Annotated in this window: 47 protein-coding genes (1 of these 47 only partly in view); 22 read left to right on the top strand and 25 right to left on the bottom strand. The window is 71.3% G+C overall.

The window, feature by feature from the left end; translation table 11 throughout:
- Both ACWEV0_RS09910 and ACWEV0_RS09905 read left to right on the top strand, forming a co-directional pair.
- Nucleotides 1–1,224, top strand: partial view of a non-reducing end alpha-L-arabinofuranosidase family hydrolase gene (locus ACWEV0_RS09910; protein WP_453148047.1) — the 3' portion only. 1,167 nt of this gene lie to the left of the window's left edge; 1,224 of the gene's 2,391 nt are visible here — the last part of the coding sequence; the start codon falls outside the window, past its left edge; it ends in the stop codon at nt 1,222–1,224.
- 39 nt (nt 1,225–1,263) lie between these two features.
- A complete protein-coding gene (locus ACWEV0_RS09905) occupies nt 1,264–3,888 on the top strand; it encodes an RICIN domain-containing protein (RefSeq protein ID WP_453148045.1) in 2,625 nt (874 codons plus the stop codon).
- Between the two features lie 237 nt (nt 3,889–4,125).
- Here ACWEV0_RS09905 and ACWEV0_RS09900 read toward each other — a convergent pair whose 3' ends face one another.
- The 8 genes from ACWEV0_RS09900 to ACWEV0_RS09865 all read right to left on the bottom strand — a co-directional run bounded on the left by ACWEV0_RS09900 (nt 4,126) and on the right by ACWEV0_RS09865 (nt 12,618).
- Nucleotides 4,126–4,929: an ABC transporter ATP-binding protein gene (locus ACWEV0_RS09900; protein WP_453148043.1), complete on the bottom strand. Its 804-nt coding sequence runs from the start codon at nt 4,927–4,929 to the stop codon at nt 4,126–4,128.
- A gap of 42 nt (nt 4,930–4,971) precedes the next feature.
- A complete protein-coding gene (locus ACWEV0_RS09895; RefSeq protein WP_453148041.1) occupies nt 4,972–6,078 on the bottom strand; it encodes an aliphatic sulfonate ABC transporter substrate-binding protein in 1,107 nt (368 codons plus the stop codon).
- Nucleotides 6,079–6,823: 745 nt separating this feature from the next.
- The gene (locus ACWEV0_RS09890; protein ID WP_453148039.1) at nt 6,824–7,282 is read right to left on the bottom strand and encodes an RrF2 family transcriptional regulator; all 459 of its coding nucleotides are present in this window, start codon (nt 7,280–7,282) and stop codon (nt 6,824–6,826) included.
- 191 nt (nt 7,283–7,473) lie between these two features.
- Nucleotides 7,474–8,430 carry a TauD/TfdA dioxygenase family protein gene (locus tag ACWEV0_RS09885; protein ID WP_453148037.1) on the bottom strand — a complete coding sequence of 319 codons (957 nt, stop codon included), beginning with the start codon at nt 8,428–8,430 and terminating at the stop codon, nt 7,474–7,476.
- 68 nt (nt 8,431–8,498) lie between these two features.
- A complete protein-coding gene (locus ACWEV0_RS09880; protein WP_453148035.1) occupies nt 8,499–9,818 on the bottom strand; it encodes an LLM class flavin-dependent oxidoreductase in 1,320 nt (439 codons plus the stop codon).
- Between the two features lie 61 nt (nt 9,819–9,879).
- The gene (locus ACWEV0_RS09875) at nt 9,880–10,764 is read right to left on the bottom strand and encodes an ABC transporter permease (RefSeq protein ID WP_453148033.1); all 885 of its coding nucleotides are present in this window, start codon (nt 10,762–10,764) and stop codon (nt 9,880–9,882) included.
- A complete protein-coding gene (locus tag ACWEV0_RS09870) occupies nt 10,761–11,591 on the bottom strand; it encodes an ABC transporter ATP-binding protein (protein ID WP_453148031.1) in 831 nt (276 codons plus the stop codon). Before ACWEV0_RS09870 ends, ACWEV0_RS09875 begins: the two co-directional genes overlap by 4 nt.
- A gap of 4 nt (nt 11,592–11,595) precedes the next feature.
- Complete coding sequence (locus tag ACWEV0_RS09865) at nt 11,596–12,618, bottom strand: ABC transporter substrate-binding protein (protein ID WP_453148030.1); 1,023 nt, start codon at nt 12,616–12,618, stop codon at nt 11,596–11,598.
- 839 nt (nt 12,619–13,457) lie between these two features.
- On the opposite strand from ACWEV0_RS09865, the gene ACWEV0_RS09860 reads away from it, so the two are divergent.
- Both ACWEV0_RS09860 and ACWEV0_RS09855 read left to right on the top strand, forming a co-directional pair.
- Nucleotides 13,458–14,576: an LLM class flavin-dependent oxidoreductase gene (locus tag ACWEV0_RS09860; protein ID WP_453148029.1), complete on the top strand. Its 1,119-nt coding sequence runs from the start codon at nt 13,458–13,460 to the stop codon at nt 14,574–14,576.
- A gap of 312 nt (nt 14,577–14,888) precedes the next feature.
- Entirely contained in the window at nt 14,889–15,344 is a 456-nt protein-coding gene (locus ACWEV0_RS09855; protein ID WP_453148028.1) for a hypothetical protein, read from the top strand.
- Between the two features lie 118 nt (nt 15,345–15,462).
- On the opposite strand, the gene ACWEV0_RS09850 is transcribed toward ACWEV0_RS09855, so the two are convergent.
- Nucleotides 15,463–16,743 carry a glycoside hydrolase family 6 protein gene (locus ACWEV0_RS09850; protein ID WP_453148026.1) on the bottom strand — a complete coding sequence of 427 codons (1,281 nt, stop codon included), beginning with the start codon at nt 16,741–16,743 and terminating at the stop codon, nt 15,463–15,465.
- Between the two features lie 94 nt (nt 16,744–16,837).
- On the bottom strand, nt 16,838–17,803 hold the full coding sequence (locus tag ACWEV0_RS09845) for a glycoside hydrolase family 6 protein (RefSeq protein WP_453148024.1): 966 nt from the start codon (nt 17,801–17,803) through the stop codon (nt 16,838–16,840).
- A gap of 292 nt (nt 17,804–18,095) precedes the next feature.
- On the opposite strand from ACWEV0_RS09845, the gene ACWEV0_RS09840 reads away from it, so the two are divergent.
- Complete coding sequence (locus ACWEV0_RS09840) at nt 18,096–19,109, top strand: LacI family DNA-binding transcriptional regulator (RefSeq protein ID WP_453148022.1); 1,014 nt, start codon at nt 18,096–18,098, stop codon at nt 19,107–19,109.
- A gap of 141 nt (nt 19,110–19,250) precedes the next feature.
- Here the strand turns inward: ACWEV0_RS09840 and ACWEV0_RS09835 are convergent, their stop codons facing one another.
- The 4 genes from ACWEV0_RS09835 to ACWEV0_RS09820 form a co-directional block, all read right to left on the bottom strand.
- Nucleotides 19,251–20,678, bottom strand: coding sequence for an endo-1,4-beta-xylanase (locus ACWEV0_RS09835; protein WP_453148020.1), 1,428 nt, complete (start codon nt 20,676–20,678; stop codon nt 19,251–19,253).
- 165 nt (nt 20,679–20,843) lie between these two features.
- Entirely contained in the window at nt 20,844–22,283 is a 1,440-nt protein-coding gene (locus tag ACWEV0_RS09830) for a family 43 glycosylhydrolase (protein ID WP_453148018.1), read from the bottom strand.
- Nucleotides 22,280–24,499 carry a glycoside hydrolase family 3 N-terminal domain-containing protein gene (locus tag ACWEV0_RS09825; RefSeq protein ID WP_453148016.1) on the bottom strand — a complete coding sequence of 740 codons (2,220 nt, stop codon included), beginning with the start codon at nt 24,497–24,499 and terminating at the stop codon, nt 22,280–22,282. The genes ACWEV0_RS09830 and ACWEV0_RS09825 overlap by 4 nt, the downstream gene beginning before the upstream one ends.
- Nucleotides 24,500–24,508: 9 nt before the next feature.
- A complete protein-coding gene (locus tag ACWEV0_RS09820; RefSeq protein ID WP_453148015.1) occupies nt 24,509–25,522 on the bottom strand; it encodes a LacI family DNA-binding transcriptional regulator in 1,014 nt (337 codons plus the stop codon).
- Between the two features lie 233 nt (nt 25,523–25,755).
- Here ACWEV0_RS09820 and ACWEV0_RS09815 point away from each other — a divergent pair, with 233 nt between their 5' ends.
- From ACWEV0_RS09815 to ACWEV0_RS09760, 12 genes are all read left to right on the top strand, one after another.
- Nucleotides 25,756–27,048: an extracellular solute-binding protein gene (locus tag ACWEV0_RS09815; RefSeq protein ID WP_453148013.1), complete on the top strand. Its 1,293-nt coding sequence runs from the start codon at nt 25,756–25,758 to the stop codon at nt 27,046–27,048.
- Entirely contained in the window at nt 27,041–28,030 is a 990-nt protein-coding gene (locus ACWEV0_RS09810) for a carbohydrate ABC transporter permease (protein ID WP_453148011.1), read from the top strand. Before ACWEV0_RS09815 ends, ACWEV0_RS09810 begins: the two co-directional genes overlap by 8 nt.
- Nucleotides 28,027–28,857, top strand: a complete 831-nt coding sequence (locus ACWEV0_RS09805) for a carbohydrate ABC transporter permease (protein ID WP_453148009.1) — start codon at nt 28,027–28,029, stop codon at nt 28,855–28,857. The genes ACWEV0_RS09810 and ACWEV0_RS09805 overlap by 4 nt, the downstream gene beginning before the upstream one ends.
- 38 nt (nt 28,858–28,895) lie before the next feature.
- Nucleotides 28,896–30,290 carry a glycoside hydrolase family 30 protein gene (locus ACWEV0_RS09800; protein WP_453148007.1) on the top strand — a complete coding sequence of 465 codons (1,395 nt, stop codon included), beginning with the start codon at nt 28,896–28,898 and terminating at the stop codon, nt 30,288–30,290.
- 26 nt (nt 30,291–30,316) lie between these two features.
- The gene (locus ACWEV0_RS09795; RefSeq protein WP_453148005.1) at nt 30,317–31,357 is read left to right on the top strand and encodes an endo-1,4-beta-xylanase; all 1,041 of its coding nucleotides are present in this window, start codon (nt 30,317–30,319) and stop codon (nt 31,355–31,357) included.
- On the top strand, nt 31,354–32,400 hold the full coding sequence (locus ACWEV0_RS09790) for a Gfo/Idh/MocA family protein (protein WP_453148003.1): 1,047 nt from the start codon (nt 31,354–31,356) through the stop codon (nt 32,398–32,400). Before ACWEV0_RS09795 ends, ACWEV0_RS09790 begins: the two co-directional genes overlap by 4 nt.
- Nucleotides 32,397–33,257: a DUF6807 domain-containing protein gene (locus ACWEV0_RS09785; protein ID WP_453148001.1), complete on the top strand. Its 861-nt coding sequence runs from the start codon at nt 32,397–32,399 to the stop codon at nt 33,255–33,257. Before ACWEV0_RS09790 ends, ACWEV0_RS09785 begins: the two co-directional genes overlap by 4 nt.
- Nucleotides 33,254–33,997: a cupin domain-containing protein gene (locus ACWEV0_RS09780; RefSeq protein WP_453148130.1), complete on the top strand. Its 744-nt coding sequence runs from the start codon at nt 33,254–33,256 to the stop codon at nt 33,995–33,997. The genes ACWEV0_RS09785 and ACWEV0_RS09780 overlap by 4 nt, the downstream gene beginning before the upstream one ends.
- The gene (locus ACWEV0_RS09775; RefSeq protein WP_453147999.1) at nt 33,997–35,472 is read left to right on the top strand and encodes a non-reducing end alpha-L-arabinofuranosidase family hydrolase; all 1,476 of its coding nucleotides are present in this window, start codon (nt 33,997–33,999) and stop codon (nt 35,470–35,472) included. Before ACWEV0_RS09780 ends, ACWEV0_RS09775 begins: the two co-directional genes overlap by 1 nt.
- A gap of 128 nt (nt 35,473–35,600) precedes the next feature.
- Nucleotides 35,601–36,767: an aldose epimerase family protein gene (locus ACWEV0_RS09770; RefSeq protein WP_453147997.1), complete on the top strand. Its 1,167-nt coding sequence runs from the start codon at nt 35,601–35,603 to the stop codon at nt 36,765–36,767.
- A gap of 90 nt (nt 36,768–36,857) precedes the next feature.
- A complete protein-coding gene (locus ACWEV0_RS09765; RefSeq protein ID WP_453147995.1) occupies nt 36,858–37,220 on the top strand; it encodes a DUF1304 domain-containing protein in 363 nt (120 codons plus the stop codon).
- A gap of 149 nt (nt 37,221–37,369) precedes the next feature.
- Entirely contained in the window at nt 37,370–37,996 is a 627-nt protein-coding gene (locus ACWEV0_RS09760; RefSeq protein WP_453147993.1) for a hypothetical protein, read from the top strand.
- 262 nt (nt 37,997–38,258) lie between these two features.
- Here the strand turns inward: ACWEV0_RS09760 and ACWEV0_RS09755 are convergent, their stop codons facing one another.
- The 3 genes from ACWEV0_RS09755 to ACWEV0_RS09745 form a co-directional block, all read right to left on the bottom strand.
- On the bottom strand, nt 38,259–40,514 hold the full coding sequence (locus tag ACWEV0_RS09755; RefSeq protein WP_453147991.1) for a catalase: 2,256 nt from the start codon (nt 40,512–40,514) through the stop codon (nt 38,259–38,261).
- Between the two features lie 44 nt (nt 40,515–40,558).
- The gene (locus ACWEV0_RS09750; RefSeq protein WP_453147989.1) at nt 40,559–40,729 is read right to left on the bottom strand and encodes a hypothetical protein; all 171 of its coding nucleotides are present in this window, start codon (nt 40,727–40,729) and stop codon (nt 40,559–40,561) included.
- Nucleotides 40,730–40,900: 171 nt separating this feature from the next.
- Nucleotides 40,901–41,374, bottom strand: a complete 474-nt coding sequence (locus ACWEV0_RS09745; protein WP_453147988.1) for a hemerythrin domain-containing protein — start codon at nt 41,372–41,374, stop codon at nt 40,901–40,903.
- Nucleotides 41,375–41,812: 438 nt separating this feature from the next.
- On the opposite strand from ACWEV0_RS09745, the gene ACWEV0_RS09740 reads away from it, so the two are divergent.
- Complete coding sequence (locus ACWEV0_RS09740; RefSeq protein WP_453147986.1) at nt 41,813–42,913, top strand: glutamate--cysteine ligase 2; 1,101 nt, start codon at nt 41,813–41,815, stop codon at nt 42,911–42,913.
- Nucleotides 42,914–43,079: 166 nt separating this feature from the next.
- On the opposite strand, the gene ACWEV0_RS09735 is transcribed toward ACWEV0_RS09740, so the two are convergent.
- The 3 genes from ACWEV0_RS09735 to ACWEV0_RS09725 form a co-directional block, all read right to left on the bottom strand.
- Nucleotides 43,080–43,649 (bottom strand): hemerythrin domain-containing protein, encoded by a 570-nt coding sequence (locus ACWEV0_RS09735; protein ID WP_453147984.1) that lies wholly within the window; start codon nt 43,647–43,649, stop codon nt 43,080–43,082.
- A gap of 128 nt (nt 43,650–43,777) precedes the next feature.
- Nucleotides 43,778–44,128, bottom strand: a complete 351-nt coding sequence (locus ACWEV0_RS09730) for an STAS domain-containing protein (protein WP_453147982.1) — start codon at nt 44,126–44,128, stop codon at nt 43,778–43,780.
- A gap of 90 nt (nt 44,129–44,218) precedes the next feature.
- Nucleotides 44,219–45,184 (bottom strand): LLM class F420-dependent oxidoreductase, encoded by a 966-nt coding sequence (locus ACWEV0_RS09725; protein WP_453147980.1) that lies wholly within the window; start codon nt 45,182–45,184, stop codon nt 44,219–44,221.
- A 150-nt stretch (nt 45,185–45,334) separates the two neighbouring features.
- Between ACWEV0_RS09725 and ACWEV0_RS09720 the strand changes: the two genes are divergently transcribed.
- Nucleotides 45,335–45,547, top strand: a complete 213-nt coding sequence (locus ACWEV0_RS09720; protein WP_453147978.1) for a CsbD family protein — start codon at nt 45,335–45,337, stop codon at nt 45,545–45,547.
- Between the two features lie 93 nt (nt 45,548–45,640).
- Here the strand turns inward: ACWEV0_RS09720 and ACWEV0_RS09715 are convergent, their stop codons facing one another.
- Genes ACWEV0_RS09715 through ACWEV0_RS09700 form a run of 4 tightly spaced genes read right to left on the bottom strand, consistent with a single transcriptional unit; the run spans nt 45,641 to nt 51,872 of the window.
- Entirely contained in the window at nt 45,641–47,122 is a 1,482-nt protein-coding gene (locus tag ACWEV0_RS09715; RefSeq protein WP_453147976.1) for a hypothetical protein, read from the bottom strand.
- A gap of 26 nt (nt 47,123–47,148) precedes the next feature.
- Nucleotides 47,149–48,747: a serine/threonine-protein kinase gene (locus tag ACWEV0_RS09710; RefSeq protein ID WP_453147974.1), complete on the bottom strand. Its 1,599-nt coding sequence runs from the start codon at nt 48,745–48,747 to the stop codon at nt 47,149–47,151.
- Nucleotides 48,744–50,513, bottom strand: coding sequence for an FHA domain-containing protein (locus tag ACWEV0_RS09705; protein WP_453147972.1), 1,770 nt, complete (start codon nt 50,511–50,513; stop codon nt 48,744–48,746). The genes ACWEV0_RS09710 and ACWEV0_RS09705 overlap by 4 nt, the downstream gene beginning before the upstream one ends.
- Nucleotides 50,514–50,552: 39 nt before the next feature.
- Entirely contained in the window at nt 50,553–51,872 is a 1,320-nt protein-coding gene (locus tag ACWEV0_RS09700) for a hypothetical protein (RefSeq protein ID WP_453147970.1), read from the bottom strand.
- Between the two features lie 350 nt (nt 51,873–52,222).
- On the opposite strand from ACWEV0_RS09700, the gene ACWEV0_RS09695 reads away from it, so the two are divergent.
- Together ACWEV0_RS09695 and ACWEV0_RS09690 are read left to right on the top strand one after the other, a co-directional pair.
- Complete coding sequence (locus tag ACWEV0_RS09695) at nt 52,223–53,203, top strand: LysR family transcriptional regulator (RefSeq protein ID WP_453147968.1); 981 nt, start codon at nt 52,223–52,225, stop codon at nt 53,201–53,203.
- 243 nt (nt 53,204–53,446) lie between these two features.
- On the top strand, nt 53,447–55,048 hold the full coding sequence (locus tag ACWEV0_RS09690; RefSeq protein WP_453147966.1) for a M4 family metallopeptidase: 1,602 nt from the start codon (nt 53,447–53,449) through the stop codon (nt 55,046–55,048).
- A 96-nt stretch (nt 55,049–55,144) separates the two neighbouring features.
- On the opposite strand, the gene ACWEV0_RS09685 is transcribed toward ACWEV0_RS09690, so the two are convergent.
- On the bottom strand, nt 55,145–55,753 hold the full coding sequence (locus ACWEV0_RS09685; protein WP_453147964.1) for a TetR/AcrR family transcriptional regulator: 609 nt from the start codon (nt 55,751–55,753) through the stop codon (nt 55,145–55,147).
- A 551-nt stretch (nt 55,754–56,304) separates the two neighbouring features.
- Between ACWEV0_RS09685 and ACWEV0_RS09680 the strand changes: the two genes are divergently transcribed.
- Nucleotides 56,305–57,141, top strand: coding sequence for a helix-turn-helix transcriptional regulator (locus ACWEV0_RS09680; protein ID WP_453147962.1), 837 nt, complete (start codon nt 56,305–56,307; stop codon nt 57,139–57,141).
- The last annotated feature ends 123 nt before the right edge of the window (nt 57,142–57,264 follow it).

The following is a 57,264-nucleotide window of genomic DNA, read 5'->3' as shown; positions in this document are numbered from 1 at the left end:
TGCAGCGGACAGGCCAACCAGCGCTGGACCCACACCGCCGCGAAGCAGCTGAAGGTGTACGACGACAAGTGCCTCGACGCCAAGGGCAAGGGCACCACCAACAGCACCTCGGTGGTCATCTGGGACTGCAACGGCGGCGCCAACCAGCAGTGGACCCTCAACGCCAACGGGACGATCACCGGCGTCCAGTCCGGGCTGTGCCTCGACGCCGTCGGTGCCGCCACCGCGAACGGCACCAGGATCCAGCTGTACACCTGCGCTTCCGTCGGCAACCAGAAGTGGACCGGCCCCTCCCCGGCGGGCGGCGGCACGTGCGCCCTTCCGTCGACGTACAGGTGGACTTCGACGGGTCCCCTCGCGCAGCCGTCGAACGGTTGGGCCGCGGTGAAGGACTTCACTCACGTGACGCTGGGCGGCAAGCACCTCGTCTACGCGTCGAGCGCGTCGGGAACCTCGTACGGCTCGATGGCGTTCCGCCCCTTCACGAACTGGTCCGACATGGCGTCGGCCGGCCAGACGAAGATGAGCCAGAACGCGGTGGCGCCCACCCTGTTCTACTTCGCACCCAAGAAGATCTGGGTCCTCGCGTACCAGTGGGGTGCCTCGCCCTTCAGCTACCGCACGTCCAGCGACCCCACCGACCCCAACGGCTGGTCCGCGCCGCAGCCGCTGTTCACCGGCAGCATCCCCCGCACCGAATCCGGCACCGGACCGATCGACCAGACCCTGATCGCCGACGAGAAGAACATGTACCTCTTCTTCGCCGGTGACAACGGCAGGATCTACCGGGCGAGCATGCCGATCGGGAACTTCCCGGGCAACTTCGGCTCGTCGTACACGACGGTCATGAGCGACACGGCGAAGAACCTCTTCGAGGCGCCGCAGGTCTACAAGGTCCAGGGCCAGAACCAGTACCTCATGATCGTCGAGGCTCGGGGTGCGAACGAGCGGCGCTACTTCCGCTCGTTCACCGCCTCCAGCCTGAGCGGTGCGTGGACCCCGCAGGCCGGCGGGGAGAGCAACCCCTTCGCGGGCAAGGCCAACAGCGGCGCCACCTGGACCGACGACATCAGCCACGGTGACCTGATCCGCACCAACCCCGACCAGACCATGACCATCGACCCCTGCAACCTGCAGTTCCTCTACCAGGGCAAGTCCCCCACCGCGGACGGACCCTACGACCAACTGCCGTACCGGCCGGGCGTCCTCACCCTGCAGCGCTGACCTGCCCGACCCACGGTTGCACAAGGAGAAACACCCCCCATGAACAACCTCACCAACGCCGGCCGCCGCGGACGTCACCGCCGTCGCAGGACCGCCACCGTTCTGCTGCTCGGTGTGCCCGCCACCGTCGTGCCGTACCTCCTGCTCGTGCAGGACGACTCGCAGGCCGCGACGGTCGACGACAGCGCCTACTACAAACTGGTCTCGGTGCGCAGCGGCAAGGTGCTGGACGTCAACGCCTTCTCCACCGCCGACGGCACCCGCATCCAGCAGTGGACCGACCAGAACACCGCCAACCAGCAGTGGCGGCTGCGGTCCACCGGCGACGGCTACTACGAGCTGGTGAACCGCAACAGCGGCAAAGTGCTCGGCATAGCGGGCGATTCGACCGCGCAGGCGGCTGCCGCCGAGCAGCAGACCGACAGCTCCTCCGCCTCCCAGGAGTGGCGGATCGACGAGGTGAGCGGTTCCGGCGCCGTCACCTTCACCTCCCGCAGGAGCGGCCAGGTCCTGGACGTCTCCGGAGGCTCCACGGCCGACGGCGCGGCAGTCATCCAGTACGGCGGCCACGGCAGCACCAACCAGCAGTGGAAGCTGGTGAGGACGGCCGAGACCCCGGCCACCGGCACCGGACCGTACGCGTGGAAGAACGCCCAGGTGGTGGGCGGCGGTTACGTCACCGGCCTGGTGTTCAACCAGAAGGAGAAGGGCCTGCTCTACGCGCGTACCGACATGGGCGGCGCCTACCGCTGGGACAGTGCGGCCGAGCAGTGGATCCCGCTGACCGACTGGCTCGGCGAGAAGGACTGGAACCTGCTGGGCATCGACGCGCTGGCCACCGACCCCGTGGACCCGAACCGCCTCTACCTCGCGGCGGGCACCTACACCAACGACTGGGCCGGCAACGGCGCGATCCTGCGCTCCGCCGACCGGGGCCGCACCTTCCAGCGCACCGACCTCCCCTTCAAGCTGGGCGGCAACGAGGACGGCCGCGGCGCCGGTGAGCGGCTGGTGGTCGACCCCTCGGACAACCGCACCCTGCTCCTTGGCACCCGTAAGAACGGCCTGTGGCGCAGCACGGACAGCGGTGCGACATGGCGGCAGGTCTCCTCGTTCCCCGTCAAGGACGGGGCGAGCAGCGGCGCGGGCATCTCCTTCGTGACGTACGGCCCGGCCGGCAGCAGGACGGTCTACGTCGGCGTCGCCGACAGGTCCACCTCCCTGTATCGCTCCACCGACGGAGGCGGCACCTGGCAGGCCGTCCCCGGCCAGCCCACGGGCCAGTTGCCGCAGCACGGCGTGCTCTCCGGTGACGGCTCGCTGTACCTGACGTACACCAACGCCCTCGGACCCAACGGCGTGACGGCGGGATCGGTCTGGAAGTACGCACCGGCCGGCGGGACGTGGAAGAACGTCTCCCCGTCCCAGGGCGGCTACGGGTTCTCCGGCCTGGCCGTCGACCCGCGCCAGCCGTCCACGGTGATGGTCACCACCCTCGACCGCTGGTGGCCCGAGGACGAGATCTACCGCACCACCGACGGCGGCACGACCTGGAAGGCACTGGCGGACAAGTCGGTGCGGAACGCCTCCGCCGCTCCCTACGTCGGCACCCACACCGGGCACTGGATGACCGCCCTGGCCATCGACCCCTTCGACTCCGGACACGTGCTGTACGGCACCGGCAACGGCATCTGGCGCAGCAAGGACGCCAACGCCACCGACAGCGGCGGCACCAGCCACTGGACGTCCGGTGCGCGGGGCCTCGAGGAGACCGCGCTGATGGACGCGATCGCCCCGCCCGGCGGTGCCGCTGTCGTCACCGCCATGGGCGACCAGGGCGGTTTCCGGCATGACGACCTGACCCGGGTGCCCGCCGGCCGGCTGGACAACCCGATGATGACCAACAGCACCGACATCGACTTCGCCCAGTCGAACCCCGGAATGATGGTCCGCGTCGGCCGGGGCGGCGCGCAGGACGGCGCCTACTCCACCGACGGCGGCGCCAACTGGAACGGATTCAAGGCGGAGCCGGTGGCCGGCGCGCAGGACGGGCATGTCGCGCTCGCGGCCGACGGCTCGACCATCGTGTGGACCCAGGCCGGCCAGGCCCCGTACCGTTCGACCGACAAGGGGGCGAACTGGTCGAGGGTCAGCGGCCTGGGCACCGACGCCGTCGTCGTCGCCGACCGCTCCTCGGGCAGGACCTTCTACTCCCTGTCCGGCGGCACGCTCTACGCCAGCACCGACGGCGGCGCGGTCTTCACCGCCCGCGCCACGAACCTGCCCGCCGGCCGGCTCACCGCCGTCCCCGGCGTCGCCGGAGACCTGTGGATCGCCGGCGGCGGCCAGGGGCTGCTGCACTCCACCGACGGCGGCCGCACCTTCACCACGCTCTCCACGGTGCGGTCCGCCTCCGCCCTCGGCTTCGGCAAGGCCGCACCCGGTGCCTCCTACCAGGCCCTCTACCTGATCGGCACCGTCAAGGACGTCACCGGCGTCTTCCGCTCCACGGACAAGGGCGCCACCTGGCTCCGCGTCAACGACGACGCCCACCAGTGGGGCAGCATCGGAGGCGTCGGCGTCATCACCGGCGACCCGGACACCTACGGCCGCGTCTACATCGGCACCAACGGCCGCGGCCTCCAGTACGGCGACCCGTCCTGACCCCGAGACCGGAGGCTGGGTAGTGCTGCGGGCGCCCGTCAGGACGACGCTGCACTGCCCGCCCGCCCGTCCGGGAGAGCGAGGGCTCCCTGCTGCGGCCGGGAGCCCTCACGGGAGCAACGCGGGTCACCACCGGGTTGTCGAGGCCGAGGTCTTGTCGAACTGCGGGTACGGGTCCCAGATGGTGTACGTGCCGCGAGGTCGTCGGCCTCGGCGACTTCGGCGGCCGCGGTCGTCTCAGTGCCGGCCGTGGCGGCGGATCTCCTTGCGCAGTTGTTCGGTGATCTCGACGGACAGCTCGGCGACGGCGGCGTCCTCGATGCGGCGCGGCTGCGGGATGTCGATGGTCCACTCGCGGGCGATGCGGCCGGGCCGGGAGGAGAGCAGGACGACCCGTTCGGCGAGGCGCACGGCCTCGCGCACGTTGTGGGTGACGAAGAGGACGGAGAGGTCGGTCTCGCGCCAGATCCGGGTGAGCTCGTCGTGCAGCACGTCCCGGGTGATGGCGTCCAGTGCGGCGAACGGCTCGTCCATCAGGAGGAGTTGGGAGTCCTGGGCGAGTGCCCGGGCGAGTGCCACGCGCTGGCGCATGCCGCCGGACAGTTCGTGCACGCGCTTGCCGTACGAGCCGCCGAGCCGGACGAGTTCGAGGAGACGCTCGGCCTCCGGGCGGCGCTCGGCCTTCGTGAGCCCGCGCAGCTTCAGGGCGAGTTCGATGTTCTTGCCCGCGGTGAGCCACGGGAAGAGGGCGTGCTCCTGGAACATCAGGGCGGGCCGTCCGGCGGTCGTGAGGGAGCCGGCGGTGGGCGACTCCAGCCCCGCGACCAGGTTGAGCAGGGTGGACTTGCCGCAGCCCGAGGCCCCCAGGAGGGTGACGAACTCGCCGGGCGCGACATCGAGCGAGATGTCGTCGAGGACGAGCTGTCCGCCGGCGGGGCCGCCGAAGGACTTCGAGACGTGCTCGATGCGGGCGGCGGGCGTCACCGCCGTACGGATCTCGTCCTCGTTCACGGCCTTGGCGCGCCTGGTGGTCGTGACCATGGGCGTCACCTCCTGGGAGTTCGGGCTGCTACGGGCTCGGGCCTACTTCACGCCGAGACCGGCGTCGGGGACCTCGGGCTTGCCCGCGGCCTTGAGCACCTTGTTGAGCAGCGTGAGGTCGTAGATGCCCGCCAGCTCGGGCTTCTTCAGCAGGCCGGCGTCCACCGCGTGGTCCGCCTGCGCCTGGAGGGTGGCGGCGAGCGGGTCATTGGTGATGGTGATGGACGGCCAGGCAGCGTCGATCACCTTGGCCGAGAGCGGCTTGCCGGTCTCCTTCTTCAGCGCCGCGTTCACCGACTCCTTGGCCTTGTCCGGGTTGGCGGTGATCCACGCGTTGGTCTTCACCGTGCCGCTCAGCACGGCTTCGACGACGTCCGGGTGCTCCTTGAGGAACGCCTGCCGCACGATGATGTTGGTGATGACGAACTTCTTGTCCGGCCACAGGTCGGACTCGTCGAGCAGCACCTTCGCGCCCTCGGCGACCAGCTTCGACGCGGTCGGCTCCGGAGCCCAGGCGCCGTCGATGTCACCGGACTTGTAGGCGTCCGGCGTCACCTTGTTGTCGGTGCGGACGACCGAGACGTCGCCCTTGCCGGACTGCGAGTCGACCTTCCAGCCCTTCTCCGCGACCCAGTGCAGGAACGCGACGTCCTGCGTGTTGCCGAGCTGCGGGGTGGCGATCCGCTTGCCCTTGACCTCGTCCAGCGTCTTGATCTTCGCGGGGTTGACCACGAGCTTCACACCGCCCGAGGCGGAACCGGAGACGATCCTCAGGTTCTGGCCCTTGGACTTGGTGTAGCCGTTGATCGCGGGCGACGGGCCGATGAAGCCGATGTCGATCGAGCCGGCGTTGAGCGCCTCGATCTCCGACGGGCCCGCGTTGAAGGTCGAGGGCTTGATCGTGGTGCCGCCGAGCTCCTTCTGGAGCAGACCCTCCTGGACGCCCACGAGAGCGGTGGCGTGGGTGAGGTTGGGGAAGTACCCGATCCGCACCTCGCCGGCGGAGAGCTTCTTGCCATCGGCCGCGACCTTGGGCTGCTCGGCGTCCTCGGCCGCCTGGGAGCCGTAGCCGCAGGCGGTGAGCAGGAAGGGAAGGGTCGCTATGGCGGCGATGGCGCGCAGAGAGGTGAGCGGTCTTGCGGCAGACACGGAGGTGTCCTTTCGGGCAAAGGGTTTCGGCAAGGTGCGGAGATACGTGACGAGACGCCCCCGGCGACCACTCGCGGCCCGGCCTCAGGCCGGGGTGCGGCGGTGTGCTGCGGGTGAGGGGACAGGTCGGCTGAACGGCCTCAGAAGGGCCGACAGATGGCGCTGGACATGAGGCCGAGGTCGACGTGCCGGCGGGAAGTGAGAAGGGGGAGCGAGTCGCCTGCCTGCTTCAGCGTGCGCACGGCCACCACCTTCCGAATTCCCCAGTTTTCCCACCTGGCTGATAGGCATAGTGGCAGAGGCTGTTTTCCGCCCCAAGAGGGATTTCGCATAATGGACGATCTCGTCTTGGTGTACGAGACGCTGCAGGTCAGCGGTGCGCGATCGCCCGGGCCGTCGCCCGGCCGTGGCCACTGAGGCAGTGGTCGCCTATGGCGCGCAGCCGGTGGGCGGCCGGGTGGTGGGCCGTGAGGGTGCGGGCGTTGCGCCAGAAGCGGTCCAGCCCGACGGCGTCCCCCAGCTCCAGGACTCGGGTCGTGATGTGAAGGGCCGCCCTCGTGAGCGGACGCGGGGAGGGCCGTGGTCGGTGTCGACGGCATGGTGCTCACCGGCAGGCCGAGGCGCGGGAGCGCGGCCCGTGGGCCGGTTGGGTGGCGGTGCTGTGGCGGTGGGCGCTGGTGGTGGTCGTATGCGGCGGGGAGTGCTCGCCTGGCAAGAGGGTGACCGAACGGTGGACGGCCTCGTTTCAGGGATTGGTCCAGGCAGCCGGATCCTGTGCCAGGGAGTGCACCGCGTACGGGAGTTCGCCCGAGGCGATGTCCGCCAGCGAGACGCCTTCCAGGATCTGACGGACGTTCGCGCGCAGGGCGACCCACAGCGGCAGCAACGCCTCTGCGGGGCCGGTGTATTCGAGCTCCGGCGGGCGCACGCCGCGCACGGAGACGAGGGGGCCCTCGACCGCTCGCACCACATCGGCGACGGAGATGTCCGTGGCGGCCTTGGCCAGTCGGTAGCCGCCGCCGGCGCCGCGCTGGCTGACCACCAGCCCGCCGCGGCGCATGTCGTTGAGGATGCCTTCGAGGAACTTGTGCGGGATCTCCTGCGCCTCGGCCATGGCCTCCGCCTTCAGGGGCCCGCCTTCGGGTGTGCCGGCGAGGAGGAGGGCGGCCCGTACCGCGTAGTCCGCCTTGGCTGAGATCCGCATGAGGGGATTATCCCGCACGGCCCACCGCTGATCACTGCGGGTGGGGCGGGGGCGGGACCTGCCGGGATCAGCCGGGGCGGGGCGGGCACATCGGCGACGGCCGCACCGTCGACCGGGCGCCCCCGCCGCCAGGCAGCGGGCCCCGGTCCGGGTCGCGGGCCGGGGCCGTCGGCTGCCGTTGGCGGGGCCGGTCAGGCCGCCACGCGCGTGTAATGGGCGGCATCGTCGCCTTCGACGACGTAGCTGTGCGCACCGTCGACCCCGACGGGGGCGTCCCCGGCGACCGTGACGCGGTGCAGCAGCCTCGGCTGGTCGCCGTAGTCGTCCGGGGCGTAGTGCTGGGTGATCCGGTTGTCGAACAGCACCAGGTCCCCGGCGTTCCAGGAGATCCGCACCAGGTTCTCGGGCCGGGTGACGTACGACTGGAGGAGCCCCAGCAGGGCCCGCGACTCCGCCGGGCCGAACCCGACCAGGCTCTGCGCGAACCCGCCGATGAACAGCCCCCGTTCACCGCTCTCGGGATGGACGCGCACCACCGGGTGGGCGGTGCGGTAGCGACGCGAGACGAACTGCCTGCGGTGTTCGGCGGCCTTCTCGTTCTTCGGTTCGGCGTAGTCGTACGCGTTGGTGTGCACCGCCCACAGCCGGTCGGCGAGCTCACGCAGCGGCTCCGGCAGGTCCTGGTACGCGGCGGCCGCGTTGGCGATCAGGGTGTTGCCGCCGTACGGCGGGACGACGAGGGCGCGCAGCGTGGACGCCTTGGGCGGAGTACGGACGAAGGTGACGTCCGTGTGCCAGTGGTTGGCGCGGATGCCCTCGTCGCCGTCCACCGGCAGGATCTGCGGTCGTCCGTCGACGGCCGGCACGGTGGGGTGGGCCCTCGTCAGCTCGCCGAAGAGGGAGGCGAAGCGGAGCTGCCCGTCGTCGTCGAGGTGCTGGTCGCGGAAGACGAGGGCCTTGTGCTCCAGCAGCGCGCCGTTGAGCGCCGCGACGGTCTCCGAGGTGAGATCGCTCGCCAGGTCCAGGCCGTGGATCTCGGCGCCGATACGGCCGCCGATCCGGCGGATCCCGAAGCCGGCCGGTCCGGTCGGTCCGGTCGGCGCGGTGGGCGTGGTGGGCGCGCCTGATGTGGTGGATGCGTTGGTCATGCCAGGTCGTCCTCTCAGAAGGTTGATCAGGGCAGGGAGCGTGGTGACGAGGTCGGGCGGGTCTCCGGTCAGGCCGCCGGCCTCGGCAGCCCGTAGTGCTCGCGCAGGGTGCGGCCGGTGTACTCCGTACGGAACAGGCCACGAGCCTGGAGGATCGGGACCACCTGGTCGACGAAGTGGTCGAGCCCGCCCGGCAGGTACGGCGGCATGATGTTGAACCCGTCGGCCGCGCCCTCGGTGAACCACTCCTGGAGTTGGTCGGCGATCTGCTCGGCGGTGCCGGCGACGACCCGGTGGCCGCGTCCGCCGCCGAGCCGGGCGATCAGCTCGCGCAGGGTGAGCCCGTCCCGCCGGGCGAGTTCGGCGACGAGCGTGAAGCGGCTCTTGTTGCCGTTGATGTCGTGTTCGGCCGGCAGCTCGGGCAGCGGGCCGTCCAGCGGGTGGCCGGTCAGGTCGGTGCCGAGCATCCCGGAGAGCTGCGCCAGGCCGTACTCGGGCACCTGGAGGTCGGTGAGTTCCTGCTCCAGGGCGCGGGCGTCCGCCTCCGTCGAGCCGATGACCGGGCAGATGCCGGGCAGGATCTTCACCTCGTCCTCCGCGCGCCCCTGGCGGACCACCCTGCTCTTGAGGTCCTTGTAGAACGCCTGGGCGTCGGACAGGGTCTGCTGCGCGGTGAACACCGCCTCCGCGTACCGCGCCGCGAACTCCTTGCCGTCCTCCGACGAGCCCGCCTGCACCAGCAGCGGACGCCCCTGCGGGGAGCGGGGCACGTTCAGGGGGCCGCGCACCCGGAAGTGCGTCCCCCGGTGGTCGATGGGCCGGACCTTGTCGGTGTCCGCGTAGACGCCGCTCGCGCGGTCCAGCACGATGGCGTCGTCGGCCCAGCTGTCCCACAGCTTGACGGCGACGTCGACGAACTCCCGGGCCCGCTCGTAGCGCAGGCCGTGCTCCAGGTGTTCGTCCCGACCGAAGTTGCGGGCCTCGTCGACGCTTCCGGAGGTCACGATGTTCCAGCCCGCCCGGCCGCCGCTGAGGTGGTCGAGGGAGGCGAACGCGCGGGCCGTGGTGAACGGTTCGTTGTAGGTGGTGGAGACGGTGGCGATCAGTCCGATGTGGCGCGTGGCGGTGGCCAGCGCCGACAGGAGGGTCAGCGGCTCGAAGCCGCCCAGTGCGTTGTACCGGGCATTGCCCCACAGGGCGAGCCCGTCGGCGAGGAACACGGAGTCGAGCAGCCCGCGCTCGGCTGTCCGGGCCAGCTCCTGGAAGTACGTCGGATCGGTGACGCGCTCCGGCGTGGTGCGGGGATGCCGCCAGGCGGCGTCGTGGTGGCCGGCGTTCATCAGGAAGGCGTTCAGGTGCAGGTGACGGCGGGGCGGTGATTCGGCCATGGCGATGTCCTAGGTGGATGAGCGGGTGCGGGGAGGTAACGGGGGAGCGGCGAGGCGTGGTTCAGCCGTTCGCGGGGACCCGCCAGGAGCTGAGCCGCCGCTCCAGAACGACGAGGAGCTGGTTGAAGACCACGCCGACCGCCGAGATCGTGATGATCCCGGCGTACATCTGCGGGATGGCGAAGTTGTACTGCGAGGCATTGATCAGATAGCCGAGCCCCGCCTTGGCGCCGATCATCTCGGCGGCGACCAGGACCAGGATGGACACGGCCCCCGCGAGCCGGACACCCGTGAACACCGCCGGCACCGACGCCGGGAGGATCACCTTCTGGAAGAGCCGTACGGCGGGCAGGTCGAGCGACCGGGCCAGCCGGAGCAGGGTCGGGTCCACGGTCCGTACGGCGCTGATGGTGCTGAGCAGGACCGGCCAGGTGCAGGAGTACACGACGATCGAGATCTTGGACGTCTCGCCGATGCCGAGCAGCAGCACGAACACGGGCAGCAGGGCGAGGGCGGCGGTGTTCCGGAAGACTTCGAGCAGCGGCCCGAGCAGATCCGCCACCGGCCGGTACCAGCCGATCAGCAGACCGAGGGGCACGGCGAACGCCACCGCGATCCCGAAACCGCTGAGCGAGCGGGTGAGGCTGGCCCGCGCGTTGTCGGCGAGCTGCCCGTCGGCGGCGAGTTCCCACCACGCCTGGGCGACCTCGCTGAACGGGGGAAGGAACGTACGATCGACGACGCCGAGCCGAGGTACGGTCTCCCACAGCAGGAGCAGGGCCACGACGGCCGCCGACCTGGTGCCGGCCCTGACGAGCCCGTACGCCAGCCGACGCCCTGCCTTCCGGAACCGCCCGGGACGTGCCGGGGCGGGGGCGGCGGTCTTCGGGGATTCCTCGGGACGGGGGGCGAGGCCGGTGCCGGCCTCGGTGGTGACGGTGCTCATACGGCGGCTCCTTCCCTTTCCTCCTGCTGCGCCCTGGACACCTCGTCGCGGAGCAGGGACCAGATGTGGTGCCGGTGCCGCGCGAACTCGGGGCTGGAGCGCGGGTCGTCGCCGTCCGCCGGGACGGGCAGGTCGATCGGCACGACCTCCTTGATCCGGCCGGGCCGGGAGGTCATCACGGCCACCCGCTGCCCCAGGTGGACGGCCTCGTCGATGGCGTGCGTGATGAAGACGACCGTCTTGCCGGTGGTCTGCCAGATGCGCCGCAGTTCGTCCTGGAGCGACTCCCGCGTCTGGGCGTCCAGCGCCGCGAACGGTTCGTCCATCAGCAGCACGTCCGGGTCGTACGCCAGGCTGCGCGCGATGGCGACCCGCTGCCGCATTCCGCCCGACAGCTCGTGCGGATGCCGCCCCTCGAAGCCGCTGAGTCCCACCAGGCCCAGGAACTCCCGTGCCCGCGCGGCCCGTTGGCGTCGGGGGACGCCGACGGCCTCAAGCCCGAACTCGACGTTTCCCTGGGCGGTGCGCCACGGCAGCAGCGCGTACTGCTGGAACACGATGCCCCGGTCGACGCCCGGCCCGGTCACGGGGGAGCCGTCGAGCAGGATGCGGCCCGACGTGGGCCGGGACAGGCCACCGAGGAGGTCGAGGAGGGACGACTTGCCGCAGCCGCTGGGCCCCACCACGACGAGGAACTCACCGGCGCCGACGGTCAGGTCGACACCGTCGAGCGCGGTGACGGCTGAGCGTGCGCCGTCCTTGCCCTTGACGGGGAACTCCTTGCGCACCCTGTCGAAGACGATCTTCGCTGTGTGCGTGCTGGTCACGTGGTCACCTCCCGTTGCGGTTGAAGTCGTTGGTGTAGAGGGTTTCGAGGTGGACCCGGCCGCGGTCGACGTCCCCGCGCTGGGCCAGCCAGTCGATCCAGAGCTGGAGCTCCTTGTCCGTGATGCGCCCGCCGGGCTCCGCCACGCCGTACGACCTCCAGTAGCGCAGGGCGCCGGCATCCTCGTTCCTCCTCCGCTTGCCGACGATCTCCGTCATCCGGGCGACGACCTCGTGGCGCGGGGTGGCGCGCGACCAGTCGAGTGCCCGGCCGACGCCGGTGACGAAGGTCCGTACCGTGTCGGGGTTCTGCTTGATGAAGCGTTCGGTCATGACGTACGTCCCGGCGCTGAAGGAGCCCAGGAGCTGGTGGTCGGTGAACAGCGGCCGCAGCCCTCCGTCGGCGAGGGCCTTGTCCCGCAGCACCCCGCCGAGCACGGCGACGTCGATCTGCTTCTGCCGCAGGGACTGTTCGGTGTTCACGGGAGGTACGACGAGGGGCTCGACCTTGTCGGCGTCCGCGGCGGACAGGCCGCCCCGCTGGAGGTAGATGTCGAGCATGGCCTCGGAGTGCGCGCCGAGGGTGTTCATGCCGACTTTCTTGCCGATGAGGTCGCGGGCGGAGCGAATGGGGCTGCCGGCGAGGACGTAGTACCCGCTGTAGGCGTCCTTGTCGGAGCCGTAGTAGCTGATGACCGCCTTGATCGGCGCGCCGCTCGCGGCCAGCTTGACCACCGCGCCGTTGAACGCGCCGCCGAAGTCGGTCTGGCCGGTGGCCGCCGACTGGATGTCCTGCGGGCCGCTGATGGTGTTGCCGACCCATTCCAGCTTCACGTCCTCCAGATAGCCGAGGTCCTCGGCGAGTTCGGCGGGGGTGACCTGGCGGGTCCAGCCCTGGTAGCGGAGTGTCCTGGTGCCGCCCTTGGCGGAGCCGCCGCTGCCCGCGGCCGTGCCGCAGCCGACCGCGACGGCCGAGAGGCCGAGCAGGGCGAGGAACTGGCGTCGGTTCGTCGGGGACAACGTGCTCATCGGAACGTCCTGTTCAGAGGGGACGAGGGGCGGGGGCGAGCGCGCACGAACCCGTCCTCGGCGTGGAGGAACGCGACGGATTTCGCGGCAGAGATGACGACCGCCGAATTCCGGAGAATGTCAGAGACAGCGGAAAGGGCGGCGAAAGGCGGGGGACGACGGGGGCAGCGGCCTGTGACGTGCCCGCCGACGGTCGTCTAACAGTCGCAGCAGAACGCACAGAGAGCGTCGGCGTGCGGCCGGAGACCGAGGTGCAGCCACGTGCTGGAGTTCGGTGACTGGCTCACGCCACAGAGGCTGGCAGCGGGAATCGGCCACGTCAATGCGAGAAACGGTCCCGTCTCATATTCCGAATTCCCGACATACGCTCGAAGCGTTCCGTTCATTTTCCGCCTCGCGCGTGGTGGCGCTCGACATGGAACTGCACCGCGCTGAGCACGGTGGTGACGGCGATGCGCCGGTCCGGAAGCCGGGCCGTGGTTGACGAGCAGTACGAAGTAATGCTCAATTGGGCGCATGAATGCCGAGCAGCGCCTGGTCACGCGCCACCACATCGACTTCGGTCGGGTGTGGTCCGCGGCGTGTTGCGCCTGACGCGGCAGCGGGCCGTCTGACCGGCCCCTCCGTCCCTCGGTGACCTCGTCGCGGGCCGAGTTCCTGCGCCCGAGGCTCGTGAACCTGCCCCTGCCCCGGCGTCGTCGCACCTGCACACCCCGGATTCCCCGCCCTCAAGCGAGCCGTCGCACCGGCCGCGCCGAGGGCTGCCCTGCTCCGCCGTGCCCGGCCCGCGCCACCGCACCCCGGCACGGAACAAAGGACTCGAGGAAAGGCCATCTCCCATGCCCGTGGAGTTCCTTGGCATTGCCGCCACCAACGACGGTTCCGAGACCGTCCCGCGCTCCGGCGCCGCCTTCGACAAGGAGTACACACTCCGGCTCGCCCGGGCGCACGAGGACCACGGCTGGGACCGGGTGCTGTTCGCCTACAGCTCCGGCGCGCCCGACCCCGCCCCGGCCGCCGCCTACCTCGCGAGCCGGCTGGAGAACCTCCAGATCCTGCTCGCCCACCGGCCCAACGTCTCGTACCCCACCTTCGCCGCGAAGACCTTCGCCACCCTCGACCAGATCAGCGACGGCCGGCTGACCGTGCACTTCATCACCGGCGGCAGCGACCACGAGCAGGGCCGCGAGGGCGACACGCTCACCAAGGACGAGCGCTACGCCCGCACCCGCGAGTACATCCGGATCGTCAAGAAGATCTGGACCACCCACGAGCCCTTCGACCACGAGGGCGAGCACTACCGCTTCCACGACTTCGTCAGCGACGTCTTCCCGGTGCAGCAGCCCCGCCCCGGCGTGTCGTTCGGCGGATCGTCCGCTGCCGCGTACGCCGCCGGCGGCGCCGAGGCCGACGTCTACTGCCTGTGGGGCGAACCCCTGGCCAGGACCGCCGAGCAGATCGAGGCCGTGAAGGCCGCCGCGAAGGCGGCGGGCCGCACCGAGGCGCCCCGTATCCAGGTGGCGTTCCGCCCGATCATCGCCCCGACCGAGGAACTGGCCTGGGAGAAGGCTCACCGCATCCTCGGTGCCATCCGGGAGCAGGATGCGGCAAGGCTCAGGCGGCGCCACCGCACCGGCGCCCCGGAGAACGCCGGCTCGCAGCGGCTGCTCGCCATCGCCGAGGCGGGGGAGCGCTACGACCGCGCCCTGTGGACCCCGACCGCAGCGGCCACCGGCGGGGCGGGCAACTCCAACGCCCTGGTCGGCACCCCGGAGACGGTCGCCCAGGCGCTGCTCGACTACTACGACCTCGGCGTCGACATCCTCTCCGCCCGCGGCTACGACCTCCTGGACTACGCCATCGACTTCGGCCGGCACGTGATCCCGATCGTCCGCGAGGAGGTCGCCAAGCGCGACGCCGAGCGGGCGACGCGCGGCAGCCTCGCGGCGGTGAGGTGATGACACGCGCGTGACACGCGCGCGGTGGTATTCATTGCCCCGTCCACCTTGCATTCCCTGCACCATTGAATGTGGTGCATGGAACGCAAGGTGGACGGAACGTCCTGACTTGCGATCAGGATCCGGGAGTGCTGGTCTGGAAGAGGTGGGGGACAAACGGCACTCACCCGCCTGAATACGTGGCGTGAGCAGGGCGAGGGGTCGACGGTCTCGGCCGGACGCCGAAGCGATACCTCCGTCGCAGTCATCCGCAGATCCGATGCGGTGCGATCACCGGACGCCCCGTGCTGCCTCGCCACGGGGAGGTTCGCCATGTCACACGCCTCTGCTGTCGGCCGCCCCCTACGCCAGATCATGGCGCTGCTCGTGACCGCCGCCCTGACGCTCTCGCTCTCGGCCGTGATCACGGTCACCTCGGCGAAAGACGCAGCCGCCCTGTGCTCCGCCAACCGATTCAACGGAAAATGGCGCTCGTCCGACCCGAGGCTGAAGCGTATTGACGTATGGCAGGGAGAGGACTGCCACCTTTACGCCAGGGCCTGGTCCGTCTGCGAACACGACAAGTCACTCATCTGCAGTTGGGGAAACCGGAGGATGGGCGACAGCCCCGATCCGAACTTCCAGTTCTTCTACTACAACTGGAGCAACGCCAACGAGGTGCTGCAGCTGCGGATGAAGGACACGTCCCACATCTCGGTATGGGACCGCACCGACTTCAACGACGGCACGAACCAGACCATCTCGGTGACGATGTACAAGAGCGGCTGAGCACCCGCCCAGCCCCGGCCGGCGCCGGCGCCCCCTCTCACGTTCGGCGGGCCGGCGCCGTCGACCGCGGTGCACCGGCCGCCGGCCGAGCCGGCGACCGCCGCCGCCGAGCCGGGGCTCAGTGGTTGAAGGTCAGACGCGGTGCCGCGTTGCGGGCGAGCGAGTGGGCCTGGTCGGGCCACCAGGTGCCCGCGGGCGGGTCGACGATGCCGTACTCGGGATCGACCGTGCCGCCGGTGTTGCGCGTGCAGCTGCCGTCCGACTCGCCGGGGATCTTGATCCACAGGTAGGCGTCGACCAGCGGGACACCGGTGTCGGCGGTGGGGCGCGGGCCGAGGCCGCGGCCGGGTGCGTTGCACCAGATCTCCGGGTCCCCGCTGTACTTGCCGGGCTCCGGGGTCCAGGCGCCCAGACCGTTGCGGCTGGTGTCGATGACGAAGTGGTGCAGCTCGTCGCTCGACGGGTTCCCCACGGTCCGGTCGAACCAGGCGTCGGTCCAGCGCCAGGTGGCGGGATCGGCGGAGTCGACGGCGTTGCCGGGGAGTCCGTCGTTGGGGGCGGCGGACGAGTAGTACTGGGAGGCGCACCAGTCGGTGTGGCCGCGTGCCTCCTCGGGGCCCTCGGTGGCGAACCACATGCACTTCGCTATCCAGGTGCCGTACCTGGCGTTGTGCTCGGTGGGGTGGGTGTTGGACACGTTGAGGGAGAAGCCGTCGGCGTACCCGACGCCGGCGTCGAGCAGCCGCCGGGCCATGTCGCCGACGGGCCGCCACAGGACGTTGCCCGCGTCCAGGTAGACCGCGGTGCGAGCCCTGGACTTGATGGTCCTGACCGCGTACGCGAGATCGGCGATGCGGGCCGTCGTGCGTTCGCCGTTCGGGTCCACGTCAGGCCCGCACTCCCTGGGGAGGAGGGCCAGGCCGTCGGGCTCGACCACGACGACCGCCTTGCTGTCGCCGATGCCGGCGGCGAAGGCGTCGATCCACTGCCGGTAGGCGGCGGAGGAGGCGGCGCCGCCGCTGGAGTACTGGGAGCAGTCCCGGCCCGGTACGTTGTAGGCGACCAGGACGGGGGTCCGGTGCACCGCCCCGGCCTTGCGGACGAGACCGCTGACCTTGACCCGTACCTCGTCAGGGGTGCCCTCGGTGAACCACTCCGCCTGTGGCCAGCTCGCGAGCTCGGCCATGTTCACGGCGTTCGCGAAGTCGCCGTTCCCGAGGTCGGCGAGAGCCTGCTTGGCGGCCTTGCTGTGCGGGTCCACGTAGAACCGGGTGGTCGGGGTGATCCCGTCCCCGGTGGGGGCGGCCTGCGCCTGGCCCTGCGCCGCGGTGAGGGCGGCACAGGCAGCGAGCGCCGCGAGGGCGGCGGTCGCGCGCCGCCTCAGGCTGAGTGGCTTCATGATGCTCCTGGTCGAAAGGTGGGGGACAGGCAGGTCGGCGGTTCCTGTGGCCCGGTCGCGGGGCGGGGCGGTGCCGGGCCACGGGAGTCCGAGCTCAGTAGCCGTAGATCATCTTGTAGGCGACCTCGGGGAGGAACTGTCCGGCCGAGGACCCCGCGCCGACGCCGCAGTCGCCGTCGGACTCGCCCGGCGCCTTGATCCACAGCAGCATCTCGGCGCCGCCTCCCAGCTGCGTGGGGGTGCCGATGCGCCGGCCCGCCGCGTTGCACCACTCGCCGTTGGCGCCGTTGCCGTTCCGGCTCGTGTCGACGACGAACGGCTTGGTGTAGCCGTAGCGGGCGGCCAGTTCGCTGTTGACGGAGTTGCCGTAGGCGGTGTTCTGGGCGGTGGTGTAGTAGTTGGAGATGTTCAGGGAGAAGCCGTGGGCCTGCTGGAGGCCGGCTTCGTGGAGGCGCTGGGCCATCGTCGCCGGGCTCACCCAGCCGGGGTTGCCGGCGTCGAGGTAGACCCAGGTGTTGGGCGCCTGGCGGTTGAACTCGGTGACGGCTCCGCTGATCATGCCCTGGCGTTCGCGGATCTGCGCCTGGTTCATGCAGCCGTAGTCCGCGATGGAGTCCGGTTCGAGGACGACGACGGCCGGACGGCTCGCGATCCCGCCGGCGAACTGCGCGATCCAGGTGGCGTAGGCGGACGGGGAGGAGGCGCCGCCGCCGGACTGCCCGCCGCAGTAGTCGCGGTGGTAGATGTTGTACGCGACGAGGACCGGCAGCTTGTCCGAGTAGTCCGCCGCCCCCACGTACGCACCGGTGGCGGTGCCGATGGTGCCGCTCCAGGAGCCGAACCAGTGGGCCATGGGGGTGTTGGCGAGGGACGCGTTGATCGCGGGCGCCCGGCCGTCGCCGGGGTTGGCGGCGACCCACTGCTTCGCGCTGGAGTTCGGGTCCACATAGAACCCGCTGGTCATGGCGGTCGGGTCCGCCGCGTGCGCGGACGGCGCGACGGCGAGCGCCAAGGGCAGTGCGGAAAGGGCTGCCACGAGCGTGCGGATCCTGCGGCGCATGAATGTACCTCGGCTTCCTGACGGCTGACGCGCCGCACGCTCTCGTACGGAGCGGGCGGTGCACGGGGACCTCGGACCTGCGGAGTTGCGTGGAAGCGCTCCCACTGGAAGCGATCCCAGTCCTCACTCCGTATGCCTGGGGTTGTGGCCGGTATCGTGTGACGCGCTGTTCGGCCTGTCAAGTGGGCGTGTTTAACCGGCACTTCACATGACGACACCAAGGCTTTACAGTCCTGGAACTGGAAGCGCTTCCAGTCTTCCAGGCGTTCAGACCGTGACGGGAAGGCAGCTCATGGCTGAAGGTGTGCCACGCCGGCAGTCGACACTCGACGAAGTGGCCGAACTGGCCGGTGTCTCACGGTCGGTGGCCTCGCGGGTGCTCAACAACGCCCCGCACGTCAGCCGCGCCAAACGCGATGCCGTCGAACGGGCGGTCCAGCAACTCGGCTACGTGCCGAACCCGACCGCACGCGCCCTGGCGACCCGGCAGACCGGAGCGGCCGCGCTGGTCGTCTCGGGAGAGGAACCGTCCATCTTCGCGGATCCTTTCTTCGCCCAGGTGATCGTGGGGGCCTCGGCCGCCCTGGAAGACGCCGACCTGCACCTGATGCTGTGCCTGGCCGCCTCCGATCGGGGGCGCAGGCGAGTGGAGCAGCTTCTGCGGTCCAGGAGGGCCGACGGTGTGATGCTGATGGCGCTGCGTGAGAACGATCCGCTGGCCCGCACGGCCCTGGAGGCGGAGATGCCCGTCGTGTTCGGCGGGCGCCCGCTCGGTCTGGACCCCAGGTGGTACGTGGACGTCGACAACGCCGGCGGCGCGCGTGCGGCGACCGAGCACCTGATCTCGGCCGGCCGGAGCCGTGTGGCCACGATCTGCGGACGGCTGGACACCGAGGTCGGGCGCGCCCGGTACCGCGGCTACCGGGATGCCGTGCTGGCGGCGGGCCTCGAACCGTACCCGCCGGAAGCCGGTGACTTCACCGAGCGCAGCGGAGCCGACGCCATGGCCGCCCTGCTGGCGAACCACCCTGAGGTGGACGGGGTGTTCGCCGCCGGCGACAACATGGGCGTCGGCGCGCTGCGCACGCTGCGACAGGCCGGCCGGGCGGTCCCCGGTGACGTCGCCGTGGTCGGTTTCGACGACCTGGCCGTGGCCCGGCTGGCCGATCCGCCGCTGACCACGGTGCACCAACCCATAGAGGGCCTCGGACGGGAGATGGCGCGCATGCTCGTCGCGCTCATCAACGGACAGGACCCCACTCCGCTGATCCTGCCCACGCGCCTGGTCACCCGCGCCAGCGCCTGACGGTCTGCGCTCCCACCCGGCGCCGCAGCGGCCACCTCCCGGCCCCGCGCGACGAGCCGGGGCGTCCGCGCCCCTCGGCGGCTCGGCCGTGGAGGCACCTCGTACCTCCACGGCCTTGCCGCTCATGCGGTCCGCAGTGTGTCAGGTGCGGTTCCAGCGCTGGTTGTCGCCGCCCCAGCAGGAGTAGAGCTGGATCAGGGTGCCGTTGGCGGTGCCGTTGGCGGCGGCGTCGAGGCAGAGGCCGGACTGGACGCCGACGATGGACCCGTCGGAGTTCAGACGCCACTTCTGGTTGTCGCCGCCCCAGCAGCTGTAGATCTGCACCTTGGCGCCGTTGCCGGTGCCGGCGGCGTCCAGGCACTTGTCGCCGTAGACCCTGAGCTCGCCCGCGGCGGTGTAGGCCCACTGCTGGTTGGTGCGGTTGTTGCAGTCCCACAGGTTGAGCTGGGTGCCGTCGGTGGTGGCGGCGCCGGGCACGTCCAGGCAGCGGCCCGAAGCGACGCCCCTGATCGGGCCGGAACCGGGCGTGGGGGTGGGGGAGACGGCGTTGAGCGCGTTGAGGACTGAGGTGTAGGCGGGCTTCTTGCTGCCGTCACCGTTGAACAGCAGCGGCGTCTGGTCCGCTCGCCAGGAGTCGGTGTCGCGCACGCCCCAGACGGTGATGCCGAGGCAGCGCGGGACGGCCAGGCAGTCGTTCGTCACGCTGGCGTAGGTCGTGGCCGAGGCGCCCTGGATGTCGAGTTCGGTGACGGCCACGTCGACGCCGAGGGCGGCGAAGCTCTGCAGGGTGGTGCGGAAGTTGCTGTTGTACGGGCTGTCGTTGTTGAAGTGCGACTGGAAGCCGACGCAGTCGATCGGCACGCCGCGCTGCTTGAAGTCCCGCACCATGGCGTACACGGCCTGGGTCTTGGCCCAGGTCCAGTTCTCGATGTTGTAGTCGTTGTAGCAGAGCTTGGCGGCGGGGTCGGCGGCGCGCGCGGTGCGGAAGGCGACCTCGATCCAGTCGTTGCCGGTGCGCTGCAGGTTCGAGTCGCGCCGGGCGCCCGAGGTGCCGTCGGCGAAGGCCTCGTTCACGACGTCCCACTGGGCGAGCTTGCCCTTGTAGTGGGCCATCACGCCGTTGATGTGGTTGATCATCGCCTGGCGCAGCGTGCTGCCGCTGAGGTTCTGCATCCAGCCGGGCTGCTGGGAGTGCCAGGCCAGGGTGTGGCCGCGCACCTGCTTGCCGTTCTGCACCGCCCAGTTGTAGACGCGGTCTCCGGCGGTGAAGTTGAACTGGCCCTGCTGGGGCTCGGTGGCGTCGATCTTCATCTCGTTCTCGGGCGTCACCGAGTTGAACTCGCGGGCCGCGATCGACGTGTACGCCGAGTCGCCGAGCCGGCCCGAGGCGATGGCGGTCCCGAAGTAGCGGCCGCTCTGCGCCGCCGCGCCGCCGAGCGTGCTCTCGGCGGCGTGTGAGGTCGACGGTGCCACCAGCACGGCGGCCGAACCCAGGGCGCCGACGAGCAGGGTCGTACACAGTCCGCCGATCTTCCGGCGGACGGTGAGGGGAATGGCGTTCAACTGCATGGCTGAGCCTCCAGGTCGGAATTGCGGAAGGATTGGAGCGCGGCAAAGCAGGCGCTGGATCTGAACCGCGGCTCCAGTGGAGAGATCCCGCCATAAGCGAGTGTTCTGTTCGGCTCGCCTTTCCGGGACGCCGAATTCCGTCGTCCCGGAGAGGTCAGGCGGTTCTCATCGGCTCGGGTACGTGATGTCGAACCTCGTGAAGTGGGCTTGGTTGGCGGAGGGGCGGCCGTCGGAGGTGGCGTAGAGGCCGAGCTGGACGCTGGTGAACACCGGGGTGAGGAAGGTGGCTTCGACGGTGGTCAGGTCCTGCCAGGCGCCGCCGGGTGCCGCGTGGGTGAAGGTGTGACTGAAGCCGCGGATGCGGACCCCCAGGCGAACGGGGCCCGGGGGGACGGGTACGCGGGCCAGGACCTCGGGGCCGCGGCGAAGGCTGAGTCCTTCCGTGGTGCGCAGGAGGAGGAGATGGGTGTCCTCGTCGAGGACCACGGCGAGCCCTGCCTGTTCGCCCGGTGCGGCGGGGGTGAAGTGCAGTTCGGTGGACACGTCGCAGTCGGGCTGTTCCTGGGGGCGGGCCAGGAGGGACGGGGTGGTGCGTTCGCCGAGGCGTTCGGGGCGGAGCCGGAGGCGGAGCCCGTCGCCCACGGTCCAGAACCGCGAGCGGGGGGTGCGCAGGGTGCTCCAGTCGGCGGAGAGGGCGGCGAAGTCGTCGTGGACGGCGCGGCTGCGGCCGGTGTGGACGACGGGGGAGAAGGACGGCCGGCCGTCGTTCCAGGTGACCCGGCTCAGGAACGTCTCGCGGCCGATGCCGGAACCCGGGCGGACGCCCAGGAGGACGGCCCGCCAGTCGCCGTTCGGGGTCCGGACGAGGTCGGCGTGCCCGGTGCAGGTGACCGGACCCGTGGCGGGAGGCAGCACCGGGTTGTCGGGGGCGCCCTTGTAGGGGCCGGTCACGTGGTCGGCGCGGGCGGCCACCACGCTGTGGTCCTCGGCCGTGCCGCCCTCGGCGGTGAGCAGGAGATAGCCGTCGTCGATCTTGTAGAGATGCGGGGCTTCCGACCATCGGGCGCCCGGATGGCTTCCCGACCACAGGACGTACTCGGGTCCCGTGAGCCGTCGCTCATGGGGAAGGTATTCGCGCATCCAGATCTCGGTGTGGCCGGCGGCCTCGTCCAGCACACGGGAGGCGGTGAACCAGGCCCGACCGTCGCCGTCCGGCTCGTCGTCGAAGAACAGCGACGGGTCGAAACCCTCGCCCTCCAGCCAGTGCGGCTCCGACCACGGTCCCGCCGGGTCGGTCGCCGTGACGACGAAATGGCCGGGGCCGTCCATCAGCGTGCAGACGAGGTGGAAGACCCCGTCATGGTGCCGGATCGTCGGTGCGAACAGGCCGCGGGAAGGCTCGCATCCGTCGAGGTCGAGCTGGGACGGCCGGTCGAGCGCGGAGCCGAGACGCCGCCAGTTCACGAGATCGCGGCTGTGGAACACGGGAAGGCCCGGGAACCATTCGAAGCTGGACGTCACCAGGTAGTAGTCCGCTCCCACTCGGCAGACGGACGGGTCGGGCCGGAACCCGGGCAGCACGGGAGCACCGAACGGCGTGCTCATGAGACCGGGACGATGTCGACCGGCACGGACAGCACCCGGTCGGCCGCCGGGTGACGCACGGGGCCGTGCAGAGTGAAGGAGCCCTGGAGCGGAAGGTCGCCGCTGGACCGTCCGACGGCCACGCCGATCTCCCCGGGTTCCACTCTTCTGCGCAGGTCGAGCCCGGTGAACGACGTCCGGTCGGCATGGACGGAGAACGTGACCCGGGCGGCCGCGCCCGGCTCCAGTTCGACCCGGCCGAATCCGGCGAGCCACCGCTCAGGCCGGACGACGGACGCCACGGGGTCCGAGAGGTACAGCTGGACCACCTCGGTCCCGGCCGTCTCTCCGACGTTGCGTACGGTGACCGAGACGGTGACGACCCCGTCCGTCGGCGCCGAGGGATCGACCGAGAGGTCCGAGCAGGTGAACCGGGTCCAGCTCAGCCCGTGTCCGAAGGGGAACAGCGGGGTCGGGTCCACCGAGCTCCAGTCGGTGTGTCCGCCGAGCCTGGAGTGCAGGTACGTGCCCGGCTGGCCGCCGGGCTTGCGGGGGATGGAGACGGGCAGCCGCCCGGACGGTTCCGCGGCCCCGCTGATGATCCGGGCCAGCGCCGTCCCGCCCTCCTCGCCGGGGAAGAACGCCTGTATCACGGCCGACGCGCGTTCGGCCAGCGAGCCGAGCGCGTAGGGTCGTCCGGAGACCAGGACCAGGACGGTCGGCACTCCGGAGTCCAGCACGGCGGAGGCGAGCGCGGCCTGGTCGCCGGGCAGGTCGAGGGTCTCGGCGTCGCAGCCCTCTCCGGAGGTGCCCCGGCCGAACATGCCGGCCCGGTCGCCGAGCACCAGCACGTTCACATCCGGATCGTCCGCGGTGACCGTGAACCCGGCGTCGGTGAGCGCTTCGCCCAGCGTCGGGATCTCGAGCCCGAGGTCGCCGGGCAGCGCGACGTGGTTGGGGAAGGAGTAGCAGCCGAGGAAGGACTGGGGGTCGTCGGCGTACGGGCCGCTGATCGCGACCCGGCACGGGCGCAGCGGCAGGGTGCCGTCGTTGGCGAGCAGCACGGTGGACCGTTCGGCCAGGAGTCTGGCCAGTGCCCGGTTCTCCGGCGGGTCGAGGTCGACCGGCTCGGGCTTGACGGGCTCCCAGTCGGGGTCGAGCAGGCCGAGTTCGGCCTTCTGGAGCAGTACGCGTTCCGCGGCCCGGTCGACGAGCGCTTCGGGAACGCTTCCTGAGCGCACCAGTTCGGTCAGCGGCTCGCCGTAGCAGCGGGCCGTGGGCAGCTCGACGTCGATGCCGGCGGTCAGCGCCAGTGCGCCGGCCGCGCCGCGCGATCCGGCGACGCCGTGCCGGGTCTCCAGGAAGGAGACGGAGTAGTAGTCGGCGACGACGACGCCTCCGAAACCGAGTTCACCCCTGAGCCGTTCGGTCAGCAGCCGTTCGTCGGCGGCCACCGGGACGCCGTCCACGTCGGTGTAGCTGTTCATCACCGACCGGGCGCCTCCCTCGCGCAGTGCCCGTACGAAGGGCTCCACCAGCACGTCGGCGAACTCGCGGGGCCCCGAGGCGACGGGTGCCATGTTCCGGCCGCCGCGCGAGGCCGAGTACCCGGCGAAGTGCTTGAGCGTCGCGACGATGCCGGCGCCTTCCAGGCCCTGCACGTAGGCGGTGCCGATCGCTCCGACGAGATAGGGGTCCTCGCCGATGCACTCCTCGGTCCTGCCCCACCGGTAGTCGCGCACCACGTCGAGCACCGGAGCCAGCCCCTGGTGGACGCCGACCCGCCGCATCCCCGTGCCGATGGCGGCGGCCATCCGGCGCACCAGCCCGGGATCGAAGGAAGCGCCCCAGGCCAGCGGCCCGGGGAAGACCGTCGCTCCGAACGTCATGAACCCGGTCAGGCACTCCTCGTGAGCGACCGCCGGGATCCCGAACCGGCCGGCTTCGGTCACCTGCCGCTGGAGCGAGGCGAGCCGCTCCATTCCGCTCTCCGCGGTGATCGGCGCGGTGCCGTACACCCGGGTGAGCTGGCCGAGCCCGTGGACGACGATGTCGTCGAAGCCGGGCGGGGACTCGCCGGAATCGTCCTCCATCGGCGCGACAGGTGCTCCCGGATTCGAGGGCAACGCCCAGAAGCCGGCGAGTTGTCCCGCCTTCTCCTCCAGCGTCATCCGGGCCAGCAGATCGGCGACTCGCACGGACGCGGGGAGGAGGGGGTCACGCCAGGGCTCGGTCAAGGGGGTCTCCTAGGGACGAGGTGGGGCGGTGGAGAGGCGGACCTTGAGTTCGGTCGAGAGCTCCATCCGCGGGCTGACCAGGGGCTGGTCCTCCAGAAGCTGGAACAGTGTGCGGGCGGCGACCCGGCCCATCTCCTCCAGCGGCTGGCGTACCGTCGTCAGCGGTGGTGACAGCCATTCGCACATCGGCAGGTCGTCGAAGCCGACCACGCTGAGGTCCTGCGGGATGCGCAGTCCGTTCTGGCGGGCGGCTTCGTAGACGCCCATCGCCTGCTGGTCGCTGCCGGCGAAGATGGCGGTCGGCGGCTCGGGAAGGGCGAGCAGCTCCCGGGCGCACCGGAACCCGCCCTCGTGCTGGAAGTCGCCGAACCGGATCAGGTCGCGGTCGACCTCGATCCCGGCCTGCTCCAGAGCGGTCCGGTACCCGTCGATGCGGGCCCGGCTGCAGAGCATCTCCTTGCGTCCGCCGATCGTGGCGATCCGGCGATGCCCCAGCTCCAGCAGGTGCTCGGTGGCGGCGAGGCCGCCGGCCCAGTTGGTCGCTCCGACGCTCGGCACGCCGTTGCCCGGCAGGTCGATCGGGTCGATGACGACCAGTGCCACCCCCGCCCGTTCGACCTGGTCGCGCTGGGCCTGGGTGACCGAGGCGGTGACGAGGATGACGCCGTCACTGTGGTGCAGGACCGGCAGTGCGGCCCAACTGGACGGCGTGGCCTCGCCCGGCGGCACGAGCGACACGACGGTGCCGACGCTCCGCTGGGCGCACTCGGCCTCGACACCGCGCAGTATCTCCACCGCCCACGCGCTGTCCAGACCGCCGATGATCAGGTCGACGAGGCCCGATCTGCGGGCTCTGCCCTGCCGGCCGGGTGGGAGGTAGTTGTGGGCTTGCAGCAGGCCCTCGATCCGCTCGCGTGTCGAGGGTGCGACATCGGAACGGCCGTTGATCACCTTGGACACGGTGGCCTGGGAGACCCCTGCCTCCGCGGCGATGACGGCCAGGGTGGGGCGCTGCTCACTCAACTTCTCTCCTCTGCGCGGATGCCTCCGGCCGGCGACAGATATCGCAAACTTTCGATGAGTCTCTGGGCGGCCCGACCAGCTTGTCAAGCCTGCGAACAACCGCTGTCCGTAGATAAATTGACGCGGGGTCTTGACCGGGAAGGCTCACGTTCCTAGTTTGTGGCAACGCAGAATTCGAGAGTATTTCGAAAAATTTTCGGGCGCATATCGGCGTTCCCCACCCCGGAGGTCCCATGGCCAGCACCCTCCCGAGCCGACGAAGCTTCCTGGCGCTCTCGGGCTTGACCGCACTGTCCGTCTCCATGACCGCCGCCTGCGGATCCGGCGGTTCCGGTGCCGGGCCGGCGGCCGACGGCAAGGTCAGCCTGGAGTGGTGGAACATCGCCACGACGGAACCGGGCAAGTCCCTCTTCCCGCAGATCTCCTCGGCGTTCACGTCCGCTCACCCGAACATCGCGATCAGAGCCACCTCCTTGGAGAACGAGGCGTTCAAGTCGAAGCTGACCGCCACCACTTCCTCGGGCAGGCTCCCGGACGTCTTCCAGACCTGGGGCGGCGGCGTGCTGCAGCAGCAGGTCGACGCGGGGCTCGTCGAGGACCTCACCGACGCGCTCGACTGGTCGTCCGACCTCACCCCGGTCTCGCTGCAGGCCTATCAGTTCGGCGGCCGGACCTACGGAGTGCCCTACGACATCGGCATGGTCGGCTTCTGGTACAACAAGAAGCTCTTCGCCAAGGCCGGGATCGCCGCTCCGCCGGCCACCTGGGCCGAGCTCCTCGACGACGTCAGGAAGCTCAAGGCGGCGGGCATCACCCCGATCGCCCTCGCGGGCAAGGAGAAGTGGCCGGGCCACTACTACTGGGCCTACCTCGCGATGCGCGTCGCGGGCCTGCCCGCGCTGCAGAAGGCCGCGACCACCAAGGACTTCACCGGCGAAGGCTTCGTCCAGGCAGGTGCCCACCTCAAGGAGCTGGTCGACCTCCAGCCGTTCCAGACGGGCTTCCTGGGCGCCGGCTACGCCACCCCCGGCGGCCAGGCCGCGACCATGGGCAACGGCAAGGCCGCCATGGAGCTGATGGGCCAGTGGGCACCGTCGGTGGAGAAGGACGCCGGCGCGGACCTCGGAGCGGACCTGGGCTTCTTCCCGTTCCCGACGGTCGACGGCGGTGTCGGCCAGGTCACCGAGGTGTTCGGCGGCGGCGGCGGCTTCGCCCTGCGCAAGGGCGCCCCGAAGGAGGCGCTGGACTTCCTGAAGTTCTTCGTCCTGGAGAACGAGTCCAAGCTGCTGGCCTCCAACGGCTACCTGCCGGTGGTCAAGGGGGCGGAGAAGCAGCTCACCGACGCCAACAAGAAGGTGGTGGCGGACAGTCTGGCCAAGGCGACGGGCTTCCAGCTCTTCCTGGACCAGGCCTACCCGCCGGCGGTCGGCCAGGAGGTCAACGACAGTGTCGCCGACCTCATCGCGGGCAAGAAGACGCCCGAGCAGGTCACCGCGTCGATCACCGAGGCTGCGAAGGGTGCCTAGCTCCGTGTCGACCCTGACCGAGGAGCGGGTGGAGCACGACGTGCCGGTGCGCCCGCCGGCCCAGGCCCGGTCGCTCCTGCGCGGGTGGGGCAACTGGGCGTCGCTCGCCTGGTTCCTCGTCCCGGCTCTGGTCCTCTTCCTCGTCTTCGTCCTCGCCCCGATCGCCGTCGCCGTCTACACCGGCTTCTTCAAGTGGGGCGGGATCGGCCCCATGGACGACTTCGTGGGCTTCGAGAACTACACCAGGCTGTTCGACGACCAGGTCTTCCTCGGCGATCTGTGGCGCGGGCTGTACCTGATCGTCCTGTCGATCACGGTGCAGTTGCCGTTCGCGCTGTTCACCGCGGTCCTGCTCAACCAGAGACTGCGCGGCCGGGCCGTCTACCGGATGCTGTTCTTCGCGCCGTACATCCTGTCCGAGGTGGTCACGGCGGTCCTCTTCACGATGGTCTTCCTGCCCGACGCCGGCATGGCCGACCATCTCGCCGGATTCCTGGGCCTGGACGGACTGCAGGGCAAGTGGCTCGCCGATCCCTCGACGGTCGTGCCGACCCTGTTCGTGGTCATGATCTGGAAGTACTTCGGCTTCCACATGATGCTCTTCCTCGCCGGACTGCAGGGCATTCCGGCCGAGATCCTCGAGGCCGCCTCCATCGACGGCGCCGGCGCCTGGCAGCGCTTCCGGCACGTGACGCTGCCGCTGCTCGGCCCGACGATCCGGATCAGCGTCTTCCTTTCGGTCATCGGGTCCATCCAGCTCTTCGACCTCGTCTGGGTCATGACCGCGGGCGGGCCCAACCACTCCTCCGAGACGATGGCGATCGCGATGTTCCAGTTCGGGTTCAAGCGGTACCAGGTGGGCTACGCCAGCGCGATCAGCGTGGTGTTGTTCATGATCAGTCTGGTCTTCTCCCTCTTCTACCAGCGTTACGTGCTCCGCCGTGACCTGAGCGGGGCCGTCACCTCGGAAGGTGGCCGGTGAACGCCCGCCGGACGGCACGCGGCGTCTCGCTGCACGCCGTGGTCTGGCTGATCGCCGCGTTCGTCGTCGTGCCGCTGATCTACGCGGTGATCTCCGGGTTCAAGAGCACGGGCGAGCTGACGACCAACCCGTTCGGGCTGCCGGAGCACTGGAGGGTCGGCAACTACCTCGGCATCCTCGGCGACGGAATGTTCTGGCGGCAGATCGCCAACAGTGCGGGCATCGCGATCGGCACGACGTGCTGCACGGTGGCCGCCGCCGCCATGGCCGCGTTCGTGCTGGCCCGATACGCCTTCCGGGGCAGGGAGTTGTTCTACACGCTGTTCACGATCGGGCTGATGTTCCCGTTCGCGGTGGCCGTCCTGCCGCTCTTCCTCATGCTGCGCACCTTCGGCCTGATCGACAACCCGCTCGGCGTGATCCTTCCGCAGGCGGCCTTCGGGCTCCCCATGACGATCGTCATCCTGCGCGGTTTCTTCCGGACCATCCCGGCGGAGATCGAGGAGGCAGCCGTCATGGACGGCTGCGGCAAGCTCCGCTTCTTCTGGAAGATCCTGCTGCCGATGGCGCGTCCGGCACTCGGCACGGTCTCGGTACTCGCGATCGTCGCGAGCTGGAACAACTTCTTCCTGCCACTGCTGGTGTTCAACGACCCGAAATGGCAGACGATCCCGGTCGGCGTCCAGCAGTTCCAGGGCCAGTACTCGACCGACTACGCACTCGTCCTCGCCTACATCGTGCTCGCCATGGTCCCCGCCCTCGCCTTCTACGCCGTCGCCGAGCGCCAGCTGATCGGCGGCCTCACCGCGGGCGCCACCAAGGGCTGACCCCTCCCCGCGCCACCTCCACCCCCGAGGAGACCCCCGTGAAACGCCTGATCGCACTGACGGCAATATTGTTAGCGCTAACATCACAGGCCGTCGCCGATCCGTCACCCCCCGCCGCCGACCCCGCCCGCCCCACCGTCGACTTCCGCGCCGAGCTCCAGTCCATCGACGGATTCGGCTTCTCGATGGCCTTCCAGCGGGCCGACCTGCTCCACGGCGCGCGCGGCCTCAGCCCCGCCAAGCGGCGCGAGGTGCTCGACCTGCTGCTCAGCAAGGAGAAGGGTGCGGGGCTCTCGATCCTGCGCCTCGGCATCGGGTCGTCGACCGACAGGGTCTACGACCACATGCCGACGATCCTGCCGGCCGATCCCGGCGGCCCGGACGCCGTTCCGAAGTACGTCTGGGACGGCTGGGACGGCGGCCAGGTATGGCTGGCCAAGGAGGCCAAGGCGTACGGCGTCGAACGGTTCTTCGCCGACGCCTGGAGCGCACCGGCCTTCATGAAGACCAACGGCAGCGAGAACGACGGCGGCGAGCTCCTGCCCGAATGGCGTCAGGCCTACGCGAACTACCTCGTCCAGTACGCCAAGTTCTACCAGCGGGAAGGCGTCAGGATCACCGACCTGGGGTTCACCAACGAACCCGACTGGACGGCGACCTACGCCTCGATGCGCTTCACCCCGAAGCAGGCCGTCGACTTCCTCAAGGTGCTCGGGCCGACCGTGCGCGCGTCCGGACTGAAGACGGGGCTGGTCTGCTGCGACGCCGCCGGCTGGGACCGGCAGGTCGCCTACACCGAGGCCATCGAGGCGGACCCCGCGGCCGGCAAGGCCGTGCGGACCATCACCGGCCACCGCTACAGCGGTCCGACCACGGTCCCGCAGCCGACCGGCAGACACGTGTGGATGTCGGAATGGTCACCGGACGGCACCACCTGGAACGAGCACTGGGACGACGGCAGCGGATACGACGGTCTCGCCGTCGCGGCCGACATCCAGAACACCCTGACCGTCGGCAACGCCAACGCCTACGTCTACTGGACCGGCGCGTCCCTCGGCGCGACCCGGGGACTCATCCAGCTCGCCAATCCCGGTGACGCCTACCGGGTGTCCAAGCGGTACTGGGCACTGGCCGCCTTCAGCCGGTTCATCCGCCCCGGCGCCGTCCGCGTCCCGGTCACGAACGCCGACCCGGCACTGCGCATCACCGCCTTCCGCAACACCGACGGGCGCCGTGTGATCGAGATCCTCAACACCGCGACCACCGAGAAGTCCGCCGAGTTCGCTCTCCGCGGCGGGTACGACCGGCACCCCGACGCCTACGTCACCGACGAGACCCGCTCGATCACTCCGGCCGGCATCGTCGCCACGCACGGTACGACCCTCACCGCGACGCTCGCCCCGCGCGCGCTGACCACCATCGTCCTCGACTGATCCGCCCCGCACCCGAGGAGTCATCCATGCCCGTGTCCCGGCATCTCGTCGCCCTGTCCGCCGCCGTCTGCCTCGCGGCCGGCCTCGCCGCCGCACCCGCGACCGCCGAGCCCCGCCCCAGGACGCTCGCCGAACTGGCCGCGAGGCACCACAAGTACTTCGGCTCCGCGACCGACAACCCCGAGTTCACCGACGCCGCCTATCTGAAGCTCCTCGGCAGCGAGTTCGGGCAGACCACCCCCGGCAACGCCATGAAGTGGGAGACCACGGAGCCCAGGCGGGGCGTCTTCGACTTCACCGCCGCCGAACAGGTCATGGCCTTCGCCAAGGCCCACCACCAGAAGGTCCGCGGCCACACCCTCGTCTGGCACAACCAGCTCCCCGCCTGGCTCACCGAGCGCAGTTGGACCGCCGACGAACTGCGCGCCGTCCTCAAGAACCACATCCAGACGGAGGTCCGGCACTTCAAGGGCCGGGTCATCCACTGGGACGTCGTCAACGAGGCCTTCAACGAGGACGGCACCTACCGCGAGACGCTCTTCTACAAGACGCTCGGCCCGGGCTACATCGCCGACGCCCTGCGCTGGGCCCACGAGACCGACCCGCACGCCAAGCTGTACCTCAACGACTACAACGTCGACGGGATCGGCCCCAAGAGCGACGCCTACTACACCCTGATCAAGCAGCTGAAGGCCGACGGAGTCCCGGTGCAGGGCTTCGGCATCCAGGGACATCTGGCGCTCCAGTACGGCTTCCCCGCCGGCGTACGGCAGAACATGCAGCGCTTCGCCGACCTCGGGGTCGAGGTCGCGGTCACCGAGCTCGACATCCGGATGAACCTCCCGGCGACCCCGTCGTCGCTCGCCACCCAGGCCACCTGGTACGCCGACTACGTCAAGGCCTGCCTGGAGGTAGAGAAGTGCGTCGGCGTCACCATCTGGGACTACACGGACAGGTACTCGTGGATCCCCGCGGTCTTCCCCGGTGAGGGCGCCGCACTGCCCTACGACGAGAACCTGGCGCCCAAGCCCGCGTACCACGCGATCAGGAAGGTGCTGGGCGGATGATCAGAACGGCGATCGTCGGAGCGGGCGGGATCGCCGGCATCTGCCACGTTCCCGCCGTCCGGGCCCAGGCGCACCGGGCCGAGATCGTGGCGGCCGTCGACGTGGACGCCGCGCGCGCCGAGGCGTTCGCGGCCGAGCACGGCATCCCTGCGGTCTACACCGATCTGCGCACGATGCTCGACGAGCAGCGCCCGGACATCGTGCACCTGTGCACGCCGCCGTACCTGCACGCCGAACAGGCCGTGACCTGCCTGGAGTCGGGGGCGTGGGTGTGGTGCGAGAAGCCGGTGGCCCTGTCGCTGGCCGAGCTCGACCGGATCCAGGCAGCCGAAGGTCCCGCCGTCGCGGGCGCGGTGTTCCAGCACAGGTACGGCTCGGGGGCCAGGTACCTGCGCGACCGGATCGCGGCCGGGACCCTGGGCCGTCCCCTGGTCGCGCAGTGCGTCACGGCGTGGTACCGCGACGACACCTACTACGAGGTGCCCTGGCGCGGCACCTGGCGCAGCGAGGGCGGTGGCCCGACGCTGGGCCACGGCATCCACCAGATGGACCTGCTGCTCCAGGTGCTCGGCGCATGGGCCGAGGTACGCGCGATGGCCGGTCGCCTCGACCGCGCCGTCCAGACCGAGGACGTGTCCGCGGCCCTGGTCCGGTTCGAGAACGGGGCCATCGCGACGGTCGTCAACAGCGTCCTCTCCCCACGCGAGGAGAGCTATCTTCGGTTCGACCTGACCGACGCCACGGTCGAGCTGCGGCATCTGTACGGCTACTCCAACGCGGACTGGACGTTCACCGCCGGGTCGTCCGACGCGAAGTGGGAGCCGCCCGACGACCTGCCCAGCTCGCACACCGCCCAGCTCGCCGACTTCCTGGACGGCTACGAGGCCGGTATCCGGCCCGACCTCGGCAGATCCACCATGGAACTGGTCACCGCCCTGTACAAGGCCGCGATCACCGGCCTGCCGGTCCGGCGCGGGGAGATCGACGCGGCCGACCCGTTCTACGGCTCACTCGACGGGGGACGCCCGGAGGTGTTCCGATGACGTTCGAACTCCTGGAGAACGAGGACTCGCTGATCGTCCGGGCCCGCGACGTCGACCTCTTCCGGTACGTGCACCGGCCGGTCATGGACCCCTTCGAGGCGCCGAAGCCCTACCTGCATCCGGTGCGCACGCTCGCCGGCGACGTGGTCACCGGGTACCGGCCGCACGACCACCGCTGGCACAAGGGCGTCCAGATGACGGCGTCATGGGTGTCGGGGCAGAACTTCTGGGGCGGCGGCACCTACCTGCGCGGCCAGGGCTACGTCGACCTGCCGAACCTCGGCACGATGCGCAGCCTCACCCTGTCCGCCGGAACGGGCCACGGCCGCGCCGTGATCACCGAGGACCTGGCCTGGCACACGATGGCGGGGGAGCACTGGATCGACGAGCGCCGCACGCTCACCGCACGTGACGTCGAGGCCGACTCCTGGACCCTGGAGATCACCACAGCCCTGACCAACGTACACGACGCCCCGCTGGTGTTCGGCAGCCCGGGCACCCAGGGCAGAGAACTCGCCGGATACTCCGGCCTCTTCTGGCGCGGCCCGCGCGACTTCACCGGCGGCCAGGTGATCGGCCCCGCGATGGGCGAGAAGGGCGACTGGCTGGCCTTCATCGGCCGGCACGACGAGGTCGACCGCTCCTCCACGCTCCTGTTCCTGGACGATCCGGACGCCCCCTGCCACTGGTTCGTCCGCAGTGAGCCCATCCCCGCCGTCAACCCGTCCCTGGCGTTCGACGAGGAACTGCCGCTGGCCCCCGGCGACACCCTGTCGCGCCGCTACCGCATCGTCGTGGCCGACGGCGCGTGGACCCTCGCACGCCTGTCCAGGCATGTCACGGAACACCCGTGGTGACCCCGCTCCCCGGCGGCGTGGGCATCTCCGGCCTGACCGTGTACGACTGGGAGGCCGCCGACGGGCTGTGCGGGGGAACGCCCCACATGCACCTCGTCTGCTCCGAAGCCTATGTCGTCATCGGCGGCGAGGGCAGCGTGCAGACCCTCACCGGTTCCGGCTTCGCCGAGACCCCGCTGCACCCGGGCGACGTCGTCTGGTTCACCCCCGGCACGATTCACCGCCTCGTCAACGCCGGCGGCCTGCGCCTCGTGGTGCTCATGCAGAACGGCGGTCTCCCCGAGGCAGGAGACGCCGTCTTCACCTTCCCCGCTCCCGTGCTGGCCGATCCGCACGCCTACCAGGCGGCGGCCGCCCTGACCGGCGACCCCGCCACGGCGGCGCGCCGCCGCCGCGACCTGGCACTCGACGGATTCCTGGCCCTGCGCGAAGGCGGGCTGCGGGAGTTCCACGCCGCGGCCCACCGCCTGAAGAGCGACCTCTTCGACGCCTGGCGGATCCGCTGGCGTGACGGCCCGCTGGCGGCGGCCGTCACGACCGGCCGTCACCTGGAAGCGCTGAAGGCCGGAGACCTCTCCCACCTCGGCCAGGGCGAAGTGTCACGACTCCAGCGCCCGGAGCACCAGGTCTTCGGCATGTGCGGCCGGCTCCACACCTATCCCGTACCCGACTCCCCGACGCGGCCGCCCGGCGGTCCGTCGGGTCCATCGCACCCCCACAACCCGAAGGAGCACGTCTGATGCGGTTGCGAAATCGCTCACCGATCCCGCTGAAACGGTTGCTCGCCGTCCTTGCGCCCGTCCTGCTCCTGGCCACCTTCTTCAGCGCCCCGCCGGCCAGCGCGGCGACGGTGGACACCAACGCCTGGTACGTGCTGGTCAACCGCAACAGCGGCAAGGCCCTGGACGTCTACAACCTGGCGACCAACGACGGGGCGCGCATCACCCAGTGGACCAGGAACGACCAGAACCAGCAGCAGTGGCAGTTCGTCGACTCCGGCGGCGGCTACTTCCGCGTCAGGTCCCGCCACTCCGGCAAGGTGCTGGACGTCCAGAACGGGTCCACCGCCAACGGTGCCCCGATCGTCCAGTGGGCCGACGTGAACGGCACCAACCAGCAGTGGCGGCTGGCCGACAGCTCGGACGGCTACGTGCGGCTCATCGCGCGCCACAGCGGCAAGGCCCTCGAAGTGCAGGGCGCCTCCACCGCCGACGGCGCGAACATCGTCCAGTACGACGACTGGGGTGGCGCCAACCAGCAGTGGCAGCTCGTGAAGGTCGGCGGCGGCACCCCCGGCACGTGCGCGCTTCCGTCGACGTACCGCTGGTCGTCGACGGGCGCGCTGGCGCAGCCGAAGTCCGGATGGGCCTCGCTCAAGGACTTCACCGTCGTCCCCTACAACGGCGGGAACCTCGTCTACGCGACGACGCACGGCGCCGCCGGGACGGGAGCCGGCTGGGGTTCGATGAGCTTCAGCCCCTTCACCGACTGGTCGCAGATGGCCTCGGCCGGCCAGAACACGATGGCGAACTCCGCCGTCGCGCCCACACTCTTCTACTTCGCGCCGAAGAACATCTGGGTGCTCGCCTACCAGTGGGGCAGGACCGCCTTCTCGTACCGGACCTCGACCGATCCGACCAACCCGAACGGCTGGTCGGCCGAGCAGGAGCTCTTCTCCGGAAGCATCGGCGACTCGGGCACCGGGCCCATCGACCAGACGCTCATCGGCGACGGCACGAACATGTACCTGTTCTTCGCCGGCGACAACGGCAAGATCTACCGGGCCAGCATGCCGATCGGGAACTTCCCGGGCAGTTTCGGCGCGACCTCGACCGTGATCATGAGTGACACGACGAACAACCTGTTCGAGGCCCCGCAGGTCTACAAACTCCAGGGCCAGGACCGCTACCTCATGATCGTCGAGGCGAGCGGCTCACAGGGCCGGTACTTCCGCTCGTTCACGGCCACCAGCCTCAACGGCGCGTGGACACCGCAGGCCGCGACCGAGAGCAACCCCTTCGCCGGCAAGGCCAACAGCGGCGCCACCTGGACCAACGACATCAGCCACGGCGAGCTCATCCGCGCCAGTGCCGACCAGACCATGACCGTCGACCCCTGCAACCTGCGGTTCCTCTACCAGGGCCGCGATCCCAACTCCGGCGGCGACTACGGCCTGTGGCCCTACCGGCCTGGTCTGCTGACGCTGCAGCGCTGACGACGCGACACCCGGTCCGGCCCCGGACGGGGGGCGTGGCGGGCTCGGCGGACAACCGGGCCCGCCACGGCCGCGACTTCGAACGTGCGCCGGAACATCCGACCTTCTATTTGAGGAGCTACAACGACATGACGATCAACAGGCGTACGGTGATGGCGGCGGGCGCCGCCGGAGTGGCGGCAGCGGCTGTGGGGACGGCCCCGGCGTTCGCCTCCGGAGCCACGGAACGACCGGCGGGTAAGCCGGCGAAGGAGCTGTTCGGGACGCTGCCCGACGGCACACACGTCCACCGCTGGACGGTGGCCGCGGGAGGCACCCGGCTGCGCGTGCTGTCGTACGGCGGCATCGTCCAGTCCCTGGAACTTCCCGACCGACGTGGCCGGTACGCGAACGTGTCGCTGGGCTTCGACAACCTCGACGACTACGTGGCGAGCAGCCCGTACTTCGGCGCGATCATCGGCCGCTACGGCAACCGCATCGCGCGCGGCACCTTCACGCTCGACGGCAGAACGTACCGACTGCCCGTCAACGACGACCCGAACAGCCTGCACGGCGGGGACAAGGGCTTCGACAAGCGGGTGTGGGACGTCGAGCCGTACGAGCGAGGCCGGGACACCGGCCTCACCCTGCGCTACGTCAGCGCGGACGGCGAGATGGGATACCCCGGCACCCTGCGCGTCCGGGTCGACTACGTCCTCACCCCGCGCGGCGACTTCCGCATCCAGTACGAGGCCACGACGGACAAGGCCACCGTCGTGAACCTCACCAACCACACGTACTTCAACCTCGCGGGCGAAGGCAGCGGCAGCATCCTCGACCACACCCTGAGGATCGCCGCTTCCCGCTACACCCCCGTCGACTCCACCCTCATACCGACCGGTGAACTCGCCAAGGTCGCGCACACCCCCTTCGACTTCCGCAGCGGCAAGCCCATCGGCCGGGACATCCGGGCCGCGCACCCGCAGGTCGTCTTCGGCCGCGGCTACGACCACAACTTCGTGCTCGACAAGGGGATCACCGACACCCCGCGGCATGTCGTGACCGTCACGGAGCCCGTCCACGGCCGCGTGATGGAGATCGCGACCACCGAGCCGGGCGTGCAGTTCTACAGCGGCAACTTCCTCAACGCCACGCTGGCGGGCACCTCGGGGAAGGTCTACCGCCAGGGTGACGGCTTCTGCCTGGAGACCCAGCACTTCCCCGACTCACCCAACCAGCCGTCCTTCCCGTCGACGGTGCTCCGCCCGGGGCAGACCTACCGCTCGACGACCGTCCACTCCTTCGCCACCCGCTGACCCGGGAGCGCCAGGAGGCCAGGCGGGCGCTGTGCGTCGGCGTGCCGGTGGACGAGTGGGGCGCGGATGTCCTGTGTGAGACTGATGTCCATGTCGATCACCGCTAACGTCGTGGTACTGCTCATCGCCGTGCTCCACGTCTACATCCTGGTCCTGGAGATGTTCTTGTGGACCGGTCCCCGGGCCCGGGCCGCGTTCGGGACCAGTGTGGCGTTCGCCTCCGAGACGAAGGCGCTCGCGGCGAATCAAGGGCTGTACAACGGCTTCCTAGCCGCGGGGCTGGTGTGGGGTGTGGTGGCGTCCGACCCGGTGGGCTTCCAGGCGAAGGTGTTCTTCCTCGTGTGCGTGGCCGTGGCCGGCGCCTACGGTGCCGCCACGGCCAGCAGGAAGATCCTCTTCGTGCAGACCGTTCCGGCGCTGATCGGTCTGGCACTGGTGCTGCTCGCCCGCTGAGCGATGCCGGCGAACCGAGCAGGGTACCGCGAGCGTGACCCCGCCGCCCTCGCCTCGTCGATTGGCCTTTCAACATCTCCGTGAGGTAGAAAGCTCCGTCGATCAATCATGATCACGTCACGTACTCTCACATTCGGGGGAATGGAAGAATGGCCTCAACTCGCCGTGTTCTCGGTGCGATCGCACTTCTCGCCGCGCTGAGCGGCGTCGCCGCCTGCGGTCCGGAGGAGTCCGACGCCGCAGGCGTCACGGGAGGTTCCGGCAGCAGCGCGTCGCCGTCGACCGCCCCGTCGGCCGGTGCGTCCAAGGCGCCGGACTCCGGCGAGGCCGGAAGCGGCGGCCCGGCCGATGACGTCGACGGCGACGGAAAGGGCGGGGACTGCGGCAAGCCGCCGACGCTGCCCGCAGGGCACCTGAAGGTGAAGGTCCAGCTGATGCGTGACTCCAGCGGCTTCGAGGCCGCGGAGGCCAAGCCCCACTGCACGCCGAACGACTGGATCTACGGCGCCGACAAGGAAGACCCGACGAAGCACTACGTCCTTCCCGAGAACGTCAAGGCGTACCTGGCCCTGGCTGCCGGCCCCGGCCAGTGGAAGCAGGTCGACCACGAGCAGCTGTCGCTGCACGTCGACCGCTGCCTCGCCGAGGAGATCGGGGCTCCGACCAACGACTACCCCAAGGTGGAGGCGCCCTACGGCTGCTTCGGCAACATCTACGAGATCACGCTGAACGCCAAGGGTGAAGTGGACACGATGAAGGAGATCTGGAGCGTCTGACGACGTCCGTCGGACCGGCGGCCGGGTTCGGGCTCCGGCCGTAGGTCCGCAGGCCCGCAGGCGTCGCGCGGCGGCGCGGGGGGTGCGTAGGACTGCCCATGCGGGGCATACGCGCCTGTGGGTGTGCGCACCCGAGAGAGCCGTCGCCCGGCCTTCCCCCCTCCGGGCGGCGGCGCGGCCGTGTCCGGACCCGGTTCGGGCCCGCACACGCCCGTCGGTCGGCCTGTCGGTCGGCCCGGCGGTCGGTGGATCGGCCGGCCGCTCAGACGGAGGCGGGGAAGCGCTGCCAGACACGGTGCTCGCCGAGTAGCTCGGCGAGCCGGGCCCACAGGTCCCGTGGGTCGTCCGCGACGAGGATCCCGGGGGCGTCGGCCGGGATGCGGGCGGCGGCCAGGGCGGGAGACGCCCTGCGGGTGAGGCCGAGGGCCTTGCCGTGCCGGTACGCCTCGTCGAGCAGGCGCGTCACGCGCGGGTCGACGAGGAACCGGGTGTCGTCGATCAGGTGGCCGGCCTTGGCGTCGCGTACCCCCGTCGCGTCGAGACCGGGCGGCGGGCAGGCGGTCACGAGCAGGGCGTCGAACTCCGTGGAGCGTGCGGTGGCGAAGGTCCGGTCGACGGGGATCGGGTCGGCCGGGTCGCCGAGCGTGCCGCCGGCCGCGGTCGTCACGAGGCCGACGCAGCCGGCGTCCCGAACGGCGTCGAGGAGCACCCGCACGTCGGCGGGGTCCCCGTCGGCATCGGCCACGATTCCGACGACCCGTCCGTCCAGCGGCCAGCTGCGGCCCAGTTGGGACAGCGCGGGGCTGGGCGACACGTCGGCGAAGGGCACCGTCGCCGGTGGGATCGGCAGGCCGAGCCCGGCGGCGACGCCCTCGCAGAGCACCGGATCGATGTTGGCGAGGACGGCCAAGGCCCTTTCCCTGACGCTCTGTTCGTGGCACTTGCCCAGCTCGAAGGTGTACGCGGCGATGATGTGCTCGCGTTCGGTCGGCGTCATGCTCAGCCAGAACAGCCGGGGCTGCCCGAAGTGGTCGGAGAAGGACGCCGGTGCCTCGCGCTGCTTGCGGGAGGCGGGCAGCCCGACGGGGCTCTCGATGAAGGCGCCGGTGTCGGCGCCGGCCAGGAACGGGCAGCCGCCGTCGAGGGAGTTGGGCCGGTAGGGCGCGACGCCGGTGTGCACGGCCGTCTGGTGCATGCCGTCGCGCAGCATGTCGTTGACGGGGGCGTGCGGGCGGTTCACCGGCAGTTGGGCGAAGTTGGGGCCGCCGAGCCGGCTGATCTGCGTGTCGAGGTACGAGAAGAGGCGCCCGGCGAGCAGCGGGTCGTCCGTGACGTCGATGCCGGGCACGAGGTGACCCGGGTGGAAGGCGACCTGTTCCGTCTCGGCGAAGAAGTTCTTGGGGTTGGCGTCGAGGGTGAGCAGTCCGACCGGTTCGACCGGCGCCCACTCCTCCGGCACGATCTTCGTCGGGTCGAGCAGGTCGATGCCCTGGAACGTCTGCTCGGGAGTGTCGGGGAAGACCTGGACGCCGAGTTCCCACTGCGGGAACGCCCCGGCCTCGATGGCGTCGTGCAGGTCCCGCCGGTGGAAGTCGGGATCCATGCCGCCGATGATCTGCGCCTCCTCCCACACCAGGGAGTGCACGCCGAGCCGCGGCTTCCAGTGGAACTTCACCAGGGTCGTCCCGCCGTCCCCGGCCACCAGCCGGAAGGTGTGGACGCCGAAGCCCTCCATCATCCGGAAGGACCGGGGAATGCCCCGGTCGGACATGTTCCACAGGGTGTGGTGGGTGGCCTCGGTGTGCAGGCTGACGAAGTCCCAGAAGGTGTCGTGCGCGCTCTGAGCCTGTGGGATCTCCCGGTCCGGCTCCGGCTTGGCCGCGTGCACGACGTCGGGGAACTTCACCGCGTCCTGGATGAAGAAGACGGGGATGTTGTTGCCGACGAGGTCGAAGGTCCCCTCGTCGGTGTAGAACTTGGTCGCGAACCCGCGTGTGTCCCGTACGGTGTCGGCCGAGCCGCGGGAGCCGAGCACGGTGGAGAACCGCACGAAGACCGGGGTCTCCACGTCCTCGGCGAGGAAGGCGGCCCGGGTGATCCGGCTCGCCGTCCCGTAGCTGCGGAACACCCCGTGGGCGGCGGCCCCGCGCGCGTGCACCACCCGCTCCGGGATGCGCTCGTGGTCGAAGTGGGTGATCTTCTCGCGCAGTTGGTGGTCCTGGAGCAGCGTCGGACCGCGCGGGCCGGCCTTGAGCGAGTGGTCGCTCTCGTACTGCCGGGTGCCCTGCGCGCTGGTCAGATAGGCGCCGCTCTGGGCCGACCGGGCCGGGCCCTCGCCCGTCGCCTGCCCGGTGGGCCCGACCGTCTCCGGGCCGCTCTGGTCGGGCGGGGGCGGCGGCGGACCGTGCGGCTCGGTGGGCTCCTGCCGGTCTCGCACCGCCCGCTCTTCCGCCCGCTCTTCGGGGTGCTGTTCCGCCTGTTGTTCCGCCCGCTCGTGCGGGTCCGGGGTGGCGGTCATGAGGATCTCCCTTCCGGTGCCGCGTCCGGACGGCGGTCGCCCGGTCAGTCCTCGCCGCGGAAGATGTTCCGTTCCTGCTCGGAGTCGTCCCGCTCGTCGGGGGAGCGCTGTTTCCGGGTGGCGACGGCGGGCCGGCAGGTCGACAGCGTGGTGTCGTGCCAGCTGATGTCGTCGGTGCTGTGGGTGTCGGTCCCCCTGCCGATCCGCGTGTCCATCGCGGCCATCTCCTCGGGTCGAGCCCGGCCGTGCGGCCCGGGCATCGTGCTGCTGCTACCCGGAATCGCTTCGCTGAGTCATGTTTGAAAGCTTTCCTCCCGTTTCCCACCACTTCTGTAAAGAACCAGCCGCGCCCCGGCGAGTGCCGGGGCCCGGGTGGAACGCGACTCCTAGGAGTCCGCGCTCGGTACCTCCAGCGGGCTGTCGGGCGCGTTGTGCCGCTCCTCGGCCATCCGCTCGCCGAGCGCGACCAGCTGCTTGCGGCCCATGGCCTTGCGCACCTCGGGGAACCAGTCGCGCTCCTCCTCCTCGACGTGGTGCCGGACGTTCTCCGTGAGCACCGTCATCTTGGCGTCGAAGCGCTCGTCGGCCGGGTCGAGCCCGGCGAGTTCCGACAGCATCCACAGCACGGCGTGGTGCTCCTCGACGCTCTCCAGGACGTGGTCCTTGGTGTCGGGCGCAGCCTGGCGCGCCGCCGGGTAGAACACCTGCTCCTCGATCCAGGCGTGCGCGGTGAGCTCCCGGATGACGTCGTCCGCGATCTTCCGCTTGCGCTCCTGGGCGTCGTCGCCCGCCCGCTCGAACTCCTTGAACAGCTTCTCCACGGCCTTGTGGTCTTCGCGGAGCAGCACGATGCCGTCCATGAGGCACTCCTCCTCGCCGGGTGCGCGGCCGCCCGTGCGGCGACCGCCCGACGGCGTCCGCCGCCGGTCCGCCCCGGCGAGTGCCCCGTCCGCGACCGCTCAGCCGTCGCCACCCGTGCCGCCCGGGGCGAATGAAACCGCCCGGACCGGTCACACGCCTGCCGAAGCGTCCGTCGCACGGCAGGAGGCCACCATGAGCAACCCCCAGGGGCGAGGGCGGCGGAACTCCTCCCGGGCAGAAGGAGACGCACTGAGTCGACCGGGCCACCGGCCGGCCCGTGCCGGTGGCCCCACCGTGTCCGGATACCGGGGGCGCACCGGGGTACGCGCCCGTCAGGCGGCCGACCGGCGCCAGCGGCGGGGCGGCATCCGGGCGTACGGGGCGGCGCCGGCGGCGTACGGGAACACGGGCACGGGACAGCACGGGCAGGACGGGCTATGCGCACCACAGGAGTCGAGGAGGAGCTGCTGCTGGTCGACGCGCGGACGGGCGAACCGCTGGCCGTGTCCGCCGCGGTCCTCACCTCGGCCGCCCTGCGGGACAACGGGGCGGCCCGTGTCTTCACCAAGGAACTCAACCAGGAGCAGCTGGAGTTCGCCACCCGCCCCCTCCAGGACATGGCGGAGCTGCGCGAGGAGATCGTCCGGTGGCGGGGCGAGGCGCGCGCGTGCGCCGAGCCGGCCGGCGTGCTCGTCGCCGCCCTGGCTACCTCGCCGCTCCCGGTGGAGCCCTCGGTCACCGCGGGACCGCGCTACCAGTGGATGACCGAGCAGTTCGCGCTCACGTCGTGGGAGCAGCTGACCTGCGGCTGCCACGTCCACGTGTCGGTGGAGTCCGACGCCGAGGGAGTCGGTGTCCTCGACCGGATCCGGCCCTGGCTGGCCCTGCTGAACGCGCTCAGCGGGAACTCGCCCTACTGGCAGGGACGGGACACCGGATACAGCAGCTACCGGAGCCAGGTGTGGAATCGCTGGCCGTCCGCCGGACCGTACGAGCCGTTCGGCGACCCGGCGCAGTACCACCGGCGGGTCGAGGACATGCTGGCGACGGGGGTGCTGCGCGACGCGGGCATGGTCTACTTCGACGCCCGTCTCTCGCACAGCTACCCCACCGTCGAGATCCGGGTCGCCGACGTCTGCCTGGAGCCCGACACCACCGTGCTCGTGGCCGCCCTCGCCCGCGCCCTGGTGGAGACCGCCGCCCGCGACTGGCGTCACGGCGAGCCGGCGCCCGAGGTCCCCACGGGGCTGCTGCGACTCGCCTCCTGGCGCGGCGCGCGTTCGGGACTGCGCGGCCCGCTGCTCGACCCGGTGACGATGCGACCGGCGTCGGCCGAGGCGGCGTTCGCCGCGCTGCTGCGGCACACCGAGGACGCGCTGCGAGCCACGGGCGACCTCGAACGCGCCCGCCAGGGCGTCGCCGCCCACCTGGAGCGCGGCAGCGGCGCGGACCGCCAGCGCGCCCTGCACGCCGGGGGACTGGCCCTGGACGAGGTCGTCCGCGCCTGCGCCCGCATCACGACGGCCGAGACGGCCTAGACCCGCCTGCCGGCCCCACGCCTGCCAAGGCACCCACCACTGCGCCCCCCATGGGACGGGCCTGTCCGGCCGGGGGCAGCCGGACAGGCCCGGCGGGGTGAGCCCCGCAGCCATAGGCCACAGCACTGGCGCCTCCCGAGCGACCTGCCGCGGCCCGGGATGACGCTCAGCCCCGCATGGCGTCCTTGGCGCGGTCGAGGAGCGAGGCGAAGGGGCCCATCGTCCACTGGGCGACCGTCGAACCGGCTGCCGTGGGGTGCGGGTGGGTCGGGGCCATGCGCTCGGCGGCGCGCAGCCTGCGGCCCATCGAACGGCGCTCGTCGATGTCGCACGCCGCGCGTATCTGCGGGAACTCCTCCCGCTCCTCGTGCTGCGCGTGGTGCTCGACGTCCCGCTGGAACTTCGCCAGCTTCGCGTCGAACTCGGCGCTGTGCACGTCGAGGTCCTCCAGCGCGGCCAGCTCCTTGTTGGCCTGGGCCTCCTCCTCGTTGCGGGCGTCCGCCTCGTACTTGCCGGCGACCCGCTTCGCCACGGGCCGCAGGATCATCTCCTCGGCGGTCTCGTGCACGGCCAGCAGCCCGCGCAGCTCGTCGAAGCACTGCTTCTTGGCCTCACCGTCGGAGTCCATGGTCTCGGCGAAGAGCTGCCGGATCCGCTCGTGCTGCCCCAGCAGCTGCTCCAGAATGTCGTCCTCCTGCTCGACCGTGTGCTGCGGGCCGGTCGTCATGCTGCTCATGACGTCTCCTCCGGGTCGGACGATTACGTACTCGTCCTCTGCGTCTCGCCCGCGACGACGGCGCTAAACCCCCGACCCCCGCCCGGAGCGTCCCGGCCGGAGGCGCCGAAGAGGCACCGCGCGGTGCCTCACGTGGGCACGGCGGGACGGAAGCCGAAGAGCTCGACCGAACCCGTGATCTCCAGCAGCCGCACCATCTGGTGGCTGGGGGCGGCGAGCGTGATGCCGTGCCCCGATTCCAGCGCCAGCTCTCTGGCGGCCAGCAGGACGTTCAGACCGGTGGAGTCGCAGAACGACGAATTCTGCAGGTCGAAGACTATTTCCGTACCGCGCGGCGCCTCCGCGACCGCGGTGAGGAACGAGGACCGCAACTCGGCCGAGTGATCCAGGTCCATGTCGCCGCTCACCCTCAGGACGTACATGTCGGGGACACGACGTCCGGCCGCGTCGTGGGATGTGCGCTCCTCGCCGGATGTCATGACGCGCCTCCTCACTCCGGGGGCGGCTTCCCCCCGGCGCCCCTTACCAGCCTACGGCGCACCCCGCACGGGCCGCCTGGCTCCGGTCGCTCACAGGGCGCGCAGGGCCGGTAGCAGCGTGGTCTCGGCCCAGTGGAGGAAGGGGAGTTGACGGCCGCCGCCGATCTGGACGAGGGCGAGATCGGTGAAGCCCGCTTCCGCGTACTCACGGACGGCGTCCACGACGGCGTCGACGTCGTCGCCGCACGGGATCTCCCGGGCCACGTCCTCGGGGCGCAGCGAGGCGGACGCCTGCGCGAAGCCGGCCGGCAGGGGCAGTTCGGCGTTGACGTGCCAGCCGCCCAGGGACCAGCGGAACTGTTCGTGGGCCCGGGCCACCGCCGCCTCCCGGTCGGTGTCGTAGCTGACGGGAAGCTGCCCGATGCGCGGTTTTCCCGCTCCGCCGTGCGCGTCGAAGGAGTCGAGCAGCTCGCGCTCGGGCTCGGTGGCGATCAGCAGGTCCGCGTGGCGTCCGGCGACTTCGCAGGAACGGGGTCCCGAGACGGCGATCCCCACCGGCGGGGGCGTCTCCGGGAGGTCCCACAGACGGGCGTCGTCCACCTGGAAGTGGGTGCCGTGGTGCGTCACGTACTCGCCGGTGAACAGCGCGCGGATGATCCCCACGGCCTCCTCCAGCATGTCGAGGCGCACCCACGCCGAGGGCCAGCCCGTGCCGACGATGTGCTCGTTGAGGTTCTCCCCCGAGCCCAGACCGAGCCGGAAGCGGCCTTCGGAGAGCAGCTGCAGGGTCGCCGCCTTCTGGGCGACCACGGCGGGGTGGTAGCGGAAGGTCGGACAGGTCACGAACGTCATCAACGGGATCCGGGAGGTCGCCTGGGCGGCGGCTCCCAGCACACTCCAGGCGTACGGAGCGTGACCCTGCTCCCTCAGCCAGGGGAAGGAGTGGTCCGACATGACGGAGAAGTCGAAACCGATCCGCTCCGCCTCGACCACGTGCTCGACCAGCTCACGCGGCCCCGCCTGTTCGGTCATCATCGTGTAGCCGATGCGCATCATGTGCCGCGGCTTGCCGCGAAGGCCGCTCCGTAAACGGGCGGGCACGGAGGTTACGGCCGGGAGTGCCGGGTAACCGCCCGGCGAGCCGGGAGCGTCCCCCGACGTACCCGGGAGACTTCGGGAAAGAGCACAGCCGAGGAGCTGATTCGGGTGGCTGGAGGCAAGAAGATCCGCGGCAAGGTCCAGGAACAGATGGGCAAGGCCGAGCAGAAGGCCGGACGGGCGACGGGCAAGGACGATCTGAGCAGCAAGGGCGCCGGTGACCGGATGGAGGGCGAGGCCAAGCAGGCCGCCGGTGAGATGGAGGGGAAGACGAAGGGCACCGCGCGGGAGGCCAAGGGCAAGCTGCGGCGTCACACCTGACGGCGCGCGTCGGTCGAGCACCGGGGTCCGGGCGGCGATCACCGCCCCGACCCCGTTCGCACCCAGCGCCCGGCGCCGGGTGCCCGGCGCCCGTCACCCCGCACACGCGTACGTGAACGCGGCCTCGGCTTCGAGCGGGGTCGTGTGCGGGCGCAGGACCTGGAGGCGGGCGGTGCCGTGGAAGCGGCCCGGGCCGCGGACGGTCCAGCGGAGGTGCACCGCCACCTCCTGCTCGCCGCCCCGGGCCGTACGGGTCAGTACGTCGGAGCGCTGCCCGTCGCTGCGCAGCCAGCGGTACGTGACCGGGCCGGCGCGGCCGTCCGTGGTCACCACACCGGTCACCTCGGCGGTCCCGCCGCACGGCAACTGCTGCGACGGGGCCGTGACCCGGACCGCCGTCACCGCCGGGCCTCCCGTCGGACGCAGCAGCAGCCACAGCACGACCGCGACCGCCGCCAGCACGGCGGTCGCGCCGACCCGGCCGGCCAGACGCCGCCGCCGTGGGCGTACGGGGGTGGGCGCGGGTGCGGGGGTGGCCCACAGAGCGCGCAGGGCCTCCTCCTCGGAACGCGGGACGCCGGGGCCGAAGCGCAGCACGATCTCGCCGTCGTCGTCGTTCCCGCCGCCGTCAGGCGTGAGAGGCGTGGCGGGGACCTCCCGGTGGCGCCTGCCGAGGACGGTGTCCTGCTGGTCCGGAGCGAGGCCGGCAGCGGCGGACGCCGCGACCGATTCCGCCACCGATTCCGCCACCGATTCCGCGACCGATTCGGTCGCCGGGGCCGCCGGCGCGGTCAGCTCAGCCAGGGCGGCGGCCGCCGCCGTCCGCAGCGCCGTCCTGTGCAGGAAGTCCCGGGGCAGCGCCGCGCGCCCCGAGGTGAGCGTCGTACGGGCGGCGGCGAGGCCGTCGGACTCGGCCGTGGCGGAGCAGCGGGCGAACAGCTCCGCCGCCGGCGTGCCGGGCGCCGCCCAGGCGGTGCCGAGGGTCCGGGCGAGCGCCGCCCACGCGGTGATGTCGGCGTCCTGGAGGGAGGCCGCCGTGGACGCGGCGGTGTCCTCGGCCAGCGCGGTGGCCAGCGACGCCTCCGTGAGCAGCGCGGTGCCGTCCGGGGCGAGGACCACCTGGTCGGCGGTGAGCGAGCCGTGGGCGAGACCGGCCGCGTGGAGGGCGAGCAGCGTCTGCGCGGTCTCGTTGAGCACGCTCGCCGCGCTGCCCTCGTCGAGCCCGGGCGCGCCCGCGGCGAGCAGGTCGGCGACCGTACGGGCCGGCGGGCGCGCGACGATCAGCCAGACGTCCCCCGACTCCCGCAGCAGGTCGACGGTGGCCGGAACGCCGGGCAGCCGCAGTTTCGCCACGGAACGCACCGCGACCGTGAGCCGCTCCCGCGCCCCGCCCGGCGCGAGCAGGGCGCGGTGGATCCGCAGGACGCCGAGCGGTGGTTCGTCCGCGTCGCGGCTCTCGGTGGGCCCGAGCGCGTACCAGGTGCCGAACCGGCCGTCCCGCGACCAGTCCGACAGGGCACGCCCGGCGACCGTGGCGGGTGCCGGGGGCGTCGGCGGCGTCAGCGGTGTCCTCATCCTGCCTGGTTCTCCTCGGTGGTGGCTCAGCACGGCGGTGCGTCGGCGGAGGCCGTCCGCGTTCCGTCGGGGGACTGCGGGCTGCTGCTGACGGCGACGGTCCAGGTGCCCCGGCACGGGTGGTTGGAGAAGTCGCCCACGAAGGTCACGGAGTACCGGGTGCTGCCCGACAGCCGACGCGACTGCGAACCGTACGACTCCGCGGGCGAGTCGACGTAGTAGTCCGCGGTGAGCGTCAGCGGGCCGGTGCCGGTGGTGTCGACGGTCACGTCGGCGATCAGCGTGCTGCCCGCCCCACGGCGCAGGGAGCCGATGACGATCGTGACCGTGCCCGGGGTCGCCTGAGTCGTCGCGGCCGGGTCCGGGGTGGCGGTCGTCGGGCCCGGTCCGCCGGGCGCGGTCGTGTTCGGCGTGCCGTCCGTGGCCGGTGCCGTCGTCGTGCCGCCCGGCGTCGGGCCGGTCGAGGAGCTGCCGGACGGCGATCCGCCCGGTGTCGGAGAGTCCGAAGGCGGGAGGGACGACGAGGACGGGGCCGGGAGCCCGGATGCGGGGGTGCCCGACGGGACGGAGCTCGCCACCGTCGTCGTCGTGTCGTCGGCCGCTCCGGCCGTCGCCACGGCCGCCGCACCGCCCGCGACCACGGCCAGGACCGCCGCCCCGACCAGCGTCTTCCCGAGGACACCCTTCAGGCGGCCCAGGACCGTCAGCGCCGGCGTCGCCTCGTACACCGCCCCCGTCGTCGCGAACGGGAACAACAGCGCGAGTACGGCGGCGAGCCGTCCGAGCCCACGGCGTCCGCGCTCCTCCCAGTCCGCCCCGTAGCCGTCCGTCGCGGCGCGTTCGAGCCCGGCGAGGAAGGCGTCGATGCCGGGCCGGTCCGCCGGGTCCTTCGCCAGGCCCGTACGCACCAGGTCGCGCACCGGCTCGGGCACGTCGGCCATCTCGACCGGCGCCCGCAGGTGCTGGAGCCGCAGCGCGATCAGGTCGTCGGTGACGAACGGCTGCCGGCCGGTGAGGCACTCGTAGAACACGGCCGTCGCCGCGTACACGTCGCCCGCCGGGCCCGCCGGCTCGCCGTCCCACTGCTCCGGCGCCATGTACGCGGGCGTGCCCGCGGCCTCCGCCTCCCGGCCCGCGCGCACGGCGATGCCGAAGTCGGCGAGGGCGCTCGAACCGTCGGCGCGGACCAGCACGTTCTCCGGCTTGTAGTCGCGGTGCACCACCCCGGCCGCATGGGCCGCGCCGAGCCCGAGCAGCGAGCCCTTGAGCAGCACGAGCGCCGCCTCCGGGCCGGTGGCCCCGTGTTCGCGCAGCAGCTCGCGCAGGGTGACCCCGTCGACCGCCTCCATGACGATCGCCGCGCCCCGCCGGGCCTCCACGTACTCGTAAAGCCGCACCACGCACGGGTGCCGCAGCTCGCCGAGCAGCCGCGCCTCGGCGCGGAACCGGGCCAGGAAGTCCCGGTCGCGGTGCAGCCGTTCGCTCAGGTACTTGACGGCCACGGGCACGCCCGTCGCCTCGTGCCGTGCCAGGACGACCCGCCCGCCGGCGCCCCGGCCGAGCGTCCGCACGGCCTCGTAGCCGGGAACCTCCCAACCGGCACCCGTCCCGTGTGCGTCGCTCATGCCGTCCCCTCCAGGGGCGCGCCGTCCACGGCCGCCCCGTCCGCCGGGCGCGCCCGGTCCCCGTCCGCCGCCGCGCGACGCCGCTTCACCACCCGTACCAGCCACCGCACCGGCGCCGCCCACACCGGGAAGGCCACCAGAGCCACGACCACGGCCACGACCACCGTGTCCCACGGCGCGGGCACCCGACCCTCCAGCCAGTCGCCGAGCCGGGACCGCCAGGCCAGCAGGGCGAGGACCAGGAAGCCGTACGTCCCGACGACCACCGCCAGGCCGTACGCGGCCATGCCGGCCTGTCGCGCCCCCGGCCGGCGGCCCGCCCGCAGGTCCCGCCAGAGCCCCTTCCGGAAGTACGCGCTCGCCTCCTCGCGCAGCCGCGGCACCCGCAGCGCGTCGGTGAGCGCCTGGTAACCGTCCAGCGGCATCAGCGGGTTGAAGTTGTACAGGGTGTTCAGATAGAGACCGAACGCCAGGTGGAACAGCACCGCCGAGACCGGCCCCACCGGCAGGTACGCCGCGCCCACGGCGCACCAGCCCGCCAGGGCCGCCGTCGACACCGGCCCGGACAGCGCCACCACGACCCTCGACCAGCGGGTGCCGAACCACATGTCGCTCGTGTCCACGAACGCGAACGGCATCCCCATCATGAGCATGAAGCCGCCGCGCCGGATCCGGCGGCCGTACGACTTCACCGCCAGCGCGTGCGCGAGTTCGTGCACCACGAGCGCCGAGACGTAGCCGACGGCCAGCGCCACCGGGCCCCAGACGCCGGACCCGCCGAAGTCGAGGAGGTGCTGCCGGTCCTGCGCCACCGCGAAGAACACCACCAGGCCGCCGAGCAGCGACAGCCAGACCAGTGCCACTCCGGTACGGGTGAAGAACCGCCAGCCCCCGCCGGCGTACAGCCGCGTCACCACTCCGTCGAGGCCCGGTACGGACAGCTCCAGCCTGAGCAGGGCCCGGTACACCGCCCGCCACAGCCGGCGCGCTCCGCCGGCCTCTCGCTCGTCCGGCTGCCCCGGCAGGCCGTGCAGGAGGCCGGCGCCCGCGAACGCCGCGAGCGCGGCCTCGATCCGCGGCAGGGCCAGCTCGCCGAAGCGGTCCGCGTACGCGAAGAGCAGGTCCCGCACGGTGGCGTCGCCGTCGAGGGCGTTCCACAGGAACACCTCGCGCTCGTCGAGCCGGAGGTATCCGCCGGTCCGCGTGTTGCTCAGCACCCAGTGCGGCTCCGCGCGGCCGCTCGTCGGCACCTGCTTGAGCGCCCACCCGCCGCGGCGGCGCGGCCGCGCGGTGAGCGGGCCGTGCGCCTCCGGCGCGTCCGGCTCGGGGACGGCGCCCGCGGGCAGCTCGGTGAGCTGGGTGCCCACCATGACGGTCCGGGAGCCGATCCGCGCGTCACGCGGCTGCTCGAACACCATCCGCACGTCGCCGACGCACAGTTCGGCGCCGTCGTCCAGACGCGCCGAACCGCCGTGCAGGGGCGCCCCGCCGGCGACGGCCGTGCCGTTGAAGGAGTCCAGGTCCTCGACCCGGAAACCCGACGCGTCACGGACGACCCGGGCATGGCGGCGCGACACGCTGCCGTCCGCCAGGACGACGTCGTTGTCCGCGCCGCGGCCCAGCGTGGTGACCTCGCCGGTCAGCGGTACGAGCAGGTCGGGGTCGTCGAGGCCGCGCAGCCGGGGCGGGGCGAACGACGTCGGTGCCGCGCCGCGGCGCGGGGTGCCGCAGCGCAGGCAGTACGGGAAGTCGCGCCGGACGTGCACGCGACAGGCATGGCAGAGCATTCCGATCGGCCCGACGCCTCAGGAACCGGCGACGAAGGAACCGCCGGACGGGCCGCCGAGCTCGTCGTGGCCGGGGCCGGTGGCGCGCAGGTGGCTGTCGCCGAGCCGGTCGAGACCGGGGCGGATCAGCCCGCCGCCACCGCTGGGCCGGCGTCCGTTCTCGCCACTGCTGACCTCTCCGCCGCCTTCGCCGCCGCCGGGGTCGCCTCCGCCGCTGGGCCGGCGACCGTTCTCGCTGCTGCTGCCTTCGCCGCCACCGCCACCGCCGCCTTCGCCGCCGCCGGGGTCGCCTCCGCCGCTGGGCCGGCGACCGTTCTCGCTGCTGCTGCCTTCGCCCCCTTCGCCCCCTCCGCCGCCTTCGCCGCCTCCGCCTTCTCCGCCGCCGCCTCCGCCGCTGGGTCGGCGTCCGTTTTCGCTGCTGCTGCCGTCGCCACCGCCGCCGCCTTCGCCGCCGCCTTCGCCGCCGCCTTCACCTCCGCCGCCTTCTCCGCCACCTCCGCCGCTGGGCCGACGTCCGTTCTCGCTGCTGCTGCCGTCGCCACCGCCACCGCCTTCGCCGCCACCGCCTTCGCCGCCACCGCCTTCGCCGCCACCGCCTTCGCCGCCGCCTGAGTCGCCGCCGTCCTCGCCGCGCTCGGCGATGCCGCCGTGGCCGAAGTCGCCGGCATGGCCGCCCTCCTCGCCGAAGCCGCCACCGAAGCCGCCGCCGCCGAAGCCGTCGCCATGGCCACCGACTCCGCCGAGGCCATCGGCGCCGAATCCTCCGTCCTCGCCGAAGCGGCCGGGCCCGCCGCTCCCCAGGTCGCCGGACCCGTGGCCGCCGAAACCGTCGCCGAAGCCGTCGCCGTCGCCGAAGGAGCCGAAGTCACCGAAGCCGCCGGAGTCACCGAAATCGCCGAAATCGCCCGAGCCGCCCACGTCTCCCGGGGCGCCGAGGTCACCCAGGAGCGACCCGTCGTCGAAGGACGCGTCGGCCGGCGAGTCGCCGAGAAGGCCGGAGATCTCGGCCGGCGCGACGTCGTGCGCCACCCCGTCGTGCGCCACGGCGTCGTGCGAGGGCGCGTCGTGCGAGGGCGCGTCGAGCGGTACGTCGTGGTGGGCCAGGGCATGCGCCGCGTTGCCGAAGAAAAGGGACGACTTGGACAACCGTTCGCCGAGGGCGGTCGGACCCTCGCCCGTACCGGAGTCCACTCGGAGCCGGCGCAGTTCGCCGACCTGCTCGGGCGTCAGGCCGAGTCTTCGGGCCACCTCGGCGGTGTCGCCGTCCAGTTCGGCGGCGAACGCCGGGTCGGTGGCCAGGCGGGTCATGGCATCGCGGAAGGCGTCGTTGTCGGTCATGGCCTCACGTTCTCCGTCGGTGTGCGTGCGCGCATGGTGCTTCCGGCGGGAAGTGGAGGGTCCCCCTGGTCGGCGGCATGGATGCCATTCCGGCCATCCCAACCGATGCCTGCACGGACCCTTATAGAGGGTTTCGACCGCCCTGCGCAAGGGTGCAGGAGGGGACGAACCGCCTGCCGGGGCAGCGGCCCGGCAGATGGGTTTCGGCCAGCTCCGTACGTAGATTTTGCCGTCCCGTGGTTGCCGCCCCCACGGGTCCGTCAGACGCTTGGTCACCATGCCCCCGGGCAGCTGGTTTCTGCTGGTCACGGGGGGTGCAGGGGACCCTCCGCCCTGAGCGGGGGATGTACATGCACCTCGAGTTCCGGCACCTCCGGGTCCTGCTCACCGTCGCCGAGGCCGGCAGCATCCGCAAGGCCGCCGCGCGGCTGCAGCTCTCCCAGCCGGCCACGAGCGCTCAGCTGAAGCGGATCGAGCAGGAGTTGGGCGGTCCGCTCTTCATCCGGAGCGCCGAGGGGGTGAAGCCGAACGAGAACGGTCAGTACGTGCTGCGCTGCGCACGCGACCTGGTGGTCGGCTTCGACCGGCTGCGCGAGCACGCGCGGTCGGCCGCCGAGGCGGACCGGGAGGCCGTCGCGCCGCTGAGGGCGGGCGGAACGGCCGGCCCTCTGGTGTCGCTGCTGATCTCCGCCCTCTTCGAACTCGATCCGGAGCGCCGGCTCACCATCGACTCCCGCCGCTCCGTGCACACCCTCGTCAAGGCGCTGAGTCAGGCGAAGTGCGACATAGCGGCGTTCGGCGAGTTTCCGGGCTTCCCCCTTCCCGTCGGCGACTCGGTCGCGACGCGCACCCTGCTGCGCGAGCCGGTGTTCGTCCTGCTCGCCGAGGACCATCCGCTGGCCCGGCAGGAGAAGGTCGGCCTCCATGAGCTGGCGGGCGAGGAGTGGGCGATGCCGGAGGCCGACGAGAGCGGTGTGCACGCGTACCTCCATCTCACCTGCCAGGCGGCGGGATTCACTCCGCGCATCGCTCATGTGACGCCGGATCTGTCCGTGGCGCAGATCCTGGTGGCCAGCCGTCGTGCCGTCTGCGGTGTCTGGCCGACGGCCGACGTGCCCACGCAGGGCACCGTGCTGCGGCCGCTCGTGGACGTCCCGTTCCACCGGAGGCTGTTGCTGGCCTGGAACACGGAGTCGGTTCCGTCCGAGCTCGCCGACGTGGCTGCCGAGCGGGTGCTGGACGCGTATCTGTCGCTGGTCCGGGAGCGGCCGCAGTACCTGGCCTGGTGGCAGGACGGCGGGGAGGAGTTCGCGCTCGGCGCGGAGCAGTGACCGGCCTGATCGTGCTTCGCCTGTCGCTTCGCCTGTCGCTTCGCCCATGCTTCGTCCGTGCGTCGCCGGGCCGTCGGCCGCATCCGTGTTTCGTCCGTGTTTCGCCGAGCGCGCCCCGCACCCTATAGCTCCGCGGTTATATCCCACCTGGGATCACGTCAGGAACATGTCACCTGGTGAACACTTCGCGTCAACGTCCAAGGACGTCGTCACCCCCACGACGAGCGAAGGAACCACCCCGCCATGTCCCGTCCCCTGCTTGCCCTTTCCACGATGGTCGCCGCCGGCGTCATCACCGCGGGTGCGCTGGCCGCACCGGCGTACTCGCAGCCCCTCGAGACGCAGCGCGTGACCTCCGTCCGCGACACGGCGATATCCCGGGCCGAGGCGAACGTGACCCGGCACGCCGACACCTTCGGTTTCGGCGCGGGCCAGGCGCTCCACGTCAAGGACGTCGTGATCGACGCCGACGGCACCCAGCACGTGCGCTTCGAGCGGACCTACCGCGGTCTCCCGGTCGTCGGCGGCGACTTCGTCGTCCACCAGAAGGCCGACGGCTCGCTCAAGGGCTCCAGCCACGCCAAGGCGCACAAGGTGGCGCTCAAGTCCGTCACCCCCGCCGCCGACGCCAAGGGCACCGCGGCCGGCGCCCTGAAGCGCGCGCAGGGCCTGGTCAGCAATGCCAAGTCCACCCCCGAGCTGATCGTGTGGGCCGCCGACGGCACCCCCCGTCTGGCCTGGCGCACCACGGTGCAGGGTCTGGGCGACAAGGGCCAGCCGCACGGCGAGGTCTTCGTCACCGACGCCACCACCGGCGCCGCGATCGAGAACTACGACGTCGAGCACGAGGCGACCGGCACCGGCCATTCCGAGTACACCGGTGACATCAGCATCGACACCACCCTGCAGGCCAACGGCACCTACGCGCTGATCGACCCCATCCGCGGCCACATCACCAAGGACGCGCACAACGTCTCGGCCTCGTCCCTGAACAGCTCCTCCGGCACCCTGTTCACCGACGCCGACAACATCTGGGGCGACGGCCGGACGTTCTCCACCGACCGCGCCACCGCCGCCGTCGACGCGCACGCCAACACCGCGATGACGTACGACTACTACAAGGCGACGTTCGGCCGTAACGGCATCAAGAACGACGGCCGCGGCGCCACCGTCTTCGTCCACGTCGGCACCAACTGGGACAACGCCCAGTGGTCGGACTCCTGCTTCTGCATGATGACCGGCGACGGCAACGGCACCACCGACCCCGAGCAGGTCGACCTCGACACCATGGGCCACGAGATGACCCACGGCGTCACCTCGGCCACCGCCAACCTGCGCTACAGCGGTGAGTCCGGCGGCCTGAACGAGGCCACCAGCGACATCCTCGGCACCATGGTCGAGTGGTACGCCAACAACCCGATCGACACCCCCGACTACCTCTTCAGCGACCAGTCCACCCCGCCGTGGCTGCGCCGCTTCGACAAGCCGTCCCTGGACGGCCGGTCCGCCGACTACTGGTCGAAGTCCGTCGGCCGGCTCGACGTGCACAACTCCTCGGGCGTCGGCAACCACTGGTTCTACCTCGCCAGCGAGGGCAGCGGCACCAAGACCATCAACGGCATCACGTACAACAGCCCGACGTACAACGGCTCCACCGTCATCGGCATCGGCAACAAGAAGGCGTCCGCCATCTGGTACCGGGCGCTGACCGTCTACATGACCTCCACCACCGACTACAAGGGCGCCCGTGCCGCGACCCTGAACGCGGCGAAGGACCTGTACGGCGCCACCAGCCCCGAGTACGCCACCGTGGCCGCCGCCTGGACCGCGGTCAACGTCCTCTGACATCACCACTGGCATCACCACGGATCGCCTGATCCGCGACAGCCGGCCCGGACGGCGCCGAGGAACCCCTCGGCCGCCGCCCGGGCCGCGGCGCGTTCACGCCCCGGTGTCGCGAGGCCGGGCGACGGAGACGAGATAGGCGGCGTACTCGTTGAGGGCGGCGAGCGCGAGGGCGTCGTCGCGGTCGATCAGCCAGGTGAGGGTGAGGCCGTCGAGGACGCCCAGGCCGTGCCGGGCGAGGACGGGCAGCGGCACGGTCCACTCGATGCCGGCCAGCCGGGCCATCGTCTCCAGGGAGGCGACGGTGACCTCCGCGTAGTGCGCGTACTGCCTGCGCGCGAGCTCGGCGAGGCCCGGCTGGCGCAGCGCGTACTGGGTGAGCTCGTACGTGAGGAGGTGCTCGTCCGGGCTGCGGCGGATGCCCTCCCAGTACGCGTGCAGGCCCGCCCGGATCGTCTCCTCGGCGGAGACGCCCTCGGTGGCCGCCGCGACGGCGGGGGTCGAGGCGCGCACCATGATCCGTTCGATGACGCTCTGCAACAGCTCCTCCTTGGAGCGGAAGCAGTAGTGGAACGCGCCGAGCGGCAGCCCGGCCTCGGCGACGACCGCGCGGGTGGTCGCCCTGGCCACGCCGTCACGGATCATGACCCGGATCGCCGCCTCGATCAGCTCCTCGCGGCGCTCGTCGGCCGAACGTCGGGTCATGCGCGGCTCCAGGATGCGGTCGGTGGCGTGCGGGTGAGCGGGCTCCGGGCACGCTACCCCACCGACTCGGATCTTCGCGCAGGGACGGAGGGAGGCCCCGGGCAGGGGTGGAGGGATCTGCCCGGGGCCCACGAACCGGCCGGCCGGCGCCACGGGCGTACGCCGTCGGCCGCTCGTACGGTCGGTGTCGAGGACGCGACATCGTGGCGATTGTCGGCACCGACCGCAGCGGGAGGGCCTCCCGAACCCCCGGCGCGGGCGGACCCGGTACGGCGTCGATGCGCCGGCCGGCCGCCCCGCCGGAGCTTCGGCGAGGACGAACAGGGCTGCCCCAACGAGCCGACGTGACGGATCTGGCCGCCCGGCTCGCAATTCGCCCTGCCGTGTTGCAGTGTGGCCGTCCCGCCCCGCTTCCCGGCAGGTCAGACGTCCACACCACCCAGCTTGTCCCGTCGGCCGGGCGATATCTACGCGCAGTTTTTATGAGGAATACCGGCGCCACTAATTCCCTCTCCGGCGGCACCGGCAGCACCACGTAGGACGACACGACGATGGCCATGAACAAACCCGCGCTGAAGGCGCTGCTCACCGGGCGACGGGCGTTGATCTGCCCGGAGGAACACGGCCTCACCCGCCCGACCGGCCAGGGCCGCCGTGCCCACGGCCTGTCCCAGCAGCAGGTCGACGAGCTGACCGGACGGGCGCTGCACACGTACAGCAGACTGGAGACCGGCCGTTACCCCAACCCGCCGATCGGCTACCTCCGTCAGATCGCCCGGCTCTTCGGCCTGAACGAGCAGGAGTGGGACAGCCTCTGCCGGTACGCCGGCATCGGCGACCCACCCGGCCCGCTCAGCACGGTCTCCGGGCTCGAGGTGCACGGGGCGTGGCAGGAGGCCGTCGACGGGATCTCGCACATGGCGTACGTCACCGACGCCTCCTGGAACCTGCTGGCCTACAACGAGCCGCTGGCCGAGGCGTTCCCGGGCGGCCGGACCCCGGACAACATGATGAGCTGGATGCTGCTCGACCCCGACGGCCGTGTCACCCTGATGAACTGGCGGACCGTCTGGGCGCCGCTGGTGCTGCCGCAGCTGCGGGCCGCGCTCGCACTGCGCCCCGACGACGAGACGCTGCTGCGGATCGCCCGACAGGCGGTCGAGGATCCGGCGCTGCGGCCGCTGTGGGTGGCCGGCGGGGCACAGGTCCATCCGGACGGCGACGAACGCCCGCTGCGCCACGCCCGGTACGGGCCCGGGCACGTCACCATGTGCGCCGCGCAGCCGATGGCCGCGCCGGGCTCGCGGCTGATGATCCTGGTCTTCCACCCCGGCACCGCGAAGGCCCACGCGCGGCTTCCCGTGCTCCGCGCCCCCGTCGACGCCTGAGCCGTCCGCGCCGGACGCGGACGGGCCGCGGCCCCCCCCCCCGGGGGGGCACCCTCCACCCGACGTCGTACGGCGGTGGGGGGGGGGGGGGGGGGGGGGCTGACCGCCGCGCACATCCTGAAC

Source organism: Streptomyces sp. NPDC003943 (genome assembly GCF_053605265.1).
This window is presented reverse-complemented; position numbering and strand designations above follow the sequence as displayed.

Excerpts from the sequence above, each read along its gene's own strand:
- ACWEV0_RS09700 (WP_453147970.1), bottom strand. The coding sequence starts at position 51,872 with ATGACCGACAACGACGCCTTCCGCGATGCCATGACCCGCCTGGCCACC.
- ACWEV0_RS09850 (WP_453148026.1), bottom strand. The coding sequence starts at position 16,743 with ATGAAGCCACTCAGCCTGAGGCGGCGCGCGACCGCCGCCCTCGCGGCG.
- ACWEV0_RS09740 (WP_453147986.1), top strand. The coding sequence starts at position 41,813 with ATGCGCACCACAGGAGTCGAGGAGGAGCTGCTGCTGGTCGACGCGCGG.
- ACWEV0_RS09885 (WP_453148037.1), bottom strand. The coding sequence starts at position 8,430 with ATGACCAACGCATCCACCACATCAGGCGCGCCCACCACGCCCACCGCG.
- ACWEV0_RS09795 (WP_453148005.1), top strand. The coding sequence starts at position 30,317 with ATGCCCGTGTCCCGGCATCTCGTCGCCCTGTCCGCCGCCGTCTGCCTC.
- ACWEV0_RS09695 (WP_453147968.1), top strand. The coding sequence starts at position 52,223 with ATGCACCTCGAGTTCCGGCACCTCCGGGTCCTGCTCACCGTCGCCGAG.
- ACWEV0_RS09745 (WP_453147988.1), bottom strand. The coding sequence starts at position 41,374 with ATGGACGGCATCGTGCTGCTCCGCGAAGACCACAAGGCCGTGGAGAAG.
- ACWEV0_RS09765 (WP_453147995.1), top strand. The coding sequence starts at position 36,858 with ATGTCGATCACCGCTAACGTCGTGGTACTGCTCATCGCCGTGCTCCAC.
- ACWEV0_RS09730 (WP_453147982.1), bottom strand. The coding sequence starts at position 44,128 with ATGACATCCGGCGAGGAGCGCACATCCCACGACGCGGCCGGACGTCGT.
- ACWEV0_RS09815 (WP_453148013.1), top strand. The coding sequence starts at position 25,756 with ATGGCCAGCACCCTCCCGAGCCGACGAAGCTTCCTGGCGCTCTCGGGC.
- ACWEV0_RS09860 (WP_453148029.1), top strand. The coding sequence starts at position 13,458 with ATGCCCGTGGAGTTCCTTGGCATTGCCGCCACCAACGACGGTTCCGAG.
- ACWEV0_RS09750 (WP_453147989.1), bottom strand. The coding sequence starts at position 40,729 with ATGGACACGCGGATCGGCAGGGGGACCGACACCCACAGCACCGACGAC.
- ACWEV0_RS09725 (WP_453147980.1), bottom strand. The coding sequence starts at position 45,184 with ATGATGCGCATCGGCTACACGATGATGACCGAACAGGCGGGGCCGCGT.
- ACWEV0_RS09770 (WP_453147997.1), top strand. The coding sequence starts at position 35,601 with ATGACGATCAACAGGCGTACGGTGATGGCGGCGGGCGCCGCCGGAGTG.
- ACWEV0_RS09855 (WP_453148028.1), top strand. The coding sequence starts at position 14,889 with ATGTCACACGCCTCTGCTGTCGGCCGCCCCCTACGCCAGATCATGGCG.
- ACWEV0_RS09690 (WP_453147966.1), top strand. The coding sequence starts at position 53,447 with ATGTCCCGTCCCCTGCTTGCCCTTTCCACGATGGTCGCCGCCGGCGTC.
- ACWEV0_RS09835 (WP_453148020.1), bottom strand. The coding sequence starts at position 20,678 with ATGCAGTTGAACGCCATTCCCCTCACCGTCCGCCGGAAGATCGGCGGA.
- ACWEV0_RS09865 (WP_453148030.1), bottom strand. The coding sequence starts at position 12,618 with ATGAGCACGTTGTCCCCGACGAACCGACGCCAGTTCCTCGCCCTGCTC.
- ACWEV0_RS09890 (WP_453148039.1), bottom strand. The coding sequence starts at position 7,282 with ATGCGGATCTCAGCCAAGGCGGACTACGCGGTACGGGCCGCCCTCCTC.
- ACWEV0_RS09710 (WP_453147974.1), bottom strand. The coding sequence starts at position 48,747 with ATGAGCGACGCACACGGGACGGGTGCCGGTTGGGAGGTTCCCGGCTAC.
- ACWEV0_RS09785 (WP_453148001.1), top strand. The coding sequence starts at position 32,397 with ATGACGTTCGAACTCCTGGAGAACGAGGACTCGCTGATCGTCCGGGCC.
- ACWEV0_RS09845 (WP_453148024.1), bottom strand. The coding sequence starts at position 17,803 with ATGCGCCGCAGGATCCGCACGCTCGTGGCAGCCCTTTCCGCACTGCCC.
- ACWEV0_RS09840 (WP_453148022.1), top strand. The coding sequence starts at position 18,096 with ATGGCTGAAGGTGTGCCACGCCGGCAGTCGACACTCGACGAAGTGGCC.
- ACWEV0_RS09760 (WP_453147993.1), top strand. The coding sequence starts at position 37,370 with ATGGCCTCAACTCGCCGTGTTCTCGGTGCGATCGCACTTCTCGCCGCG.
- ACWEV0_RS09715 (WP_453147976.1), bottom strand. The coding sequence starts at position 47,122 with ATGAGGACACCGCTGACGCCGCCGACGCCCCCGGCACCCGCCACGGTC.
- ACWEV0_RS09735 (WP_453147984.1), bottom strand. The coding sequence starts at position 43,649 with ATGAGCAGCATGACGACCGGCCCGCAGCACACGGTCGAGCAGGAGGAC.
- ACWEV0_RS09755 (WP_453147991.1), bottom strand. The coding sequence starts at position 40,514 with ATGACCGCCACCCCGGACCCGCACGAGCGGGCGGAACAACAGGCGGAA.
- ACWEV0_RS09685 (WP_453147964.1), bottom strand. The coding sequence starts at position 55,753 with ATGACCCGACGTTCGGCCGACGAGCGCCGCGAGGAGCTGATCGAGGCG.
- ACWEV0_RS09880 (WP_453148035.1), bottom strand. The coding sequence starts at position 9,818 with ATGGCCGAATCACCGCCCCGCCGTCACCTGCACCTGAACGCCTTCCTG.
- ACWEV0_RS09905 (WP_453148045.1), top strand. The coding sequence starts at position 1,264 with ATGAACAACCTCACCAACGCCGGCCGCCGCGGACGTCACCGCCGTCGC.
- ACWEV0_RS09830 (WP_453148018.1), bottom strand. The coding sequence starts at position 22,283 with ATGAGCACGCCGTTCGGTGCTCCCGTGCTGCCCGGGTTCCGGCCCGAC.
- ACWEV0_RS09680 (WP_453147962.1), top strand. The coding sequence starts at position 56,305 with ATGGCCATGAACAAACCCGCGCTGAAGGCGCTGCTCACCGGGCGACGG.
- ACWEV0_RS09775 (WP_453147999.1), top strand. The coding sequence starts at position 33,997 with ATGCGGTTGCGAAATCGCTCACCGATCCCGCTGAAACGGTTGCTCGCC.
- ACWEV0_RS09875 (WP_453148033.1), bottom strand. The coding sequence starts at position 10,764 with ATGAGCACCGTCACCACCGAGGCCGGCACCGGCCTCGCCCCCCGTCCC.
- ACWEV0_RS09900 (WP_453148043.1), bottom strand. The coding sequence starts at position 4,929 with ATGGTCACGACCACCAGGCGCGCCAAGGCCGTGAACGAGGACGAGATC.
- ACWEV0_RS09790 (WP_453148003.1), top strand. The coding sequence starts at position 31,354 with ATGATCAGAACGGCGATCGTCGGAGCGGGCGGGATCGCCGGCATCTGC.